The organism is Paenibacillus glucanolyticus NBRC 15330 (genome assembly GCF_004000885.1).
Classification (GTDB): Bacteria; Bacillota; Bacilli; order Paenibacillales; family Paenibacillaceae; genus Paenibacillus_AQ; species Paenibacillus_AQ glucanolyticus.
This window is the reverse complement of record NZ_BIMC01000020.1, coordinates 57,672-115,342: the sequence shown is the minus strand read 5'-3', so window position 1 is coordinate 115,342 and position 57,671 is coordinate 57,672. Positions and strand designations below refer to the sequence as shown.

At 49.8% G+C, this 57,671-nt stretch carries 53 protein-coding genes and 1 other annotated feature (2 of these 54 cut by a window edge); of the genes, 52 read left to right on the top strand and 1 reads right to left on the bottom strand.

The window, feature by feature from the left end:
- From PGL02S_RS23050 to PGL02S_RS22865, 38 genes are all read left to right on the top strand, one after another.
- Nucleotides 1-94 carry the final stretch of an RsfA family transcriptional regulator gene (locus tag PGL02S_RS23050; protein ID WP_036637856.1) on the top strand. The gene continues 557 nt to the left of window position 1, outside the view, so 94 of the gene's 651 nt are visible here — the last part of the coding sequence; its start codon lies off the left edge, out of view; it ends in the stop codon at nucleotides 92-94.
- A 141-nt stretch (nucleotides 95-235) separates the two neighbouring features.
- Nucleotides 236-1,201: a ketopantoate reductase family protein gene (locus PGL02S_RS23045; RefSeq protein WP_036637859.1), complete on the top strand. Its 966-nt coding sequence runs from the start codon at nucleotides 236-238 to the stop codon at nucleotides 1,199-1,201.
- A 12-nt stretch (nucleotides 1,202-1,213) separates the two neighbouring features.
- Nucleotides 1,214-1,600: a DUF3397 domain-containing protein gene (locus tag PGL02S_RS23040; RefSeq protein WP_036637861.1), complete on the top strand. Its 387-nt coding sequence runs from the start codon at nucleotides 1,214-1,216 to the stop codon at nucleotides 1,598-1,600.
- A gap of 149 nt (nucleotides 1,601-1,749) precedes the next feature.
- Nucleotides 1,750-3,408: a peptide ABC transporter substrate-binding protein gene (locus tag PGL02S_RS23035; protein WP_006209062.1), complete on the top strand. Its 1,659-nt coding sequence runs from the start codon at nucleotides 1,750-1,752 to the stop codon at nucleotides 3,406-3,408.
- A gap of 208 nt (nucleotides 3,409-3,616) precedes the next feature.
- Nucleotides 3,617-4,549: an ABC transporter permease gene (locus PGL02S_RS23030; RefSeq protein WP_006209063.1), complete on the top strand. Its 933-nt coding sequence runs from the start codon at nucleotides 3,617-3,619 to the stop codon at nucleotides 4,547-4,549.
- Nucleotides 4,550-4,551: 2 nt separating this feature from the next.
- Nucleotides 4,552-5,502, top strand: a complete 951-nt coding sequence (locus PGL02S_RS23025) for an ABC transporter permease (protein ID WP_006209064.1) — start codon at nucleotides 4,552-4,554, stop codon at nucleotides 5,500-5,502.
- 13 nt (nucleotides 5,503-5,515) lie between these two features.
- The gene (locus PGL02S_RS23020) at nucleotides 5,516-6,511 is read left to right on the top strand and encodes an ABC transporter ATP-binding protein (protein WP_036637867.1); all 996 of its coding nucleotides are present in this window, start codon (nucleotides 5,516-5,518) and stop codon (nucleotides 6,509-6,511) included.
- Nucleotides 6,508-7,446 (top strand): ABC transporter ATP-binding protein, encoded by a 939-nt coding sequence (locus tag PGL02S_RS23015; protein ID WP_036637870.1) that lies wholly within the window; start codon nucleotides 6,508-6,510, stop codon nucleotides 7,444-7,446. Before PGL02S_RS23020 ends, PGL02S_RS23015 begins: the two co-directional genes overlap by 4 nt.
- 190 nt (nucleotides 7,447-7,636) lie before the next feature.
- Entirely contained in the window at nucleotides 7,637-9,268 is a 1,632-nt protein-coding gene (bshC, locus tag PGL02S_RS23010; protein WP_036637872.1) for a bacillithiol biosynthesis cysteine-adding enzyme BshC, read from the top strand.
- A gap of 41 nt (nucleotides 9,269-9,309) precedes the next feature.
- Nucleotides 9,310-10,578 carry an adenosylhomocysteinase gene (locus tag PGL02S_RS23005; RefSeq protein ID WP_036637874.1) on the top strand — a complete coding sequence of 423 codons (1,269 nt, stop codon included), beginning with the start codon at nucleotides 9,310-9,312 and terminating at the stop codon, nucleotides 10,576-10,578.
- A 208-nt stretch (nucleotides 10,579-10,786) separates the two neighbouring features.
- Nucleotides 10,787-11,224, top strand: a complete 438-nt coding sequence (mraZ, locus tag PGL02S_RS23000) for a division/cell wall cluster transcriptional repressor MraZ (RefSeq protein WP_006209069.1) — start codon at nucleotides 10,787-10,789, stop codon at nucleotides 11,222-11,224.
- 75 nt (nucleotides 11,225-11,299) lie between these two features.
- On the top strand, nucleotides 11,300-12,253 hold the full coding sequence (gene rsmH, locus PGL02S_RS22995) for a 16S rRNA (cytosine(1402)-N(4))-methyltransferase RsmH (RefSeq protein ID WP_063455994.1): 954 nt from the start codon (nucleotides 11,300-11,302) through the stop codon (nucleotides 12,251-12,253).
- Between the two features lie 32 nt (nucleotides 12,254-12,285).
- On the top strand, nucleotides 12,286-12,702 hold the full coding sequence (locus tag PGL02S_RS22990; protein ID WP_036637879.1) for a cell division protein FtsL: 417 nt from the start codon (nucleotides 12,286-12,288) through the stop codon (nucleotides 12,700-12,702).
- An 84-nt stretch (nucleotides 12,703-12,786) separates the two neighbouring features.
- A complete protein-coding gene (locus tag PGL02S_RS22985) occupies nucleotides 12,787-14,982 on the top strand; it encodes a penicillin-binding transpeptidase domain-containing protein (protein ID WP_244892248.1) in 2,196 nt (731 codons plus the stop codon).
- 86 nt (nucleotides 14,983-15,068) lie between these two features.
- Nucleotides 15,069-17,012 (top strand): stage V sporulation protein D, encoded by a 1,944-nt coding sequence (locus PGL02S_RS22980; protein ID WP_006209072.1) that lies wholly within the window; start codon nucleotides 15,069-15,071, stop codon nucleotides 17,010-17,012.
- Between the two features lie 60 nt (nucleotides 17,013-17,072).
- Nucleotides 17,073-18,560: a UDP-N-acetylmuramoyl-L-alanyl-D-glutamate--2,6-diaminopimelate ligase gene (locus PGL02S_RS22975; RefSeq protein ID WP_006209073.1), complete on the top strand. Its 1,488-nt coding sequence runs from the start codon at nucleotides 17,073-17,075 to the stop codon at nucleotides 18,558-18,560.
- Nucleotides 18,557-19,975 (top strand): UDP-N-acetylmuramoyl-tripeptide--D-alanyl-D-alanine ligase, encoded by a 1,419-nt coding sequence (locus PGL02S_RS22970; RefSeq protein ID WP_036637885.1) that lies wholly within the window; start codon nucleotides 18,557-18,559, stop codon nucleotides 19,973-19,975. The genes PGL02S_RS22975 and PGL02S_RS22970 overlap by 4 nt, the downstream gene beginning before the upstream one ends.
- Nucleotides 19,976-19,979: 4 nt before the next feature.
- The gene (mraY, locus tag PGL02S_RS22965; protein ID WP_006209075.1) at nucleotides 19,980-20,945 is read left to right on the top strand and encodes a phospho-N-acetylmuramoyl-pentapeptide-transferase; all 966 of its coding nucleotides are present in this window, start codon (nucleotides 19,980-19,982) and stop codon (nucleotides 20,943-20,945) included.
- 3 nt (nucleotides 20,946-20,948) lie between these two features.
- Nucleotides 20,949-22,388 (top strand): UDP-N-acetylmuramoyl-L-alanine--D-glutamate ligase, encoded by a 1,440-nt coding sequence (gene murD, locus PGL02S_RS22960; protein WP_036637888.1) that lies wholly within the window; start codon nucleotides 20,949-20,951, stop codon nucleotides 22,386-22,388.
- 49 nt (nucleotides 22,389-22,437) lie between these two features.
- Nucleotides 22,438-23,535 (top strand): stage V sporulation protein E, encoded by a 1,098-nt coding sequence (gene spoVE, locus PGL02S_RS22955; RefSeq protein WP_006209077.1) that lies wholly within the window; start codon nucleotides 22,438-22,440, stop codon nucleotides 23,533-23,535.
- A gap of 5 nt (nucleotides 23,536-23,540) precedes the next feature.
- Nucleotides 23,541-24,650, top strand: coding sequence for an undecaprenyldiphospho-muramoylpentapeptide beta-N-acetylglucosaminyltransferase (gene murG / locus PGL02S_RS22950; protein ID WP_036637890.1), 1,110 nt, complete (start codon nucleotides 23,541-23,543; stop codon nucleotides 24,648-24,650).
- Nucleotides 24,651-24,814: 164 nt separating this feature from the next.
- Nucleotides 24,815-25,720, top strand: coding sequence for a UDP-N-acetylmuramate dehydrogenase (murB, locus tag PGL02S_RS22945; RefSeq protein WP_006209080.1), 906 nt, complete (start codon nucleotides 24,815-24,817; stop codon nucleotides 25,718-25,720).
- A gap of 16 nt (nucleotides 25,721-25,736) precedes the next feature.
- Entirely contained in the window at nucleotides 25,737-27,020 is a 1,284-nt protein-coding gene (gene murA / locus PGL02S_RS22940) for a UDP-N-acetylglucosamine 1-carboxyvinyltransferase (RefSeq protein ID WP_036637893.1), read from the top strand.
- 57 nt (nucleotides 27,021-27,077) lie between these two features.
- Nucleotides 27,078-27,833 carry a cell division protein FtsQ/DivIB gene (locus tag PGL02S_RS22935; RefSeq protein ID WP_036638015.1) on the top strand — a complete coding sequence of 252 codons (756 nt, stop codon included), beginning with the start codon at nucleotides 27,078-27,080 and terminating at the stop codon, nucleotides 27,831-27,833.
- Nucleotides 27,834-28,047: 214 nt separating this feature from the next.
- On the top strand, nucleotides 28,048-29,331 hold the full coding sequence (gene ftsA, locus PGL02S_RS22930) for a cell division protein FtsA (RefSeq protein ID WP_036637895.1): 1,284 nt from the start codon (nucleotides 28,048-28,050) through the stop codon (nucleotides 29,329-29,331).
- 57 nt (nucleotides 29,332-29,388) lie between these two features.
- On the top strand, nucleotides 29,389-30,516 hold the full coding sequence (ftsZ, locus tag PGL02S_RS22925) for a cell division protein FtsZ (RefSeq protein ID WP_006209084.1): 1,128 nt from the start codon (nucleotides 29,389-29,391) through the stop codon (nucleotides 30,514-30,516).
- 404 nt (nucleotides 30,517-30,920) lie between these two features.
- Entirely contained in the window at nucleotides 30,921-31,940 is a 1,020-nt protein-coding gene (gene spoIIGA / locus PGL02S_RS22920; protein WP_235187320.1) for a sigma-E processing peptidase SpoIIGA, read from the top strand.
- Nucleotides 31,941-32,105: 165 nt separating this feature from the next.
- The gene (gene sigE / locus PGL02S_RS22915) at nucleotides 32,106-32,828 is read left to right on the top strand and encodes an RNA polymerase sporulation sigma factor SigE (RefSeq protein ID WP_006209086.1); all 723 of its coding nucleotides are present in this window, start codon (nucleotides 32,106-32,108) and stop codon (nucleotides 32,826-32,828) included.
- A gap of 77 nt (nucleotides 32,829-32,905) precedes the next feature.
- Nucleotides 32,906-33,688 carry an RNA polymerase sporulation sigma factor SigG gene (gene sigG, locus PGL02S_RS22910; RefSeq protein WP_006209087.1) on the top strand — a complete coding sequence of 261 codons (783 nt, stop codon included), beginning with the start codon at nucleotides 32,906-32,908 and terminating at the stop codon, nucleotides 33,686-33,688.
- 191 nt (nucleotides 33,689-33,879) lie between these two features.
- Nucleotides 33,880-34,188, top strand: coding sequence for a YlmC/YmxH family sporulation protein (locus PGL02S_RS22905; protein WP_100086481.1), 309 nt, complete (start codon nucleotides 33,880-33,882; stop codon nucleotides 34,186-34,188).
- Nucleotides 34,189-34,258: 70 nt separating this feature from the next.
- The gene (gene pgeF, locus PGL02S_RS22900; RefSeq protein WP_036637899.1) at nucleotides 34,259-35,116 is read left to right on the top strand and encodes a peptidoglycan editing factor PgeF; all 858 of its coding nucleotides are present in this window, start codon (nucleotides 34,259-34,261) and stop codon (nucleotides 35,114-35,116) included.
- Nucleotides 35,117-35,124: 8 nt separating this feature from the next.
- The gene (locus PGL02S_RS22895) at nucleotides 35,125-35,814 is read left to right on the top strand and encodes a YggS family pyridoxal phosphate-dependent enzyme (protein ID WP_036637901.1); all 690 of its coding nucleotides are present in this window, start codon (nucleotides 35,125-35,127) and stop codon (nucleotides 35,812-35,814) included.
- A gap of 2 nt (nucleotides 35,815-35,816) precedes the next feature.
- On the top strand, nucleotides 35,817-36,263 hold the full coding sequence (locus PGL02S_RS22890) for a cell division protein SepF (RefSeq protein WP_036637904.1): 447 nt from the start codon (nucleotides 35,817-35,819) through the stop codon (nucleotides 36,261-36,263).
- A gap of 8 nt (nucleotides 36,264-36,271) precedes the next feature.
- Complete coding sequence (locus tag PGL02S_RS22885) at nucleotides 36,272-36,541, top strand: YggT family protein (RefSeq protein WP_006209093.1); 270 nt, start codon at nucleotides 36,272-36,274, stop codon at nucleotides 36,539-36,541.
- Between the two features lie 13 nt (nucleotides 36,542-36,554).
- On the top strand, nucleotides 36,555-37,337 hold the full coding sequence (locus PGL02S_RS22880; RefSeq protein ID WP_006209094.1) for a YlmH family RNA-binding protein: 783 nt from the start codon (nucleotides 36,555-36,557) through the stop codon (nucleotides 37,335-37,337).
- A gap of 170 nt (nucleotides 37,338-37,507) precedes the next feature.
- A complete protein-coding gene (locus PGL02S_RS22875; RefSeq protein WP_036637907.1) occupies nucleotides 37,508-38,002 on the top strand; it encodes a DivIVA domain-containing protein in 495 nt (164 codons plus the stop codon).
- A gap of 65 nt (nucleotides 38,003-38,067) precedes the next feature.
- Nucleotides 38,068-38,345 (top strand) — a binding site (T-box leader).
- Between the two features lie 61 nt (nucleotides 38,346-38,406).
- Nucleotides 38,407-41,496 carry an isoleucine--tRNA ligase gene (ileS, locus tag PGL02S_RS22870; RefSeq protein ID WP_036637909.1) on the top strand — a complete coding sequence of 1,030 codons (3,090 nt, stop codon included), beginning with the start codon at nucleotides 38,407-38,409 and terminating at the stop codon, nucleotides 41,494-41,496.
- Nucleotides 41,497-41,685: 189 nt separating this feature from the next.
- Nucleotides 41,686-42,033 (top strand): DUF5665 domain-containing protein, encoded by a 348-nt coding sequence (locus PGL02S_RS22865; protein WP_006209095.1) that lies wholly within the window; start codon nucleotides 41,686-41,688, stop codon nucleotides 42,031-42,033.
- A gap of 77 nt (nucleotides 42,034-42,110) precedes the next feature.
- Here the strand turns inward: PGL02S_RS22865 and PGL02S_RS22860 are convergent, their stop codons facing one another.
- Nucleotides 42,111-42,851, bottom strand: a complete 741-nt coding sequence (locus PGL02S_RS22860; protein ID WP_006209096.1) for a TraR/DksA C4-type zinc finger protein — start codon at nucleotides 42,849-42,851, stop codon at nucleotides 42,111-42,113.
- Nucleotides 42,852-42,913: 62 nt separating this feature from the next.
- Between PGL02S_RS22860 and PGL02S_RS28380 the strand changes: the two genes are divergently transcribed.
- The 14 genes from PGL02S_RS28380 to PGL02S_RS22800 all read left to right on the top strand — a co-directional run.
- Nucleotides 42,914-43,057: a hypothetical protein gene (locus PGL02S_RS28380; RefSeq protein ID WP_006209097.1), complete on the top strand. Its 144-nt coding sequence runs from the start codon at nucleotides 42,914-42,916 to the stop codon at nucleotides 43,055-43,057.
- A 4-nt stretch (nucleotides 43,058-43,061) separates the two neighbouring features.
- Nucleotides 43,062-43,562 carry a signal peptidase II gene (gene lspA, locus PGL02S_RS22855; protein WP_006209098.1) on the top strand — a complete coding sequence of 167 codons (501 nt, stop codon included), beginning with the start codon at nucleotides 43,062-43,064 and terminating at the stop codon, nucleotides 43,560-43,562.
- A complete protein-coding gene (locus tag PGL02S_RS22850; protein WP_036637911.1) occupies nucleotides 43,562-44,533 on the top strand; it encodes an RluA family pseudouridine synthase in 972 nt (323 codons plus the stop codon). The genes lspA and PGL02S_RS22850 overlap by 1 nt, the downstream gene beginning before the upstream one ends.
- Nucleotides 44,534-44,608: 75 nt before the next feature.
- Nucleotides 44,609-44,770: a hypothetical protein gene (locus PGL02S_RS28375; RefSeq protein WP_164481450.1), complete on the top strand. Its 162-nt coding sequence runs from the start codon at nucleotides 44,609-44,611 to the stop codon at nucleotides 44,768-44,770.
- A 142-nt stretch (nucleotides 44,771-44,912) separates the two neighbouring features.
- The gene (gene abc-f, locus PGL02S_RS22845; protein WP_036637914.1) at nucleotides 44,913-46,883 is read left to right on the top strand and encodes a ribosomal protection-like ABC-F family protein; all 1,971 of its coding nucleotides are present in this window, start codon (nucleotides 44,913-44,915) and stop codon (nucleotides 46,881-46,883) included.
- Nucleotides 46,884-47,034: 151 nt separating this feature from the next.
- Entirely contained in the window at nucleotides 47,035-48,288 is a 1,254-nt protein-coding gene (locus tag PGL02S_RS22840; RefSeq protein ID WP_036637917.1) for an LL-diaminopimelate aminotransferase, read from the top strand.
- A gap of 318 nt (nucleotides 48,289-48,606) precedes the next feature.
- Nucleotides 48,607-49,167 carry a bifunctional pyr operon transcriptional regulator/uracil phosphoribosyltransferase PyrR gene (gene pyrR, locus PGL02S_RS22835; RefSeq protein ID WP_036637919.1) on the top strand — a complete coding sequence of 187 codons (561 nt, stop codon included), beginning with the start codon at nucleotides 48,607-48,609 and terminating at the stop codon, nucleotides 49,165-49,167.
- Nucleotides 49,167-50,081 carry an aspartate carbamoyltransferase catalytic subunit gene (locus PGL02S_RS22830; protein WP_269148277.1) on the top strand — a complete coding sequence of 305 codons (915 nt, stop codon included), beginning with the start codon at nucleotides 49,167-49,169 and terminating at the stop codon, nucleotides 50,079-50,081. The genes pyrR and PGL02S_RS22830 overlap by 1 nt, the downstream gene beginning before the upstream one ends.
- A 111-nt stretch (nucleotides 50,082-50,192) precedes the next feature.
- Complete coding sequence (locus PGL02S_RS22825) at nucleotides 50,193-51,494, top strand: dihydroorotase (protein ID WP_036637921.1); 1,302 nt, start codon at nucleotides 50,193-50,195, stop codon at nucleotides 51,492-51,494.
- Nucleotides 51,495-51,554: 60 nt separating this feature from the next.
- Nucleotides 51,555-52,691, top strand: coding sequence for a glutamine-hydrolyzing carbamoyl-phosphate synthase small subunit (gene carA / locus PGL02S_RS22820; protein ID WP_036637924.1), 1,137 nt, complete (start codon nucleotides 51,555-51,557; stop codon nucleotides 52,689-52,691).
- Nucleotide 52,692: 1 nt separating this feature from the next.
- Entirely contained in the window at nucleotides 52,693-55,899 is a 3,207-nt protein-coding gene (carB, locus tag PGL02S_RS22815; protein WP_006209106.1) for a carbamoyl-phosphate synthase large subunit, read from the top strand.
- 20 nt (nucleotides 55,900-55,919) lie between these two features.
- Nucleotides 55,920-56,663 carry an orotidine-5'-phosphate decarboxylase gene (gene pyrF / locus PGL02S_RS22810; protein ID WP_036637927.1) on the top strand — a complete coding sequence of 248 codons (744 nt, stop codon included), beginning with the start codon at nucleotides 55,920-55,922 and terminating at the stop codon, nucleotides 56,661-56,663.
- The gene (gene pyrE / locus PGL02S_RS22805; RefSeq protein WP_036637930.1) at nucleotides 56,660-57,301 is read left to right on the top strand and encodes an orotate phosphoribosyltransferase; all 642 of its coding nucleotides are present in this window, start codon (nucleotides 56,660-56,662) and stop codon (nucleotides 57,299-57,301) included. The genes pyrF and pyrE overlap by 4 nt, the downstream gene beginning before the upstream one ends.
- A 243-nt stretch (nucleotides 57,302-57,544) precedes the next feature.
- Nucleotides 57,545-57,671, top strand: the beginning of a protein-coding gene (locus PGL02S_RS22800) for an ABC transporter ATP-binding protein (protein ID WP_036637934.1). It continues 791 nt past the right edge of the window; only the first 127 of its 918 coding nucleotides appear in the window; its start codon is at nucleotides 57,545-57,547; its stop codon lies beyond the right edge, outside the window.

The window sequence follows — 57,671 nt, the reverse complement described above, 5'->3', positions numbered from 1 at the left end:
GGCACGAAGATTGGCTTTCTTAAACGAAGAGGATGAGGAACTTAAAACTCGCTTCAAAATGGATGCAAACGGTAATCTCGAACGAATCGAATAGGAAAAAAGGTTGTTTTGCTATTCACCGTAACCCGCATTAGTGCATTTCATGCGCTTTGGCGGGTTATTTGTGCGTATAGGAGATTATTCTGATATATACTAGGGCTAGTACGTAACGTTTGATTACATTTGGAGGATTCACATGAACATGAATATACATATCATCGGTGCAGGCTCATTGGGCCTGTTATATGCAGGCAAACTTGCGAGCTCCGGCTGCCGTGTCACGTTATGGTGTCGCAGTGAAGAGCAAGCGGACATGCTGAAGGCTTCAGGCATCACCATCGAGGAAGGTACAGGCCGGCACAAGCGGATGGATTCCAGCTCGCTCACGGTCTGCACACTGTCTTCCTTTGCCGAGCGAGGGGCTGCAGCCGATGCGGACTATCTGTTTCTGATGTTGAAGCAGCAAGGGATCGAAGATCTGGCAGCCCGGGTGCTGGCTCCATATGGTCAAGACCATCGCAGGCTGATCTGCTATCAGAACGGGACGGGGCATCTGGAGCGGCTTCAAGAACTGCTGCCTGCATGGACACTGTATGCGGCCATTACAACAGAGGGAGCCAAACGCACAAGTCTCGTATCTGTATTGCATGCTGGCCGCGGAACGACGACAATCGGCAAATTCATGCCCGAACAGGACTCTGCAAGCCCTGTTTCAGAGGGAAATGATGAAAATGAGCTCGTTAAACAGCTGAATAGAGCAGGATTTGAAGCTTTTTTGTCGAATGAAATGGATGTGATGATCTATCGTAAACTGCTGATGAATGCGGTGATTAACCCTTTGACTGCATTGTGGCGGATTCCTAATGGAGAGCTGTTATCATCGCCCGAACGCGTCAGGCTGATGCAGCAGCTTTATGATGAAGGGATCGCCGTATATAAAGCGGGCGGCATTCCTTATGGGAGCAGGCTCTGGGAATGGATTGTAGCTGTCTGTCAATCGACTTCGGGTAACACGTCTTCCATGCTAAAGGATGTTATGGACAGCAGAACGACCGAAGTGGCCTGGATTAACGGAAGCATTGTAGGCCTGGGGCGTAAATATGGCATTGCGGTGCCAACACACGAGCTCATTGTGCAGCTCATTGAGGGGATGAATACATAGGGGGGTTTAAGCATGGGGTTCTTGCAGGGTGTGTTTAATACATTAAGTCTATTTCCGTTCATTCCATTTATCCTTGTTTATATGATCGTCTTGCAAAGAAACAAAAATCGAAAACAAGCGTTTGGGCTGGCTATGGATGTCACCACTTTTTTCCTGCTGTTTTCGGTATCCGCCTTGTTTAATAATACGTTCCAGTCCAAATCCGGGTTCTATCTTATTCTCCTCATGCTGCTTATTGCAACTGGGCTAATCGGAAGTGCGCAGAACCGCTGGAAGGGCAAGGTTAACGGCAAAAGACTGGCGAGAGCCGTCTGGCGGCTTGGCTTCGTTGCTATGAGTTTCGGTTACGTAGTTTTCACATTTTTTGGTATCCTTTCATACATAATTAAAGTTACGTAAGAACAATCTAATAACTAGAATTCAATGATAAATCTGTTTGATCCTTGGGTCAGGCAGATTTTTCAATTTATTGATTTCTGGATTTTTTTGACCACTGGTTGTATAATCGATAAGCATATACCTAAAATCTATGAGGGGGATACCGCAAGATGAAGAAACACAAAAAATTACTGCTTCTTATGACGCTTATTCTTGCTTTCAGCTCCGTGTTGGCAGCATGTGGAGCTGACAAGAACGAAGGCGCCGATAATGGCGGAACGGACAAGCCTAAAGAGCAGGTCTTCCGCATGAACCTTGCTTCCGACCCTCCTACATTGGATCCGGGCTTGGCTCAGGATAACACATCGAATACGGTAATCAGTTCTGTATTTGAAGGTTTGGTTCGTAAAGGTGCGGACGGCACCGAAGAGCAAGGCGTAGCCGAAAAATGGGATATTTCTGAAGATGGACTGAAATATGTCTTCACCCTTCGCCAAGATGCCAAATGGAGCAACGGCGATCCAGTAACAGCAAAAGATTTTGAGTATGCTTGGAAACGTGTACTTGATCCAAACTTTACACCTGCATCACCATACGCTTATCAGCTGTATTACATCAAAAATGCTGAAGCTTACAATCTTGGAGACATTAAAGACGCTAATGAGGTTGGCGTAAAGGCAACTGACGATTATACATTGGAAGTTACACTCGAAAACCCTACACCTTACTTCCTCAGCTTGATGTCATTCCAAACGTACTTCCCGGTTCACAGCTCCGTTGAAGGAAATGCTTCTTGGGCAACCAAGCCGGATACGTTGATCGGTAACGGTCCGTTCAAGGTTTCACAAATGACCAAAGGTCAAAAGATCGAGCTTGTGAAGAACGACCAGTACTGGGACAAGGATTCCATCAAACTTGAAAAAGTTCAAATGAGTATCGTAAACAGCTCTGCTACTGAACTTTCAAGCTATCGTAACGATGAGTTGGATTATGCAGGACATCCAACAGGCAACATCCCGACGGATCAGCTGAGTGCGATCAAGAAGGAACTTGGCGATGAGCTGATGATCAAAGGTATTTCATCGACGTATTTCTATATTTTTAACACTACCGAAGAACCATTCGACAATGTGAACATTCGTAAAGCATTCTCGATGGCGATTGACCGTAAGGCAATTGTAGAAAAAATTACGCAAGGCGGACAAATCCCTGCATTTGGTTTTGTTCCTCCGGGTATCAAGGGTGAGTCCGACGAGTACCGCACAGAGGTACCGGATACTTACTTCCAAGAAAATCTTGAAGAGGCTAAGAAACTGCTCGAGCAAGGTATGAAGGAAAAAGGCTATACCACATTGCCTGAAGTTACTCTGATCCACAACTCCGATGACAACCACAAGAAAATTGCACTTGCGATTTCCGATATGTGGAAGAACAATCTCGGGGTTAATGTGAAAGTTCAAAACCAAGAGTGGGGCGTATTCCTGAAAAACCGTACGGATCTGAACTATCAAATTGCACGTTCCGGTTGGGGAGCAGACTATAACGACCCGATGACTTATATCGATATGTGGACATCCAATGGTGGTAACAACGACACTGGCTTCAAGAACGAAGAATATGACAAACTTGTGAAAGATGCTTATGCTACTAGCGATAATGCTAAGCGCATGGAACTGATGTCCAAAGCCGAGAAAATTCTTGTTCAAGACAACCAGGTTGTAATGCCAATTTACTACTACTCCAGTGTGTCCCTGGTTAAACCATGGGTGAAAAACCTCCATCTGGATTATAAAGGTGATATCGATTTCACACGTGCATATATCGAGTAGTCTTTTGTAAACCAATTATAAAAGGTTACGGTTCGGGATATATATGTGGGGCATTCAAACCTCATATATATCCCGATTTTTTTGTATGAGCGCAAGGTTTCCAAATCTTGTGTCCGTTGGGGAAAGTTAAGGGATGCTCAATCCGTTCTGGAATTATACAATTGTATAGACGGCTTGGTTTAGAACAACTGATCAGGAGGCTAGCGAAATGCTGAGGTATGTGGCGAGTAAGTTTTTTTATATGCTTGTATCGTTGTTCATACTGATCTCAGCCACTTTTTTTCTTATGAAAGCCATACCGGGCGATCCGTTTATGGGAGAGAAAAAGCCATCGCCTGAAATTTTGGCGAGGTTGATGGAACAGTATGATTTAGATAAACCGTTGTTTCAGCAGTATACGAAATACTTGGGAAACATCGTCCAGGGTGATTTTGGTTTGTCCATGAAGAAACAGGGACAATCCGTTACTGATATTATTGTCGACACGTTCGGGCCTTCACTGCGACTGGGTCTCATCGCGATTGTCGTATCCGTTATCGTGGGTGTCCTGCTGGGGATGCTTGCAGCACTGTATCACCGCAAGCTGATTGACAACATCGCTATGATTGTCTCGGTGTTGGGAATCGCGGTGCCGAGTTTTGTACTCGCATCCTTGCTGCAGTACCTATTGGCGGAGAAGGCAGGCATTTTCAATGTTATGGGCTTTGAAGGACCGCTTGATTACGTGCTTCCAGTTATGGCGTTATCTGCTCAACCGATTGCATTTATTGCCCGTTTGACACGATCCAGCATGCTGGAAGTGCTGCACTCGGATTATATCAAGACGGCGAAGGCGAAAGGACTTAATTGGTTTGCCATTATGTTCCGTCATGTTATCCGAAATGGTATTTTGCCGGTCGTAACCTACGTCGGCCCGATGACAGCAAATATTATCACGGGTTCGGTCGTTATTGAACAGATCTTTGGTATTGGCGGCATCGGTAAGCAGTTTGTTGAAAGTATTACAAACCGTGATTATACAGTGATTATGGGTATCACCATTTTCTACGGCATCTTGTTGATGCTGGCGCGTTTCATTACGGATATCGTGTATATATTCGTTGATCCACGTATTAAATTGACCGGCGGGAAGGAGAGGTAGACATGGAGAAAGAACAAAGTATGCCTCATCCTGCGGCACTAAACCTGAAGCCTGAAGATTTTCAGAAGATTGGTCCTGATGAGAAACAATCTGAAGTAATACAGCGTGAAAGTTTATCCTCGTGGAGAGATTCCTGGGAGAGATTGCGTAAGAACAAGCTAGCGATGGCCGGTTTGATTATTATGATCCTGATTGTCGTCATGGCGATTATTGGCCCGATGATCTCTAATTATGACTATGAAACGAATGATTTGATGAATACGAACATGCCGCCTTCATCAGAACATTGGTTTGGAACCGACGACCTGGGACGCGATGTTTTTGTACGTACCTGGATGGGCGCTCGGATTTCATTGACCGTTGGTCTTGCAGCAGCTGCGATTGACTTGATGATTGGTGTTATATATGGCGGCATCATGGGATACTTCGGTGGCCGTGTAGATGAGTTTATGAATAAGTTTGCAGAAATTCTGTATTCCATTCCATATCTGCTTGTTACGATTTTGCTGCTCGTTGTATTCGAACCAAGTTTAGGGACGATCATACTCGCCTTAACCATCACGGGATGGATCAATATGTCCTGGATTGTAAGGGGCGAGATCATGCAGCTCAAGAGCAGAGAGTATGTACTTGCTTCTCGCTCCATGGGTGCGGGGACTTCCCGCTTGTTGTTCCGGCATCTGATACCCAATGCGATGGGACCGATCATCGTTACGTTGACCTTGTCGGTGCCTAGTGCAATTTTCGCCGAAGCCTTCCTGAGTTTCCTTGGTCTTGGCGTTCAAGCTCCGGTCGCTTCTTGGGGCTCCATGATTAATGATGCGCTGTCCGGATGGATGTACTATCCATGGCGGATGTTGTTCCCTGCTCTATTTATCAGCTTGACGATGTTAGCATTCAACATTTTCGGTGATGGACTGCGTGATGCTCTTGATCCGAAATTGAAAAAATAGGAGGTGGGAAGGTATGGAACCGATCTTGCAGGTGAAGGACCTCAACGTATCGTTTCGTGTTCGCGGCGGTGAAGTAAAGGCTGTGCGCGGCATGAATTTTGAAGTCGGCAAGGGGGAGACGGTTGCCATCGTCGGTGAGTCCGGAAGCGGTAAAAGTGTTACTGCCCAGACCATTATGCGATTGATTCCGTCCCCGCCCTCAGAAATTAAAAAAGGAGAGGTCATTTTCCAAGGACAAGACCTTCTCAAAAAAACCAATAAACAGATGGAAGCGATTCGCGGCAAGGATATCGGAATGATTTTCCAGGATCCGATGACCTCGCTCAATCCGACCATTAGAATAGGGAAGCAGATCACGGAGGTGCTGGTTAAGCACCAAGGGATGTCCTTCTCGGAAGCAAAAAAACATGCGATTGAAATGCTGAAGCTGGTTGGCATCAAAAATGCAGAGGAACGCTTCAATCAGTATCCGCATGAGTTCTCCGGCGGTATGCGCCAGCGTGCGATGATAGCCATCGCGCTTGCATGCAAGCCGACCCTGCTGATCGCCGATGAGCCGACAACGGCACTCGACGTTACCATTCAGGCACAGATTATGGATGTTATGAAGGAAATGCAGGAGCGCCTCGGAACATCGATCATTCTGATCACGCATGACCTTGGTGTGGTTGCCGGAATGTGTGACCGTGTTATCGTTATGTATGCAGGTGAAGTCGTGGAAACCGGAACGAAATGGGAGATATTCAAAAATCCCCAGCATCCTTACACCAAAGGCCTGCTTCGTTCGATGCCGCGTCTGGATCAGAAAAAAGACGAGCCGCTTATTCCGATTATCGGAACACCGCCGGATCTCATTAAACCTCCGGTAGGCTGTCCGTTCGCTGCGCGCTGTGATGAAGCTATGAGAATTTGTGAACGGGTAGATCCGGGCGCAACGGAATTCAGTGACACGCATATGGCGCGCTGCTGGAATCTGCATCCGATGGCGAAGGAGGCGCAAGGTTCATGAAGGATAACCACTTGATCGAGGTAAAGGGCCTTAAGAAGTATTTCAATGTCGGTAAGGGCAACATCCTTAAAGCGGTCGACGACTTGAATTTTTATATTCGCGAAGGCGAGACGCTTGGTATGGTGGGAGAGTCCGGTTGCGGCAAGTCAACAGCAGGACGGACGATTCTGCGGCTCTACGAACCAACTGCCGGCAGCGTTAACTTTAACGGAACCGACATTTACAAGCTGTCTCCGGGCAAAATGAAGGCGATGCGCCGTGACATGCAGATGATTTTCCAGGATCCGTATGCCTCGCTGAATCCAAGATTTACGGTTTCGGATATCATCGGAGAAGCACTGGATATTCACGGAATGGCAGGCAGCCGCGCCGAGCGCAAGAAGCGGATCGAGGAGCTGCTGGATATGGTTGGCTTGAATAGTGACCATTCGACGCGTTACCCTCATGAATTTTCTGGCGGTCAGCGTCAACGGATCGGGATAGCCCGTGCACTTGCGGTTAACCCTAAATTCATCATTTGTGATGAACCGATCTCAGCGCTTGACGTTTCCATCCAGGCGCAGGTTGTTAACTTGCTGAAGGACTTGCAGGATCGTCTTGGCCTGACTTATCTCTTCATTGCGCATGACTTGTCCATGGTTAAGCATATCAGTGACCGGGTAGCGGTAATGTACTTGGGTAAAATGGTGGAGCTGGCAGATAGTGAAGAACTGTATGCGAATCCGATCCATCCGTACACCAAAACATTGCTGTCCGCGATTCCGATTCCGGATCCGGAAATCGAGGCAAACAAAAAACGTCTCAAGCTCGAGAATGATATGCAGGGACCGATTTCAGCAGCCAAAGGCGAGGACGGAACCGTCCAGCTGGACGTGAAGGATTCGGAGCTGGTAGAGGTATCTAAAGGACACTGGGTTGCTAAAGCCTACGCTTAAAGCGCGCTTGTCCTAAATCCAGAAATGCTGATCTCTAGAATAGCCGCCGGCTTGTATGCCGGCGGCTATTCTTTTCCTTTGACGCAGAATGCCAACATTCGGTACAATCAAGAAAGGCTAATCATATATAAGAAATTCGAGTGCTTAACAATCTAGATTTGGTTGCGACGCAGAATAGGAGGCAGACCTCATGAATATCGTTCCGGAACCATTGTCCCTCGCTTCGCGTCTCGCTCAGGATTATATTCACCACTTCGAACGGGTAAGCGGGTTCTATGGTGAAGATCATCGCAGCGAGCACGGCTATGCCGAGCGGGTAAAATGGCTGGATCTTTCCGAAGATAAGCGAGTTCAGCGTAAAGTGCTGGTAGACTGTCTTCGTACGTATAATCAGCTACACAATGATCATCCCGCCGTACATACATCACTCCAGCTTCTGGAGCAGCCGGGAACGGTAACCATGGTTGGCGGACAGCAAAGCGGGCTGTTCACTGGACCCCTGCTAGTTATATATAAAGCGATTACCGTCATTCAAGCCGCCCGTGAAGCGGAGGAACGCTTGAATCGTCCCGTTGTGCCTGTGTTCTGGATTGCTGGGGAGGATCATGACTGGGATGAAGTGAATCATACCTTTTTCCTACGTCAGGACCAGCAGATTTCCAAAATCAAGCTCGACGCAAAGGATGGGCTTAGAACGTCTGTCAGTTACACTGGCGTTGCCGAAGAGGATTGGAATTTGATGCTGTCAGAGCTGCAAACGAAGCTGTCAGACAGCGAGTACAAGGCAGATATATTGAAGCTGGCACGTGATGCGTGTAACGGCTCGAGGGGGCTCAGCGAGGCCTTCGCTAAACTGATCAACCGTTTGTTTGGCAAATATGGCCTCATACTGCTGGATTCGGCGGACCCCGGACTTCGGGCGCTGGAAGTACCTGTATTCGAATCGCTGATCACTCACAATGAAACCTTAGGACTTTCGTATCAGCAGGCTGCAAGGGATATCAAGGGACTTGGTTATGATGTTCAGGCCGATGTTTCCGAGAATGGGGCTAACCTGTTCTACCTGCATGAAGGCAGACGCTTGCTGCTGTACCGGGAGGGGAATGTATTCTCTGACCGTAAAGGCATGGTTACGCTCACAGAGCAGGAACTTCTTCGCGATTTGCATGCGCATCCCGAGCGTTTCAGCAACAATGTGCTGACTCGCCCAATTATGCAGGATTGTCTGCTGCCTGTGCTGGGAACGGTACTCGGTCCGGGGGAAATTTCTTATTGGGCGATTACGCGTTATGCCTTTGCTGATTTAGGTCTGCAGATGCCGCTGATCATACCGAGAATGTCGTTCTCCATCGTAGACGGAACCGTCCATAAACTCATGGAGAAATATGAAATATCCTTCGAAGATGTTCAGAACCGCCTGGACAAGAAGCGCGAGACATGGCTTGCGAGCAAGGACGAACTGAATCTGGAGGATCGATTCAGCAAGACCCGTGAACAATTTGAAGCTTTATATCAACCCTTAATAGAAGATCTTGGCAGAATGCAGTCAGGACTGTTAAAATTAGGATTAACCAATAAAGATAAGATATTGGAGCAGATGGATTACCTGTTGAGTAAATCCCGGAATGCATTGGAACAGCAGCATGAGGCCGCCTTGGCACAGTGGAAGCGGATCGAGCAAACGCTGTTACCGGAAGGCAAGCCTCAGGAGAGGGTGTACAACATCCTTGAATACATGAATCGTTATGGATTGAATCTGGTGGATAGCCTGATGGAAATCCCATACGAAAGTTCGGGCATTCACCGGGTTGTTTACGTATAATGAGCAGGAATTCAATCATCAGATCACGGGAGGCTGTTAATATGAGCTCATCATCAATACAAACCAGCAATATTACCGACTTGAAACTGGCACCGGAAGGCCATCTGAAAATTGATTGGGTGCAGGCGCATATGCCGGTACTGAACCGGGTGCGCGAGCAGTTCGAACAAGAACAGCCATTCAAAGGCTTGAAAGTGGCCATTTCCTTGCATCTGGAAGCGAAGACAGCTTACCTGGCAAAGGTCATTCAGGCTGGCGGAGCTGAAGTGACCATTACCGGCAGTAATCCGTTGTCTACGCAAGACGATGTATGCGCCGCGCTGGTAGAAGACGGAATTACGGTGTTTGCCAAGTATAATCCGGATCCGGCAGAGTATAAGCAGCACCTCATTTCAACTCTGGAGACAAGACCGGATTTGATCATTGATGATGGCGGGGATCTCGTAACAATACTCCACTCGGAGCGCACGGATCTGCTTGAAGGAATCCGGGGTGGTGCCGAAGAGACAACAACAGGAATCCTGCGACTGAAGTCGCTTGAGAAAGAAGGCTCTCTGAAATTCCCGATGGTCGCTGTAAATGATGCGTATTGCAAATACTTATTTGATAACCGGTACGGAACCGGACAATCGGTATGGGACGGAATCAACCGGACAACAAATCTGGTTGTTGCAGGCAAAACCGTCGTCGTTGTAGGGTATGGCTGGTGCGGCAAGGGCGTGGCTATGCGCGCTAAAGGTCTTGGCGCCAACGTCATTGTGACCGAGATTGATCCTATTAAGGCAGTTGAGGCTTACATGGATGGCTTCCACGTTATGCCGATGCGTGAAGCAGCGAAGCTGGGAGATTTCTTCGTCACGGTGACAGGCAACCGGGATGTAATCAGCGGGGAAGATTTCGATGTCATGAAAGACGGAGCGATCCTGTCGAATGCCGGTCATTTTGATGTAGAAGTCAATAAGCCGGACCTCACGGAACGTTCCAAGTCGGTTCGTACGGTTCGACGCAATATCGAGGAATATCATCTGAACGATGGCCGCAAGATTTATCTGCTTGCAGAAGGCCGCCTTGTGAATCTTGCGGCAGGAGACGGGCATCCCGCAGAAATCATGGATATGACGTTTGCGCTTCAGGCGTTGTCGCTTAAACATGTGAATGATCAATACCAGCGTATCGGTAACCGTGTCGTTAATGTTCCATACGAATTGGATCAACAGGTTGCATTATATAAACTGGAAAGTCTAGGTATCCAAATTGACAGCCTGAGCGATGAGCAGAAATCCTACTTGGACAGCTGGGCTCAGCACTAATACCGCAGCAGCTTTAGATCATTTGCAAACCTCCTTTTATTCCCAATGAGGAATGAAAGGAGGTTTTTTGCGCGGTGGTTCTGAGAGAAAGTTCCAAAAAAACAAATGCATCTTTGAAGGAATTTGATTCTTGACGCCGAATCTATTATCCTAAAGTGGTGGAAAGTGGTGCAAAGTGGGGAATCGGGGTTAAGGAGTGGAATGCCTGATGTTCATGGGGGAGTTTCAGCATAGCATCGACGATAAGGGGAGAATCATTATCCCTGCTAAATTTCGTGACCTCCTGGGCAATTCATTTATCGTAACCCGCGGTTTGGATAACTGCCTCTTTGTATACCCCCGAGATGAATGGGCCATCATGGAGCAGAAGCTCAAGTCCCTGCCGCTCATGAAGTCGGATGCACGCGCATTTACCCGGTTTTTTTTCTCCGGGGCGACGGAATGTGAATGGGATAAACAGGGAAGGGTAAATTTGCCGGGCAATTTGCGCGAGTTCGCCAAGCTCGAGAAAGAATGCGTCGTCATCGGCGTATCGAGCCGAGTGGAGATCTGGAGCAAGGAGCAGTGGCAAAATTACTATCAGCAGTCGGAGGAAACATTTAACGACATTGCTGAGAAGCTGGTAGACTTTGATTTTGATCTATGACCGGCATGTGAAACTTTGTAAATGGACAAGTATTATTTAAAAATCATGAATGAGAAACAATGGAGGGCTGCAGCTTTGTTCCATCACATCACAGTGCTTAAGCAAGAAGCGACAGAAGGGCTGCGCATCAAACCAGACGGTATATATGTTGACTATACGCTCGGGGGAGCAGGGCACAGCTCGCTCATCGCTTCCCAACTAAGTTCGAATGGCCGGTTAATCGCACTGGATCAGGACGACTGGGCATTGAACAATGCCAGGGAAGTCATGAAGCCTTACGTGGACCGGATTACCCTTGTCAAAACTAACTTTCGCGATCTGGAGGAGGTGCTCCGAAGCGAAGTGGGAGTTGACGAGAACGGGCAGCCACAAGTTGACGGTATACTGTTCGATTTGGGCGTATCTTCTCCGCAATTCGATGAGGGGGAGAGAGGGTTTAGTTATAATCATGACGCCCCGCTGGACATGCGGATGGATCAATCCGCTGAGCTTACGGCAGCCAAGATTGTAAACGAATGGCCGGAACAGGAAATCGCACGAATATTGTACGAATACGGCGAAGAGAAATTTTCAAGGCGAATTGCGAAGGTTATTGTGGAAAGAAGGGTACAGGGTCCTATTCACACAACCGGAGAGCTTGTCGAAATGATAAAGGAAGGGATTCCAGCCGCAGCTCGGAGAACGGGCGGCCACCCAGCTAAACGCAGCTTTCAAGCGTTTCGCATTGCGGTAAATGATGAGCTCGGTGCATTCAAAGACGCGCTTCACCAAGCCGTGAGATGTCTTGCACCAGGTGGTAGAGTCTCCGTCATTACTTTCCACTCGCTCGAAGATCGGATATGCAAACAAATATTCAACAGTTACATTCCCAAGTGCACATGCCCTCCTGATTTTCCGATGTGTGTATGCGGAGGCGGCCAAGGTGACCTGAAGCTGGTTAACCGTAAACCGCTCATCCCCTCAGCGGAAGAGATTGAGAGTAATCCAAGAGCACGATCGGCGAAGCTGCGGATTGCGGAGAAACTGTAGAACGTAAAATCCCTGAAGAAGGAGAATCAGCCATGGCTTACACGCGCGGCAATTTAGCCGTACAGGAGAGACAGAAGGAAACGCAGCAGCAGTCCGCTTATCTCGAGAAGACGAAAGTCATTAAACGTCGTTCCCAGCTTCCCCAAAAAGAAAAGCTGCTGTATTTGTTGTCCGTGGTGTTCGTGGTTATTGTCATGGGCGTCATCGGCATGAGCCATGTTCATTCTTATGATTTGAACCGGCAGATTCATGATACGGACAATAAGATAGTAGAAGCGAAACGGAATATCAATCAGCTTCAGGTTGAGAAGCAGACACTGGAGACGCAAGTATTGGAGAAGGCCAAAGAGCTTGGTTATGTGCCTATTGAGGATGACAACGCGATCCATCTATCACCCGTCTCGGGATCAACCGGGACACAGGATTCAGACTCGGGACAAAATGATTGAAGTGTGAGGTTTTGACCGATGATAAAAAAAATTAAACTGCGTACTGTGCTAATAGGGGGATGTATAACCCTCTTTTTTGCTTTATTGATTGGTCGGGTGTTTTGGCTGCAGGTCATTGACAACGATTTTTGGAAGGAACAAGCCGTGTCGAAATGGTCGCGCAAACAGGATCTTCCCGCAACGCGCGGGACGATTATGGATCGGGACGGCGATATCATGGCCATGGATGCCCCTGCGTTTACGGTTGTTCTGAACCCGGCCGTCATTCAAGCTAACGGCTTGGAGAACGAGGTGGTAAAGGGGCTGCATGAAATACTCGGCAAGGATGAGGATGAGCTCCGTAAACTGGTCAAGGCCAAAAATGAAAAAGGTGAGTACCTCCAGGGCCGGGAAGTCCGCAATGAAGGATGGAAAATCGACCAGGAGAAGATGGAAGAGGTTAAAGAATTTAGTGATGGCTTGAACCAAAAATTAAAGGCTGCCGGTAAAGTGGCGGATTCGGGCATCGGCTTTCAAAGAGAGTCAAAACGCTATTATCCCCAGAAGACATTGGCTGCGCATATCCTGGGATATACCGAGCGTCAGGGTAAGGCTGTCGGGGGTATTGAGCAATACTATGATGAGGATCTGAAGGGAACCGACGGATTCGCTGCGTACAAGAGCGATAAGAAAGGGATCAAGCTCCCGAGCGAGGATGAGTTATACCAGCCTGCGATAAATGGGAAAAATTTAGTACTGACGATGGACGATACAATCCAGTATTATATCGAGGAAGCGATGCGCGAGACGTATAACCAGTATAAACCAATCAGTATGACGGTGATCGCGGCGGATCCGAACACGATGGAAATACTGGGAATGGCCAATATGCCAACTTTTGATCCCAATACATATTCGGAATGGAATCAAAAGAATTTTAATAATCATGCTGTGCGTTCAAGATATGAGCCGGGATCGACCTTCAAGATTGTAACGCTGGCCAGTGCCGTGCAGGAGAAGCTGTTTAACCCGGGTGCCATTTATCAATCTGGATCCATAAGAGCGGGGGGAAGAACCCACCGCGACATTAACAGCGTAGGGTGGGGTCCAATCACCTACTTGGAAGGCGTGAAGAAGTCGAGTAACGTCGCTTTTGTAAAATTGGGCTACGAAATGCTCGGTAAGGAGCGATTTACGAACTATATTCGGGATTTCGGGTTTACGGAGAAAACGAATATCGATCTCCCGCATGAAGTTTTGGGTACCTTGAATATGACTTATGATTCCGATATTTCAACCATGACCTACGGTTATGCCGTATCTGTAACGCCTATTCAACAGATTGCGGCCATTTCGGCCGTTGCCAATGGAGGCAAGCTCATGGTCCCTCATATGGTGAAGGAGATCGAAGATCCCAACACGGGCAAGGTTCAGAAAATTGAGCCGGAAGTTGTTCGGCAGGTCATCACTCCTGAGGCAGCCCGTGAAACTGGGAAATATCTTGAACAGGTTGTTGCCGATCAAGATATCGGGACCGGATGGAGGGCTTATATTGACGGTTATCGTGTTGCGGGAAAAACCGGTACCGCTATTAAATCCAGTGATGGATATAAAGATCGTTCCAAACAAGTTGTCTCATTTATAGGATACGCTCCGGTCGAGAATCCGAAAATTGCCGTGCTGGTCATCATTGACGAACCAAACGTGGAAAAGGGCGGCGGCGCACTGGCAGCACCTATATTTAAAGAGATTGTCTCCAAGACATTGACCTATTGGGGCGTTCCCAAATCGAACAGTACTCCGGATAAAGAAAAATCGAATCCGGGAACGGCTCCGAAGGATTTCCCTGAAGCACCAGACTTTACGGGGATGAAGCTCAGCGAAGCAAAAGCCAAACTTCTAGAGGATGGAGTGGCGTTTGAGACTTTGGGTAATGGAAGCACGGTGAAGGAGCAATATCCGCCTCCAAAAGCTACCATTAGTGCAGGACAGCGTATTTATCTTCTAACAGAGGATAGTCCGACGATGGAAATTCCGAATTTAGAGGGCGAATCGCTAAGGGATGCAATGGAAGTGCTCACACTGATGAAAGTAAAGGTTAACGTTCAGGGCGAGGGCTACGTTGCTTCCCAATTGGAAGCCAAAGAGAATGGTCAGCGAATCGTGCAATTAACACTTAAATCCGCGGAGGAATTGTTAACAGGAACCGATACCCCGGAGGATGAAGCTGAGCCTCCTGCGGATAACGAAGCCGGAGCAACCGGCGAAGGTGAAACTGAAGGCAAGGCAGATGGGGAATAGCTTGTTCTAACCCAAGGTTGTCCCGAATACTCATGTGAAGAACGCATTTCATGAGCTTTCGGGTTCAAACGGGGAGGGAAGCTTAGGTGAAAGTATCCAAGGTATCTCAGCGGAGACGGCTGCTCTGGAGCCTGCTGCTGCTGCTCCTGCTATTCTCTGCACTGATCATCAGACTAGCCTATGTGCAGATCGGGAAAGGTGCGGAGCTGTCGGCGAAGGCGGAGGATCTGTGGCGCCGTGATATTCCGTTTGCGGCACAGCGTGGCGAAATACTGGACCGTAATGGGACCGCACTGGTTACGAATATAACAACACCGACCATTTGGGCGATTCCTGTACAAGTCAAGGATCCGGACCATACAGCCAAAACATTGGCAGGACTTATTGGCATGAATGAAGCCGATATCAAGAAGATTATTACCAAACGTTCGAGGTTGGAACGGATAAATCCCGGTGGACGAAAAATTACGATGGAGCTGGCTCAGGAAATTCGTGATTTGAAGCTGCCGGGTATCGTTGTTGCTGAGGATAACAAGCGCTATTACCCCTATGGCGATCTGGCCGCCCATATATTAGGATTTACGGGGGCCTACAGCCAGGGACTTACCGGACTTGAGGCCAAACATGAAGACAAGCTGAAAGGGTTCGATGGCGGAATATCCTATCTGTCCGATGCAGGCGGCAGAATCATGCCCGGCTCTTCGGAAAAATACGTGGAGCCTCGTGACGGACTGAATTTAGAGTTAACGATTGATAAATCGATTCAGTCCATCATGGAGCGGGAGCTGGATCAGGCCATGGTGAAGTATCAGGCCAATGGAGCCTGGTCAATTGCCATGAATCCCAAGACAGGAGAGATATTGGCGATGGCTAGCAGGCCGGGATACTCACCTGCCAGCTACCAGGATTTCTCGGCCGAGACTTATAATCGCAACTTACCGATCTGGATGACCTATGAGCCGGGCTCGACGTTCAAGATTATTACACTTGCTGCTGCGCTCGAAGAGGACAAGGTGGATCTGAAGAACGATCACTTTTTCGACGGTGGTGCCGTGGAGGTTGGAGGAGCGAGACTGCGCTGCTGGAAAAAAGGCGGTCATGGCAGCCAAACCTTCATGGAGGTTGTGCAGAACTCCTGTAACCCGGGCTTTGTGGCATTGGGCCAGAAACTGGGTAAGGAAAGTCTGTTCCAGTATATCCGCGATTTTGGCTTTGGAGCGAAGACGGGCATTGATTTGAACGGAGAAGAGAACGGAATCCTGTTCAAGCTTGATAAAGTCGGGCCTGTTGAGCTGGCCACAACGGCGTTTGGCCAAGGGGTATCGGTTACACCGATTCAACAGGTCGCGGCAGTATCCGCTGCCATTAACGGCGGTAAATTGTTCAAGCCGCACGTAGCCAAGGCGTGGATCAATCCGGAGACGGGGGAGACGGTTGAGGAAATCGAGCCGGAGCTCGTCCGACAAGTAATCTCGGAAGAAACATCCAAGCAGGTGCGCGAGGCGCTGGAAAGCGTCGTAGCCAAGGGAACCGGTCGCCCGGCTTTCATCGACGGCTATCGAGTCGGCGGGAAGACAGGAACCGCCCAGAAGGTCATTAATGGACGCTACTCGTCAACGGAGCATATCGTATCCTTTATCGGGTTTGCACCTGCGGACGACCCTGAGATCGTGGTCTACACAGCCGTTGACAACCCGAAGGGCATTCAGTTCGGTGGCGTCGTGGCTGCTCCCATCGTGCAGAACATTCTGGAGGATGCACTGCACTACATGAATGTTCCGCCGCGTAAAGATCAGCTTGCCCGCGAGTACAAATACGGCGAGACACCAACGGTGACCGTGCCGAACCTGGTCGGGGCGACGGTTCAGGATTTGTATGAGGATCTGAATATGAATTTCATGCTGGCTAGGTCCGGGACCGGCAATACGGTCATTTCCCAGGCGCCAAAGCCGGGAAGCCGGGTGGAGCGAGGCTCTACCATTCGGATTTATATGGGTGAAGACCCCGAGGAATCGAAACACGAACATTAATGGCATCATCCAGCCGGCAAGCGGGTCGGATGATGCAGATATATAGAGAGAGGGATAACAATGAAATTGAAGCAATTATCATCCGTGTTGGCTGCTGCTGTGATCGATGGATCCGGAGATGTTGAAATTACGGGGATTGAAACAGACTCCAGACAAGTGAAGCCGGGGGATTTGTTCATTTGTTTGCCGGGTCATACGGTAGATGGACATCTGTTTGCTGCCCAGGCCGCGGAGAAAGGCGCAGCCGCACTCGTCGTTGAGCGTAAGCTCGAGGTTGATCTTCCGCAGGTTATCGTAAAAGACAGCCGGTTTGCGATGGCAGGCTTGGCTAACACCTTTTTCGATCAGCCGAGCGCCCGCATGAAGATGATCGGTGTAACCGGAACGAACGGCAAGACCACTACAACGTATTTGATTGAGACGATCATGAACGACCACGGCCTGAAGACCGGACTGATCGGAACGATTCAGATGAAATACGGCAATCAGTCTTTCCCGATGCCGAGAACGACACCGGAGGCACTGGAGCTTCAGCGTTACTTAAACGACATGGCTAACGCAGGCACCGAGTGCTGTGTGATGGAGGTATCCTCGCATGCACTTGAGCAGGGCCGGGTGAAGGGGACGGATTTCCGGACCGCCATATTCACGAATCTGACGCAGGATCATCTGGACTATCACCACACCATGGAAGAGTACCGCGGAGCGAAAGGGTTATTTTTCTCCCGGCTGGGCAACGCTTTTGCCAAGGATGAAAAATCGCGCAAATATGCAGTATTGAATGCGGATGATGATGCTTCCGCTTATTTTGCGAAGATTACCGCTGCCGAAGTAATTACTTACGGTTTGGGAGAAGATGCGGATGTGCGGGCCAGCAACATATCGATCACTGCTCAAGGCACCTCGTTCCATGTGGACACATTCCGTGGCAGCGCAGATATTTCGATTCGCATGGTAGGGAAGTTCAATGTATATAACGCGATGGCAGCCATCGCTGCAGCGCTTCTCGAGGGCGTGCCGCTTGAGGACATCAAGAGCAGCCTGGAGTCCGTTCCCGGAGTGGATGGACGCGTGGAGGTTGTGGATGAGGGCCAGCCGTACGCTGTAATCGTGGATTATGCGCATACGCCGGACGGTCTCGAAAACGTGCTTCGTACCGTTAATGAATTCGCGGAAGGCCGTGTGCTCACGGTATTCGGCTGCGGTGGTGACCGGGATCGAACCAAGCGTCCGATCATGGGCAAAATTGCCGCGAAATATAGCGATGTTGTATTGGTGACTTCCGATAACCCGCGTACCGAGGACCCGGATTTGATTCTGAAGGATATCGAAGCCGGCTTGATTGAGGACGGAGTGGCAGCAGAAAGCTACAATCTCATTGTTGATCGCAGGAAGGCGATTGAAAAGGCTATTGAAATGGCAAGCCCGGGCGATGTAGTATTGATTGCGGGGAAAGGTCATGAGACCTACCAGCTGATTGCGGGCGAAGTGCTTGATTTTGACGACCGCATCGTAGCCAAAGACGCGATAAGGGGCAGACAAAAGTGATCCATAAATCATTAAAGAGCATCGCCGACCTGTGCGGCGGCACGCTCTCACGTAACCAAGATGCCAACATCATCATTAAAGGAGTCGGTACTGACTCCCGAACCATACAGCCCGGCAATCTGTTTGTTCCGATTGTGGGCGAGAAGTTTGACGGACACGAGTTCGCCGAAAGCGTGCTTGCAAGCGGAGCGGGCGCGGCGTTCTGGCAGCGGGATCATCAGCCTGTTCCCGATCTGCCGCTCATTCTCGTTGAGGATACATTGACGGCGCTTCAATCGCTGGCTGCGGCGTATTTATCGGAGACCAGTGCGAAGGTAGTCGGAATTACCGGCAGCAATGGTAAAACCACGGTTAAGGACATGGTGTCTGCGCTGCTAGAGACCACGTATAAAGTGCACAAGACACAAGGCAATTACAACAACCATATCGGACTTCCGCTGACCGTACTGGCCATGAAAGAAGATACCGACATCATCGTGCTTGAGATGGGTATGAGTGGACGGCATGAGATCGAACTGCTCTCGACCATAGCACGCCCGGATATGACCGTGATTACCAATATTGGCGAAGCCCATATGCTGCAGCTCGGTTCCCGGGAAGAAATCGCTCGCGCCAAGCTGGAGATCATCAGCGGCATGAAGCCAGGCGGATTGCTGATCTACCATGGAGACGAACCGTTGATCGATCAGGTGCTTGCGGAAGAGTCTACGGTGAAGCCGGAGGGGTTGAACACCTTTACGTTTGGGAATCAGGAGACTAACGACGATTACCCAACTGGATTGATGTTTCATGCCAGAGGCATCATCTTCACGTCGAACCGACATGCAGGAGAAGGCTTCAGCCTGCCGCTTCTCGGGCGTCACAACGTGGTTAACGCGCTCGCGGCGATGGCGGTTGCCGCTCATTTGGGCATCGGCGATGAAGCCATTCGCAGCGGGTTTGCCAATTTGAAGCTGTCCAGCATGCGGATTGAAGCGGTGGAGACCCCGTTTGGGGTTACTGTGCTGAACGATGCCTATAATTCAAGTCCGACGGCGGTCAAGGCGGCTGTGGATGTGCTGGGCGATATGAAAGGCTATCGCAAACGGATCGCCGTTCTCGGGGACATGCTGGAACTTGGTCAGCGGGAAGAGGAGTTCCATGCGGAGATAGGAGACTATTTATCTCCGGACAATGCGGATCTTGTGTTTACCTACGGGCCGCTGTCGGTTCATACGGCGGAGAGAGCAAAGCTGCGCTTCCCTGATGGGGCCGTGCTTTCCTTCACCGATAAAGAGAAGCTGATTGCATCTGTGCTTGAGCACGTATCCGAGAAGGATATCGTATTAGTGAAAGCCTCGCGCGGGATGAGGCTGGAGCACGTGGTCGATGCTTTGAAGGCCCTGCCTGGCGGCAACAACGGAGTGAGGGGGTGAGCTGATGGACTTTCAACTGCTGTTACTGACGATCGGTGTAGCGTTTATACTTGCGGTAATTTCGGCTCCGCTTCTCATTCCGCTGCTGCGGCGGATGAAGTTCGGCCAGCAGGTCCGGGACGACGGACCACAGAGCCACTTGAAAAAAGCGGGGACGCCAACGATGGGCGGCGTAGTCATCCTGCTTGCTTTTACGCTGACTTATATTAAATTCTCGCCTGTCGATACGGATTTCTACGTGCTGATCGTAGCGACACTCGGCTTCGGGTTGATCGGATTTCTTGACGATTATATTAAGATCGTATTTCGCAGATCATTAGGACTCACGGCCCGGCAGAAGCTGTTTGGACAGCTTCTGTTTTCCGGTATTATGTGCTGGCTGCTGATCTCCAATGGACATAGCACTGCTATCAGTGTGCCGGGCATCGACTGGTCCTTTGACTGGGGACCTTGGTTCTACTATCCGTTTATCGTCATCATGATGCTTGCCATCAGCAATGCCGTCAACTTCACGGACGGATTGGACGGTCTGCTGTCCGGTGTCAGTGCGATTGCTTTTGGAGCCTATGCGATTGTAGCCATCCAGTCGACCTCGTTTGCAGCGGCATTCTGCGCGGCGGCGATGATCGGTGCGGTGCTGGGCTTCCTCGTCTTTAACGCACACCCCGCAAAGGTGTTTATGGGAGATACGGGATCTCTGGGAATCGGAGGGGCTATTGGTGCGATTGCCATCGTAACCAAGAGCGAGCTGCTATTCCTGATTGTCGGCGGGGTATTCGTCATAGAGATGCTGTCGGTCGTGCTTCAGGTTGCCTCATTCAAAACCAGAGGCAAGCGTATATTCAAAATGAGCCCGATCCATCACCATTACGAATTGTCCGGATGGTCGGAGTGGCGCGTAGTCATTACATTTTGGGCCGTGGGACTGATACTTGCGGGACTTGGACTTTATATCAACAAGGGGTTGTAACATATGAAGCAGCTAGATGATTATCGGGATAAAAAAGTCGTTGTGCTGGGTTTGGCCAGAAGCGGAGTGCAGGTAGCTAAGGTACTGCATCAGGCCGGAGCCTCTGTCATCGTTAACGATAGAAAGGAAAGAGAACAGTGTCCTGAAGCTTCGGAGCTCGAGGCTTTGGGTATTTCTGTTATTTGTGGTGGACATCCCGATGACCTGATTGATCCCGGTGTGGCGCTTCTTGTCAAAAATCCCGGGATTCCGTATTCCGTCCCTCCTGTCCGGAAGGCGCTTGAGCTGGAGATACCGATTGTGACAGAAGTCGAGGTGGCCTATCACCTGTGTGAAGCGCCGATCATAGGGATCACGGGCTCCAATGGCAAGACAACGACAACAACTTGGGTGGGCAAGCTGCTGGAGAGCGCAGGACTGTCACCGATTGTAGCCGGAAATATCGGCACGCCTCTGTCCGAGGCAGCTGCGGAAGCAACTCCGGACAACTGGATGGTTGTAGAGCTGAGTAGTTTTCAATTAAAAGGAACAGAGGAGTTCCGGCCGCGCATTGCTTGTCTTCTCAACATTGCGGAGACACATCTGGATTACCATGGCGGAATGGACGATTATATCTCCTCCAAGGCCAGGCTGTTTGCCAATCAGACTGCGGATGATACCGCTGTGCTCAATTGGGATGATCCCGTGTGCAGAAATCTTGTCCCGTATATCAAGGCGCGCATTATTCCTTTCTCGATGACTGAGAGCCTTCGCGAAGGGGTTTACCTTTCGACGCCGTATGCTCCGGGTTCGCAGGATTCGGATGAAGATGAGGGTGATGTAGGGCGCACCATTATTTATACAGACGGTGAAGGTTTTACGCATGAGATCATCCGTGTGGAGAACATCGGACTGCCTGGGAGATTCAATGTGGATAATGCCTTAGCTGCTTGTGCGATCGCCATTGCGGCCGGAGTTGCGCCTGATCAGTTGGAAGGTGCTTTGTCCAGCTTCCGCAGTGTCGAGCACCGTCTTGAATTTGTTGCCGAGCTTCAGGGCATTTCCTATTACAACAACTCCAAGGCAACCAACTCCAAAGCAACGAATATGGCTCTGACTTCTTTCAAAGAACCTATCATATTGATTGCAGGCGGGCTTGATCGGGGTTCGGATTACGAGGATTTGGTTCCTTCCATGCAAGGAAGGGTGAAAGCTGTCGTACTGATTGGCGAAACGAAGGAGAAAATCGCGAATGCTGCAGCCAAAGCGGGATTAAAGGACATCATACTCGTCGATAATGGGAAGGACGCCGCCGCAACCTTGACCTCGGCTGTCCGGAAAGCTTCTGAACTTGCGGAGAGCGGAGACATTGTTCTTCTATCTCCCGCATGTGCGAGCTGGGACATGTTTCCTTCCTTTGAGGTACGAGGAAGCATTTTTAAAGAGGCGGTGCATAACCTTTAAGTAGGGGGGTGGATAAGCCCCTACTAAGGATGTACGAGGTGGCCTTTCCATGAACAAGAACCGCCAGGCGCCCGATCTGTGGCTGCTTATCTGTATTTTGGCCCTGCTGGCCATCGGAATCGTCATGGTATACAGCGCGGGCTCCGTGCTCGCTTTTCATGACTATGGCGATAAATTTTATTTTGTGAAGCGTCAGCTGTTTTTTGCCTGTCTGGGCCTTGCTGCGATGTATTTCACATCCAAGATTGACTTCCGGGTCTGGAAGAAGTATAGCAAGCTTGCGCTTCTGGCCTGCTTTTTCCTCCTTGTTATCGTTCTTATTCCGGGTGTCGGCGTTGTGCGCGGCGGGGCCAGAAGCTGGCTTGGCATCAGCTCATTTGGCATTCAGCCCTCTGAATTTATGAAACTCGGTATGATTCTGTTTCTATCGCGCTGGCTCAGTAAACAGGACTACGATATTACGTCGTTTACGAAGGGACTTCTGCCGCCCCTTGGTTTGATTGGACTGGCATTTGGACTGATTATGCTGCAGCCGGATCTGGGGACAGGAGCCGTCATGCTGGGGGCTGCGATGATGATCGTATTCACCGCAGGGGCACGGATGAAGCATCTGGGCTTCCTTGCTTTAGGCGGAATAGCAGGCTTCATAGGCTTGATTCTGGCAGCTCCGTACCGGCTGAAGCGGATTACCGGGTTTCTGGATCCTTGGTCTGACCCGCTTGGTGCAGGCTATCAGATTATTCAATCTCTTTATGCGATTGGGCCGGGCGGTCTTGGTGGACTCGGTCTTGGCATGAGCCGTCAGAAGTACGCTTATGTGCCTGAGCCGCAGACTGACTTTATATTCTCGATCCTGGCTGAAGAACTCGGGTTTATTGGCGGCCTCATCGTACTGCTCTTGTTTGCTGCCTTGGTGTGGCGGGGCATGAGAGTGGCCATGACCGTACCGGATAGCTTTGGCAGCCTGCTGGCTGTAGGGATCGTAGGCATGGTCGCCATCCAGGTCGTGATCAATATCGGTGTGGTTATCGGCTTGATGCCGGTGACAGGAATTACGCTGCCGCTCATCAGTTACGGGGGCAGTTCACTGACACTGATGCTGACGGCCCTTGGCATTCTATTAAATATTTCCCGTTATGCGAGGTGAAGGGTATGCGTGTCGTATTGACCGGCGGCGGAACGGGGGGACATATTTACCCCGCCGTTGCCATAGCAAGACAATGTGAGAAGGAAGATCCGAAGACGGAGTTTTTATATATTGGAGGCCAGCGCGGCCTCGAAAGCAAACTGGTGCCCCAAGAGAAGCTGCCATTTGAGAGCATTGACATCACCGGGTTCCGGCGCAAGCTGTCGTTTGATAACGTCAAAACGATTATGCGTTTCTTCAAAGGCGTGAAGCGATCCAAGGCATTGCTGAGAGAGTTCAAGCCCGATGTCGTGATCGGTACAGGCGGATATGTATGCGGTCCGGTGGTTTATGCAGCCGCCAAGCTCGGCATACCGACCATGATTCATGAGCAGAATGCGATACCGGGGCTAACCAACCAGTTCCTCAGCCGTTATGCGGACACGGTCGCGGTCAGCTTTGAAGGTTCGGAATCCTCTTTTCCTAAAGCCAAAAGAACGGTTTATACAGGGAATCCACGCGCGACAACGGTATTAACCGCCAATCGTGAACGTGGATTTGCTACGCTTGGCATCCCGATGGAAGCCCAAGTCGTTCTTATCGTTGGAGGAAGTCGTGGGGCCAAGGCGATCAATAACGCCATGATTGGCATGGCGCCGTTTCTTCATAAGCTGCCTGGCGTGCATTTTGTGTTCGTAACAGGGGATACGTATTTCGAGAATACGCGGGAATCCATTTTAGCGCAGCTCGGCACGATGCCTAATCATCTTCATATCATGCCTTACATTCATAATATGCCGGAAGTGCTTGCGGCCACTTCGCTGATCGTGAATCGTGCCGGGGCATCGTTCCTGGCTGAGATCACGTCGCTTGGTATTCCATCTGTACTTATACCTTCTCCAAACGTTACCAACAACCATCAGGAGGCGAATGCAAGGCAGTTGGAAGAAGCGGGCGCATCCAGCATGATACTTGAAAAGGATTTAACGGCAGAAACGCTGTTTGGAAAGCTTGAGGGGATTATGACCAGTCGCTCGACCAGAGAGACGATGTCGGCCGCTTCGAAAAAGCTTGGCAAACCGGATTCGGCTGCCGTTATGGTCGAAGAAATCCGCCGGTTAACCGGCAAACGCTAAAACGGCTGGGCGATTGTCACACACCTATGGAGCCTGACATAAGATACTCTATAATCGTGACACACCCATGAGGCCGGCATTACTGACAGCGGCCATCTCCTTCGTTAAGCTTAAGCTGAAGGAATGGCCTTTTGGTTTTGAAAGTCAAGGGAGGTTTATTTAAAATGCAGCAGTGGAAATCGCTACTATCTGAAGCCAATGTCGGAGCCGTGTTATGGAATGAACCGCTGGCAAAATATACGACGTGGAAAATAGGCGGACCAGCCGATTGCCTGATTATTCCTGAGAACAAGGAACAGCTCAAGGAACTGGTCACTCTTCTCCATGCCCATCGTATTCATTGGACGCAACTCGGGCGCGGTTCAAACATGTTAGTTGCCGATAAAGGCATTAGGGGAGCGGTCATCAAGCTGGGCCAGGGATTTGAGGAGCTTCATTTTGACGGAGAGACAGTAACTGCAGGCGGTAGTCTGTCTTTTGTCAAACTCAGTGTTCTGGCCGGAAAACAAGGATTAGCCGGTCTTGAGTTTGCCGGAGGTATTCCTGGGTCAGTTGGAGGTGCCGTTTACATGAATGCAGGCGCCCATGGGTCTGATGTGTCACGCATATTCAAGTCCGCTGACATTGTACTGGAAACAGGGGAATTGGTTACGTATGCTGCGAAAGATATGGCGTTTGATTACCGACACTCCATTCTGCATGAAAGAAAAGGGATTGTGACTGAAGCGGTATTTGGGCTCCGTCAAGGAGACCGCAAAGAAATTTCAGCTGTTATGGCCTCTTACAAGGACCGTCGCCGGCGTACACAGCCGCTCCAATCCGCAACGGCAGGCAGTGTATTCCGCAACCCGCCTGGCGACCATGCCGCAAGGTTGATTGAGGCTGCTGGCCTCAAGGGCCTGCGGATCGGGGGCGCAGAAGTTTCTTTACAGCATGCCAATTTCATTGAGAACACCGGTCAAGCGACAGCAGAGGACGTGCTCGCTTTGATGGAACGCATCAAGGAAACCATCTCAGAGAAGAACGGAATTCATATGGTGCCTGAGGTGTACGTTCTGGGCGAGCGGTAAACTCGGAGGTGATACATTGGACAAATTGGTGATTGAGGGTGGAAGGCCCCTATCAGGAACCATACGTATCCATGGAGCAAAAAATGCAGCTTTACCTATTCTAGCAGCAAGTCTTCTTGCAGAAGGGACTGTAAGATTAAGCAATGTCCCGCATCTGCTGGATATTGAAGTGATGCTAAGCATTCTTGGGCGTCTTGGCTCCAAATGCAAGCATGAGCTGGAGACGGTTACCGTGGATACCTCGTCTGCCAATTCGTTTCATGTCCCGGAAGATTTAATGAAGCAGATGCGATCCTCCATCTTTTTGATGGGACCTCTGCTGGCCCGTTTTGGTGAAGTGACGATCTATCAGCCCGGGGGCTGTGCGATCGGGGAACGCAAGATCGACCTCCACCTTCAGGGATTGCAGGCACTGGGTGCGGAAATCGAGGAGAGCAACGATAAAATCCATTGCAGAGCAAGCCGATTGATCGGAACGGATATTCATCTGGATTTTGCCAGCGTAGGGGCAACGGAGAATATCATGATGGCAGCAGCAACGGCACTTGGCACAACGGTGCTCACCAATGCAGCCAGAGAGCCTGAAATTCAAGACCTTCAGCATTTCCTGAACAAGATGGGGGCCAACATTATCGGTGCCGGAACGGATACGATTACGATCCACGGCGTGGAGCGTCTTACGCCTTGCGAGTATGAGATCATACCGGATCGGATCGTAGCGGGAACCGTTATGATTGCAGCCGCCGTCACCCGGGGAAGTGTTACGCTTACAAAGACCAATCCCTCTCATTTAACTTCTCTTATACATGTGCTGAAGCGCGCCGGTGTTCAAACCAGTGTATGCAATGATATAATAAACATAAGCTGTATGAGCCGTCCCAAAGCTGTTGAACGAATTGTGACTTCGCCTTATCCTTCTTTCCCGACCGATTTGCAGTCCCAGGTCATGGTCTTGTTGTCCTTGGCCGATGGATTTAGTGTTATGAAAGAAACGGTATTTGAGGGACGGTTCAAACATGTGGAGGAACTCTCCCGCATGGGAGCTGACATCTCCACGGATCTGAACTATGCGTTTATACGCGGTGTTCAGAGGATTTACGGAGCCACTGTGGAGGCAACCGATCTTCGGGCTGGAGCGGCGCTCGTCATTGCCGGTTTGGCCGCGCAGGGAACGACCGTGGTGGAGCAAGTTCACCATATTGATCGCGGTTATGATCGTATTGAAAACATGTTCCAAGGTTTAGGTGCACAGATCTATCGTCAGTCTCCTGTGCCCAAACCGCTTGATTTAGCCAATTGAGGTCCTGAGCATCCCCTCCAGAGGAGGGGATAACAGGTCTTTATGGAGAGAGTGGATATGTCCAAGACACATATGCCTGTCCTTAAGCAGGACAAGCCCAAACCGAAAACAGCCAGGAAAATTATATGGATTCTCTTGCTGCTGTTTGCAGCGCTGCTGACGATCCTCTTTTTCCGATCGCCGGTCAGCCAAGTTACCGAGATTCATTTTACAGGCAATACGTTTAATACCAATGAGCAGCTTACTAAGCAAAGCGGACTTCGCATAGGAGACCAATATTTCAGCGTAGAGCCTAAAGATGTGCAGGAACGCCTCGTGGGTCTGGGAACCATCAAGTCGGCTAAAGTGGTCAAGAGCTTTCCGGGTGAGGTACGAATCGCGGTTACGGAGCATCCTACGGTCGCCTATGAGCTGTCGGAGAACGGAGAACTTCAAGCGATTCTGGCCAGCGGTACTTCCGTTCCTGTTACAGCGAGCGGTATCGCCGTGGAGAAGCCGATCCTGACCAAGTGGGATCCATCGGACCCGAACAAGGCTATGTTAAGTGAAGTGCTTGCGGAGATTCCCAATAGTTTGACCTCGGACATCTCGGAAATCATGCCTTCACCGACGGTCTCCTTCCCGGACCGGATCAAGTTGTACACACGTTCCAAATTCGAAGTCATCACTACGGTTTCCCTGCTTCGGGATAAAGTAGAGTACCTGAGTCAGGTTACCGAAATGGAGCGGCCGGGTGTGATTACGATGCTGGAAGCAGACGCTTATGTACCGTTTGAACAAGAAGTTACAGAAGAGTCAGAGGAAGGGCAATAACCCCCTACTCAGGAATAGGAATAAATGGTACAATTGAAAGTATTGACAACTTGTTTCGGTTCTTCTTTTTTGAATGACTTTTACGGCCTGTTATAGCAAATGTTGGCAGTAAAAAAAATGTTGAAAAAAGAGGGAAAGACCTGCGAGTGTGGAATAAGTAGAAATGTATTCTTTATTATCAAATTAATTTGCTAAAAACAGGAGGTGCCAGGGCTTGAGCAACAATGACATCATTGTTAGTTTGGACATCGGTACATCCAAAGTTCGTGCTATTATTGGGGAAGTTAATAATGGAACCTTTAATATTATTGGAGTTGGATCTGCCGACTCGGAGGGAATTCGCAAGGGTGCAATTGTAGATATCGACCAGACCGTACAATCCATTCGCAGCGCTGTAGATCATGCGGAGCGTATGGTCGGTATTCAAATATCCGAAGTATATGTCGGCATTTCCGGAAATCATATCGGACTTCAATCCAGCCATGGAGTTGTGGCAGTATCGAACGAGGATCGAGAAATTGGCGAAGAGGACATCGACCGCGTGCTGAAGGCAGCGGAGGTCGTGGCGCTTCCACCTGATCGTGAAATTATCGATGTGGTTGCTAAACAGTTTGTAGTTGACGGTTTGGAAGGAATCTCAGATCCGCGAGGAATGATCGGCGTGAGGCTTGAGGTAGAAGCGACGATTATTACTGGCGCCAAAACGGCAATACATAATCTGTTACGATGCGTGGAGAAATCAGGCCTGAAAGTGAAGGATCTGGTGTTAATTCCGCTTGGTGCCGGACAACTCGCCTTGTCGAAGGATGAGAAAACGATGGGTTCGGTACTGGTGGACGTCGGAGCAGGCTCAACCACGTTGGCTGTGTTTGAGGGAGGCAGCATTGCCGCAACCTCGACGCTTCCGGTTGGTGGCGATTTTGTTACGAATGATGTTGCATATGGACTGCGAACTCTGACGGATCAAGCAGAGAAGGTGAAATTGAAGTATGGATGCGCACTGATTGAGAGTGCTGCGCCCGAAGTAACTTTTAAAGTGACGAGAATTGGAAGCAATGTGGACAAGGAGTTCACTCAAGAAGATCTGGCAGCTATCATAGAACCTCGTATTCAGGAAATCTTCCAATTGGTACGCCAAGAAATTAAACGCTTGGGTTACAGTGAGCTTCCTGGTGGTTATATACTTACTGGGGGCACTATGTCCATGCCTGGTGTGCTGCAGGTGGCACAAAATGAGCTGGCGACTTCCGTACGGATTGCTGTTCCCGATTTTATCGGTGTTCGTGATCCGGGATACTGCAGCGGAGTCGGCATCCTCCATAATGCAATCCGGAATGTACGTGTACGCAATACAGGAGGAAGCAACAACAGCAGCGGAAACAGCAAGAAACCGGTGAACCGCGCGAAGCAGCAAAATCCTGTCGCAGCAACTCAGGAGACCAGCCAGAAGCCGGGATTTATTGAACGCCTGAAAAAGATGTTCAGCGAGTTTATATAGCGGATTCATTCGACAGTGGACGTGCCATCCACGCACATTGAGGGGGAGATGGATTAGATGTTGGAATTCGATTTTGAAATGGATAGCTTGGCTCAAATAAAAGTAATCGGAGTAGGTGGCGGCGGAAGCAACGCTGTTAACCGAATGATTGAGAACGGTGTGCAGGGTGTTGAATTTATAACGGTAAATACGGATGCTCAGGCACTTCATCTTGCTAAATCCGAACACAAATTGCAAATCGGGGATAAGTTGACTCGCGGCCTTGGGGCTGGCGCTAATCCTGATGTCGGCAAGAAGGCCGCCGAAGAATCCCGTGATTTGATTATGAACACCCTGAAGGGTGCGGATATGGTATTCGTTACAGCTGGTATGGGCGGCGGAACCGGAACAGGCGCAGCTCCTGTCATTGCTGAAATTGCTAAGGAGTGCGGGGCATTAACGGTTGGGGTTGTCACTCGTCCGTTTACGTTCGAAGGACGCAAGCGTGCTTCCCAAGCGGAGCTTGGCATTGAAGCATTGAAAGAGAAAGTGGACACACTCATCGTCATTCCGAATGATCGCTTGCTGGAGATCGTGGATAAGAAGACACCGATGCTGGAAGCGTTCCGAGAAGCTGATAACGTATTGCGTCAGGCCGTTCAGGGCATTTCTGATCTGATCCAAGTACCGGGTCTGATCAACCTTGACTTCGCCGACGTGAAGACCATCATGACAGAACGCGGATCCGCGCTGATGGGTATTGGACTGGCTACCGGTGAGAACCGTGCCTCTGAAGCTGCCCGCAAGGCAATTATGAGCCCGCTGCTTGAGACCTCTATTGAGGGAGCACGCGGTGTTATCATGAATATTACAGGGGGAGCCAATCTCTCCCTGTATGAAGTAAATGAAGCGGCCGAGATCGTAACCTCAGCTTCCGATCCGGAAGTGAACATGATCTTCGGTGCGATTATCGAGGAAAGCATGAAGGAAGAAATCAAGGTAACGGTGATCGCTACCGGCTTTGAGAGCAAACCTTCACCGATCCCTCCTGGACGTCGCCCTGCAATGCCTCAAGGGGAACAACAACAACAGCAGCAGGCAACGGACAAGAGCAATGTGAATCTGAAGCCGTTTGGCAATCAGAACGGCAATGATCAGCTCGATATTCCTACATTCCTTCGCAATCGTTCCCGTAATAATGATTAATTCGAATAAGCCTGTGCTTCGTCATCCTGATGAAGACAGGCTTATTTTTTTATCTTTCTCCACAGCCTTGCCATACCACATCCCATCGATAAGAGAGTAAGAAGTAAATAGTGCTGATGCTGTCACACTTTCACGAATAAAGGTTCAGGTACTCAAACGCTGCGTAACATATGGATATTCCCCAGGTTTTTTCCCAAGATCAAGATGGTTGACTGACGAGCGGAGAGTCCTCTTGGCTCCGGTTTCTAAAAACTGCCCTTCATCGACAAAAAAAGTCTGTAATCGGCCCACAGGTTTAGACAGACTTTGAATTCTATTCTTTTTATACTAGTAACATCTCCCATTGCCCAGAAAACAACAGAAGCATAACGGAAGTGGATTTTTCGACTAGGCAGGTGAACAACCTGGTTGTTTATATTGATCTCATATTTTTGGCAAACCTCGTCATTGACGGCATATTGCTGGCGTTAACCGCCTGGATGCGCAGGGTCAAGCCAAGATGGTGGAGGCTAGTGTTATCTTCCGTGGTAGGCGCACTGTATGTTGTCATGATGTTTGTCCCGCAATTGTCGTTTTTGTACACCTTTCTCATTAAGTTTGGACTTTCATTGATTATGCTCTGGATTGCTTTTGGATTTGCAAGCTTGCAGAGTTACCTTCGTCATTTGGGAGCTTTTTATATGGTGAATTTTGCCGCAGCCGGAGGTATTATCGGATTTCATTATCTGGTGCAAAATTCGGGAGAATTGTTCAGTGGGATATGGTATACGACATCGGGAGGGCTATCCTTTGAATTGAAGGTGGGATTCTGGTTTGCATGCATTACCTTTTTTGTAGTTGTATTCGCATTTAAGGCGGTTCAGACCACGAAACGTAAAACCGAGAACCGTGAAACCCTGTTAGGTGATGTCTCCGTATGGATTGGCAGCACCAAAATTTCCTGTGTGGGTTTGCTCGATACAGGAAACCAATTAAGCGATCCCTTGACGCGCACGCCCGTTATGGTGATGGAAGCAGCGCTATGGGAAGCTTATCTGCCCCAGGGCTGGAGCAAACAGCTGATGGAGGGGGAACCGGACAAATTAATTATGGGGCTGGGGGCAGAGGAATTTGACTGGCAGGACCGTCTGCGGTTAGTTCCGTACCGCGGTGTCAACCGGGGGGCCGCATTCATGCTTGCCCTAAAGCCCGACATGGTACGGATTGAACTGGGAGGACTGGAATACGTATCATCCAAAGTGTTGATTGGTCTTGATGGCGGAACGCTGTCCGGCGACAGGGCATACCGGGCCATTATCCATCCGGCTTTGACGGAGGGAGAGGGCACGCCCAAGTCTCATGCAGGTATTGCTCAGGAGGAAGCTTTACAACAGAATACCGAATCTAGCCTTGTTGAATCTGGTGAGGCGAAGACTGCGGGATAACGATGATAAAGCTATTTTCATAGTCTTCGAATCGTGTAATCTATATGGAATGCTGATGTAATCTTTGAAACTCTTATGGAAAGTTATCATGCCAAGCGAGGAAAACCGTGACTACACTTACGAAGTTATGTTGTCCCTTCGGGAAAACGTTTAGGAGGATACGAGATGCCCGTTAAATGGAGATTAGCATTGCAGCTGCAGTATTACCGCGTACTTTTTTTACTAGGCCTGAAGAGTCAGGAAATCTACTACATCGGAGGAAGTGAGGCGCTTCCGCCTCCGCTTACGAAAGAAGAAGAGGAGTTCTTGCTCAAGAAGCTGCCTTCCGGCGATGCAGCCACCCGCGCTATGCTGATCGAACGTAACCTGCGTCTGGTTGTGTACATTGCCCGCAAATTCGAGAACACCGGCATTAACATCGAGGATTTGGTATCGATTGGTGCGATCGGACTGATTAAAGCGGTGAATACTTTTGACCCGGAGAAAAAAATCAAGCTGGCTACATATGCCTCGCGCTGTATTGAAAATGAAATACTGATGTACCTGCGGCGGAATAACAAAACGCGAAGCGAGGTTTCTTTTGATGAACCGCTGAACATCGATTGGGATGGCAACGAATTGCTCTTATCCGATGTGCTGGGCACCGAGAATGACACCATCTACCGTAACATTGAAGAACAGGTGGACCGGAAACTCCTGCAAAAAGCGCTTGATAAATTAAGCGACAGGGAACGCATGATTATGGAGCTTCGTTTCGGGCTTCAGGACGGGGAAGAAAAGACGCAAAAAGACGTGGCAGACCTGCTTGGAATCTCACAATCCTACATTTCCCGATTGGAGAAGAGAATTATTAAACGACTCCGCAAAGAATTCAACAAGATGGTGTAACTGGAAAACCCAAGGAATAAAATAACCCCCCTCGGAGATAATGTACAGTAATGTTTCTCCTTGGGAGGTTAGTCATCATGACGCGAAACAAAGTTGAAATTTGTGGTGTGGATACGTCAAAACTGCCGGTTCTGACGAATGTGGAAATGAGGGAGCTGTTCCATAATCTGCAGCAGAACAATGAACGATCAGCTCGAGAAAAACTGGTGAATGGCAACCTGAGACTGGTCCTCAGCGTCATCCAGAGGTTTAATAATCGGGGGGAGTTTGTTGATGATCTGTTTCAGGTAGGGTGCATTGGATTGATGAAAGCCATCGACAATTTTGATTTGTCGCAAAATGTTAAATTTTCCACTTATGCCGTACCGATGATTATCGGAGAAATACGTCGATACTTAAGGGACAATAACCCGATTCGCGTCTCGCGATCCCTGCGTGATATTGCTTACAAGGCACTTCAGGTCCGGGATCAGCTGACAAATGCGAACTCGCGCGAACCGACGATTTTTGAAATTTCTGAAGCGCTGAATGTGCCCAAGGAAGATGTTGTTTTTGCACTCGATGCTATTCAAGATCCCGTGTCCTTGTTTGAGCCGATTTATCATGATGGGGGAGATCCGATTTATGTGATGGATCAAATCAGTGATGATAAGAACAAAGATGTATCCTGGATTGAAGAAATCGCACTCCGGGAAGCGATGCACAAGCTCGGACAACGTGAAAAAATGATTTTATCCATGCGGTTTTATGAAGGCAAGACCCAGATGGAAGTTGCTGATGAAATCGGCATCTCCCAAGCTCAGGTGTCCCGTCTGGAGAAGTCAGCGATCAAGCAAATGCAGAAGCATGTCAAAACTTAGGAAGACCAGCCATCAAACGAAAAGACAACGATCCCATTCAAGGGGTCGTTTTTTTAATTTAAGTAAGTTATTTTACTCATGCGGCTCATATACTGAACAGAGGGTATTTATGTAAACGGCATGCCCGATCCTCAAATACATCTAAGGTGTGAATGCTCATGATACCTGAAAATCAAATGGTGGGGAAAAAGATGAAAATTTCCGATTTTCAAACGAAGGATGTTATTAATATCATTGATGGCAAGCGGCTGGGACAGATCAGTGATCTGGAACTCGACTTGCGGCAGGGCCGAATTGAAGCGATTGTTGTGCCAAGTTACGGAAAGTTTATGGGGCTGTTTGGCGGCGGGAGTGATCTGATCATCCCCTGGCGGAATATCGTGAAGATTGGTTCGGATGTAGTGCTTGTCAAGATGGAGGAGCTGCGAAGAATGCCGGAAGATCAGGAGCCGGTGGAATATCTGGATCGCCCGGATCGCCATGATCGGCGCAGCTTCTGACAAGCCGCCAATCGGTTGATGTGTCTCCAGCGTATGTTTTCTGTTACACTGGGATAGAGGTGAAATGTTCATGGAACCGTTTGTGAGTCAGGAGAAGCAGACACCGAGTCTGTTCGTGCTGGAAAAATGGGGAAGGGAAACGGAGGCTGCTGCGATTTCAGCCGGTTTCACAGGCCGGCAAGGAGGCGTTAGCCGGGTACCATATGACAGTCTGAACTTGGCCTTTCATGTCGGAGATGAACCGGGTGACATTGTAGAGAACCGGAAATTAACCGCTGCGTCCCTTGGGTTTTCACTGGAGGACTGGACCTGTGGTGAACAGGTGCATGGCGTTCAGATTGGTGTCGTTCATGAAGAGGACAGAGGCAGAGGAAGCTTGGATCGGACCTCGGCCTTTCAAAATACAGACGGACTTGTGACCCATGTCCCCGGCGTGCTGCTGACTTCCTTCTATGCGGATTGCGTGCCATTGTATTTTTGGGACCCCGTTTCGGGTGCTGTCGGTTTGGCCCATGCCGGCTGGAAGGGGACGGTAGGCCGTATTGCTGAAGAAATGGTCGCCAAGATGGCCCTGGAGTATGGCAGCATGCCGCAGAATATTCGTACAGCCATCGGTCCGTCGATAGGCGAGTGCTGCTATGAGGTGGATGATCGGGTTATGGATCGTGTCCGTGATATTGGATTCGGGGGGCTTACGCCAGAGGAAGCTGCAAAATCAGCCCTGTATATCGACAAGGGACGCGGAAAATACATGCTGAACTTGAAAGAAATAAACAGACACATTATGATTAAAGCAGGAATATTGGCGGAACATATCGAATGTACTTCATGGTGTACAAGCTGCAATCACGATCTGTTCTTCTCCTACCGCAAGGATGGAGGGACAACGGGTCGTATGGCAAGTTGGATCGGGATGAGAAAGAGGTGAGTCGTCCCTTGAGTTTGATGGAACGTATCGATCAGGTGGAACAGCGAATAACGGAGGCTTGCGCAAGAAGCGGCAGGGACCGGAATGAAGTGAATATGATTGCGGTCACTAAATATGTCTCCTTGGATAAAACAGCTGCGGTACTGGATCAGGGACTTCGGCATATCGGCGAGAACCGCTGGCAGGACGCCCAGGAGAAGTGGAACGCCCTTGGAGACCGGGGAACGTGGCATTTCATCGGGCACCTGCAGACCAACAAGGTCAGGGATGTCATTGATAAATTTCAATATATTCATTCACTTGACCGCTTGTCCTTAGCCCATGAGCTGGAGAAGAGGGCTGCAGCGCTGAACCTTCAGGTATCCGCCTTTATGCAAGTTAATATCTCGGGCGAGGAATCCAAGTACGGATTGGCTCCTGAGAAAGCAGCCGAGTTCTTGAAGGAAATCAACAGTCTTTCACACGTAAAGGTAACCGGACTCATGACCATGGCTCCATATGAATCGTCAGCGGAGCAGACGCGTCCTGTATTTCGTGGTTTAAGACAACTAAGAGATGAGCTGAATGAGCAGGCGCTGACATTGGCGCCGTTGACTGAATTGTCCATGGGTATGTCCAATGACTTTGAAGTTGCCATAGAAGAAGGGGCGACCTGGGTGCGTCTCGGCTCAATTTTAGTAGGTAAAGAGGAGGATTGACGATGGGCGTGATGAACCGGTTTATGAATTTCTTGGGACTGCAAGAGGAAGAAGAAGTTGTGGAACGCGAGGTTCTTGCCTCGCAGGACGAGCCGGTGGAGGCAACCCCGTTTGATCATCGGAAAAATCAAAAAAATGCAAATATCGTCAGCATTCATTCACAGAAGAACGTTAAGGTTGTATTAGTGGAGCCGCGTTCATATGATGAAGCACAGGAGATTGCAGATCATCTGCGCTCATTCCGAACGGTTGTCGTTAATCTGCAGCGCGTACGCAATGATCAGGCGCTGCGCATTATCGATTTTCTCAGCGGAACGGTATATGCGCTTAGTGGCGGAATCTCCAAGGTAGGCGGGAATATCTTCCTATGCACACCGGATACCGTCGAGATTCAAGGTTCCATCTCCGAGATTTTAGCAGACGAGCATGAATATAACAGAATGAGGTGATCTAGGCTTTGAGCAGCGAAATTTATAGCATTGTTGGAACCCTGTTCCAAATTTATTTTTACATGATCCTGGTCTACGTTTTAATGTCTTGGCTCCCGAATGTGAGAGAAAGCTTTGTCGGGGAGCTGCTTGGCAAGTTAGTTGAGCCGTATTTGGCTCCATTCCGCCGGTTTATCCCGCCGATTATGGGCATGATCGATATTTCTCCGATTGTCGCGTTGTTCGTTCTGCAGCTGGCACAACGGGGCGTGTATGCTATCCTCGGATATCTACTGTAGCAGGTGAATAAGCATGAAACTGGACATCTATGATCATTTTCACAGGGACGAACGTGAATTTGTGGACCGGGCTTGGGAATGGGTTGTCAATGCCGGACAGTATCATGAAGCGAAGCTGACGGATTTCCTGGACCCTCGTCAGAGATTCATTCTGGAGTCGCTCGTGAATCGTCACCCCGATGTGCATGCCCTGTTTCAGGGTGGACATGCTGATGCAGAGCGCGTTCGGGCATTGATTGCACCGGATTATCGGGATCTTGAGGGCGAGGATTTGAAGATGAAAGTGCTCAGCATATCTTCCGGGGATCAGAAGTTTCTGGAGCTCGACCATGGTGACTACATGGGTTCGATTCTGGGTCTTGGCATCAAGAGATCCAAGATCGGTGATATTCATGTGCTTGAGGACGGCTGCCATACGGTGGTTGCCGAGGACATCAGTTCGTTCCTGCATCTGAATCTCAGTCAAGTTCACAGGGTGCACGTGATGACGGAACTGCTGCCGCTGGACAAGCTTCAGGTCACGCATACGAATTTCGATACGATGGATATTACCGCATCTTCCATGAGACTCGACGGGATAGCCAGTGACGCATACCGGATCAGCCGGACGAAAATCGTGGTACCGATCAAGGCGGGCCGATGCCGTGTGAACTGGAAAGTGGAAGAGGATCCTTCAACGAATTTAAAAGAAGGCGATGTTGTCTCCATCCAAGGCTTTGGAAGGTTTAAAGTACTGGAGACAGGCGGCCTGACGAAAAAAGGGCGGTACCGTATCAAGGTTGGGAAATATGCCTGACCTTTGAAGGAATTGCCGTTTTTTTGTCGAAACAATACAAGGTACATTAATAATTACAATGGATTTGCCGATAAATCAGAATGACCGCTATTGTCTTCATGGACGGGTGGTTTGGCTACTACAGCGGATGAACCGTCTTGTAAGGCCCATATATTTAGGAGGTGCACACCATGCCATTGACACCGCTTGATATACATAACAAGGAATTTGCCCGTCGAATTCGGGGTTATGATGAGGACGAGGTCAACGAGTTTTTGGACCAGATTATTAAAGATTACGAAAGTGTGATCCGGGAAAATAAGGAGCTGGGAAACCAGCTGTTGACGATGCAGGAAAGATTGGATCATTTTTCAAATATTGAGGAAACCTTATCCAAGACGATCATTGTCGCTCAAGAAGCGGCGGATGAGCTGAAACACAACGCGAAGAAGGAAGCTCAGCTGATCGTGAAGGAATCCGAGAAGAATGCAGACCGTATTATCAATGATGCGCTGAGCAAATCCCGCAAAATTGCGCTTGAGGTTGAAGAGTTGAAGAAGCAGGCATCCATCTACCGTACCCGTTTCCGCTCCTTGGTTGAGGCGCAATTGGAGCTCTTGAAGCAAGAAGGCTGGGAGACGCTGGAGAGCCGTGAAGCAAGTCTTGAGCCTAAAGAGGTATACTAGGCGGGTATCCGGTTGACTTTTTCCCGGAAAGAGTCTATAACTAATAACATATTGTTGATTCATATTCGAATTCGTTGATGGGAATAGTACGCGAAGGATCTGTCCCTCAGAGAGCCGGCGGTTGCTGAAAGTCCGGCGTTCAGACCAAGCAGAAGATCATCCCGGAGAAGTGAAGCTGAAGCGTTTAACCGCGTGTGTAAGCTAAACCGTCTGCCGAACGTTACATCGGACCTTGTCTTGTAGTGAAGACATGGACTTAAGGTGTCGTTATGGATAGTCTTCTAGCGGAAGTCTGTTCAGCGAAATTAGGGTGGTAACGCGAGAACAGGTTCTCGTCCCTTTGGGGATGAGGCCTTTTTTTATTTTCACAGAACATTACGAATCAGGGCGAAAGGACGATTGGCATGAACAGAGTAGACGTCAAAGAGAAGGCGCGGGCAAGAGAGCTGCGCATCTTGAACAAATGGAACGAGGAGAACACGTTCAAGAAATCGATCGAAAGCCGGGCCGGCAAGCCGAATTATGTATTCTATGAAGGGCCTCCAACGGCGAACGGTGCGCCGCATATCGGTCACGTGCTTGGCCGGGTCATTAAAGATTTTGTTGGCCGTTATCAGACGATGAAAGGTTACCATGTCGTTCGGAAAGCGGGCTGGGATACGCACGGACTGCCGGTTGAACTTGGCGTGGAGAAGCAGCTTGGTATCTCCGGCAAGCAGGAAATCGAGAATTACGGCGTGGAAGCCTTTATCAAGAAATGTAAATCAAGTGTGTTTGAATACGAGCATAAATGGCGTGAGCTGACCGAAGCGATTGCTTATTGGACCGATCTGGATCATCCCTACATCACGCTGGAGAATGATTATATTGAGAGTGTATGGAACATCTTGGCGACAATCCATGACAAAGGTCTCCTGTACCGCGGTCATCGTGTAAGCCCGTATTGCCCGTGCTGTCAGACGACACTCAGTTCTCATGAAGTAGCCCAGGGCTACGAGGATGTTAAAGACCTGAGTGCAACTGCCAAATTCAAGCTGCACGATAGCGGAGAATACGTACTGGCATGGACGACCACGCCTTGGACACTTCCATCCCACGTGGCGTTAGCTGTAAATCCGGATATGGATTATGCGCGCGTAGAGCAGGAGGACGGCATCTACATCGTCGCTAAAAATCTGGTAGAGGATGTCATGAAGGGCGAGTTTACCGTTCTATCTACGTTGAAAGGTTCTGAGCTGGTTGGTAAAACCTATGATTCTCCATTTACCTTCGTACAAGCGGAGAAAAAAAATATAGTCGTTGGCGCCTCCTTTGTTACGGATGCAAGCGGTACGGGCATTGTGCATATGGCTCCTGCTCACGGTGAGGATGACTATCGGGTATGCCGCGAGAATGGCATCAGCTTTGTAAGTGTGGTCAATGGCCAAGGCCGATACACCGATGAAGTGACAGACTTTGCCGGACGTTTCGTCAAAGATTGCGATCTGGATATCGTGAAGTCGTTGTCTGAAAAAGGTCTTCTGTACAGCAAAGAGAAGTATGAGCACAGCTACCCGTTCTGCTGGCGCTGTAAATCCCCGCTGCTCTATTATGCAATGGAGAGCTGGTTCATCGAGACGACAGCCGTTAAGGATCAATTGATTGCGAACAACAATGGGGTAACCTGGTATCCGGGCCACGTGCGTGATGGCCGCTTCGGCAAGTTCCTGGAAGATTTGGTTGATTGGAATATCAGCCGGAACCGCTATTGGGGAACGCCGCTGAACGTATGGGTCTGCGACACGTGCGAAGGACAATATGCCCCGCACAGCATTGCTGATCTTCGTGCCAACGCGGTTGGCGAGATTGCGGAGGATCTGGAACTTCACAAGCCTTACGTGGATGAAGTGAAAGTGAAATGCCCGCATTGCGAAGGTGGCGTGATGGAACGCACCTCTGAGGTGATCGACGTATGGTTTGACAGCGGATCGATGCCTTTTGCACAATATCATTATCCGTTCGAGGACAAGGAGAAATTCGAACAGCAGTATCCTGCCGATATGATCTGCGAAGGAATTGACCAGACACGTGGATGGTTCTACAGCCTGCTGGCCGTATCCACTTTGTTCACGGGTAAAGCTCCTTACAAAGCGGTCATGGCCACAGGTCATATCCTGGATGAGAATGGACAGAAGATGTCCAAATCCAAAGGGAATGTCATTGATCCTTGGGATATCATCGAAGAGTACGGTACGGATGCCTTCCGCTGGGCGCTGCTGGCTGACAGTGCGCCATGGAACAGCAAGCGGTTCTCCAAAGGGATCGTTGGCGAGGCGAAATCCAAAGTGGTGGATACGCTGGTAAACACTCATGCATTCCTGACGCTGTACGCCGGTATTGACGGCTATGATCCGAAGGAGCATGAATTCAAGGGATCGGACCATAAGCTGGACCGCTGGATTCTCTCCCGCCTGAACAGCTTGATTCAAGTAGTTGATAAAGGGCTGGCTGTGAATGATTTCCTGAATGCAGCCAAAGCCATCGAAGCCTATGTGGATGAGCTGAGCAACTGGTACATTCGTCGTTCGCGCGACCGATTCTGGGGCAGCGGGCTCAGCGAAGATAAGCTGGCTGCGTATGGAACGCTGACGCATGTGCTGCTCACCCTCTCGAAGCTTATGGCTCCATTTACGCCGATGCTGTCCGAAGATATCTTTGTCAACCTGGGCGGCGGCGAGAGCGTGCATCTGGCCGATTTCCCGCAAGCAGACGAAGCGCTGATCGACAAGGCGCTGGAGCAGGACATGGAGACGGCAAGACAGATTGTGGAGCTTGCGCGCAACGTCCGCAACGAGACCGGAATCAAGACGCGTCAGCCGCTGTCCGAGCTGATTGTGTCCATGGACCGTGAATTTGATCTTTCCGGATACGAAGACATTATCAAGGATGAGATCAACGTAAAAGCAATCGAGGTTGAGACCAGCGACAGCGGCTTCGTAGATTTCACGCTGAAGATGAATCTCAAGGTTGCCGGTAAGAAATACGGTAAGAATATCGGTTTCCTGCAAGGGTTCTTGAAGGGGATGAGCAGTGACGACACTCGCAAAGCGGTTCAAACGGGCGGTGTGAATGTCACTTCACCGGAAGGTGAGGAGCTGCAGATTACTGCTGACGAGCTTCTGGTGGAGAAGAAAGCGAAGGAGGGCTTTGCATCCGCTTCGGGTTATGGGTTAACCGTTGCGCTCAATACCGATATCACCCCAGAGCTGGAGCAGGAAGGCTGGGTTCGTGAAGTCGTGCGTGCCGTACAGGATACACGCAAGAAACTGGATCTGCCGATTGAGAAGCGGGTCAACCTGACTCTTGACACGGATGATGAGCTTAGAGGCGCTATTACCGCTTTTGAAGAGGTTCTGCGCGAGAATGTGCTCGTGAACGATCTGCAATTTGGACAAAGTGAAGGCATGGAGCGGGTTGAGCTTGGCGGCAAAACGATCGGTATCCATATCGCCTGAAAGATAGATTGGATTTAATACCAATGCCCCTATTCATGGGGCGTTGGTTTTTTTTCATATTTAAGTTGAGGCAGGGTTCTTCAGCGGTTTAGGTTCTATACGAATGAGATTCTACCAATAGATACATAATAATCAGCGAATCGTGGTTTCGTATCCAGGCAGAGATTGGGGCTAAAGGGGCGTTGAAATATGGCGGAGAAGTCGGATGAAGCGGAGTTAACAGAAGAGAAGAAGGTGTTGGATGAAGATAAGGATCAACTGAGTGCGATACACCGAATGACCACGGACATTGCACAACAGCTGGAGAAGTCCCGGATTGCGGAATACACTCAGCTGTTGAACCGGCCCTGGAAGCTGATATGGACGAATCTGCTGGCTGGCACAGCCCGCGGCGTGGGGATTGCGATTGGTTTTACCTTTTTTGCAGCCACCATCATCTACGTTCTTCAGGCGCTGGGCGCACTGAATTTGCCGATTATCGGTGATTATATTGCAGACATTGTGCGTATTGTTCAGCGTCAGCTGGAGTTGACATAACAAGGAATTTTGCAAGTATGTACAAGGGGCCGGCAGCTGCCCTAATCGCAGTCATACCGCCCACCCGGAACTATTAGTTAGCTGAAGGATTCATCATCGGGGTCCCCGTTGGGATCAAGGAGGTAACTTCCTTCGCCCCGATTCAGGTAATCAACGTACTGGGGACTACGCACGATAAAGACCTCGGAACCATCGATATTGGTTGCAACGAAATTTTCATATACCTCAACAAAACCGCCATGATCATCGCCATTCTCGATATCCATCTCGTTATAACTGTCAATGTCGTTTCCTTCCGCCATAGCAGGTGTGTTGGAGGTGCCCCAGCTTTCGACGATCTGCCAAGCGTCCTCGCCATCAAAAGCGGAATACTCATGTTCATCCATGCTGGATTTACCAAAAGCGGGCGCCAGCACCTCTTCCTCAATCGGACGATTGTAGGACAGGTTTTCACGCGGAGTGTCTTTTACGCAATATTGCGTATCAGGCAGTGCTTCCAGCCGTTCATATGGAATGGGCTGGCCGCAGGTCAGACAAACACCGTAGCGTCCGTGATGGATGGCTTCCAGTGAGAAAATGACACGTTGCAGTTCAAGATCTACCCTGTCCTGGAGGGCGAGGTCTTTTTCCCGCTCATAGAGCTCTGTAGCCAGATCACCGGGGTGATTATCGATATGTGATAACTCGCCGGTTGAATCTCTCTCGGACTCGCCGAGCCCATGCTGGTCGTTATAGATCATGCGCCGTTCAAGCTCAACTTTTTGATCCATCAGCTTCTGTTGCAGAATATCGAGTTGCTCCTGAGTTAAATGCGACATGTCAGGCTCCTTTCATGGTCCGAAGTTGACCTTCTGATTCATATGTATAGAGTGCACCTATCGTGTCGGTTTTACTGACGGAAAATGTTCTCGCCAATGGACAGGAATGGACGATTTCTGAGCCGCTGTGCTACAATAAGACGAGTTATGTACCGATCAGCGAAGGTGAACGTTTGGTTGGAGAAGACAAGAACGGAGTGACATAAACAAGTGGTATATTATTTGATTGCATTTGTTTTATTTCTTATTGATCAGGGCACCAAGTACTTGATTGCCACAAACCTGGAGCTTTATGAGCAGATTCCGGTAATCGGTGATTTCTTCCTGATCACATCGAGCCGAAATCGGGGAGCCGCGTTTGGCATACTGCAGGATCAATTATGGTTCTTCATTGTTGTGACGCTTATCGTGGTGGCGGGTATCATCTGGTACTTGCAAAAGGTAGTGAAGGAAGGACGCAGATTATTGCCTACAGCACTTGCGCTTGTTCTTGGCGGGGCTTTGGGGAACTTCATCGATCGCCTGGTAATGGGAGAGGTTGTGGATTTCCTGCAGTTCAATTTCGGCAGCTACACATTCCCGATATTTAATATTGCTGATTCCTGTATTGTGATCGGTGTGGCGTTAATTATATTGGATACGCTTCTGGACGGAAGACGCGAGAAGATGAAGACAACAAGTGGAGTTTCGGGTACAGAAGGGAATGAATGATGTTGCAAGACGGAATGGATATGGATGCGGACTTTAACGATGGAACGGTACAGGGCCAGGAGCTTTATGAGTGGACCGTAGATGCTGATTCCTCCAAGACCCGTTTAGATAAATACATAACGGAGAGCCTAGGAGAAGAAGTTTCGCGCTCCCAGGTGCAGTTGTGGATTACAGATGGACATGTTAAGGTCAACGAGGGACCTGTAAAATCCAATTATAAGGTGAGTCTGGGTGATCATATTGTGCTGAGTGTACCTCAGCCATCGGTAGTTGAGATTATTCCGGAGGACATCCCGCTTGAAATTGCTTTTGAAGATCGGGACGTGATTGTGGTAAATAAACCGAGAGGGATGGTGGTTCACCCGGCACCGGGGCACTCGTCCGGAACGCTTGTGAATGCGCTGATGTTTCACTGCAAGGACTTGTCAGGCATTAACGGGGAGCTTCGGCCTGGCATCGTTCATCGAATTGACAAGGATACAACCGGTTTAATTATGGCAGCCAAGAACGATAAAGCTCATGCTTCTCTGGCCGCTCAATTGAAGGACCATAGCGTGAACCGTCGTTATTTGGCTCTTGTACATGGAAATATCAGTCATGATCAAGGAACGATTGATGCACCTATCGGCAGGGATGCGCAGGATCGTAAATTATATACGGTGACGGACCGAAACAGCAAGCATGCAGTTACTCATTTTACCGTGGTGGAACGGTTCGGAGACTATAGTCTTCTCGAGCTGAAGCTGGAGACAGGACGAACGCATCAAATCCGCGTGCATATGAAGTATATCGGCCATCCGCTTGTGGGTGATCCCGTATACGGCAAGAGCAAGGGAATCAAACTGAACGGGCAGGCGCTTCATGCAGCCGTTTTAGGTTTTGTCCATCCTTCAAGCGGACAGTACATGGAGTTTTCTGCACCGATGCCGAAGGATATGGAGGAATTGCTGGCTATCCTAAGGGGCCGCTAGCGGTTCCTTTTTTCTTGCGTTTGAATTGTCGGGTATGTTATAGTGACGATAACTTTAATGAAGGAGGTGAGCAGGATGAATATCGAGATGGTAAACAACCGTATTAGCCAGCTGCCTGTATCTATGGCTGGCATTGTTCATGCATTTCTCTACAGCGGGAGAGGTCTGTCCAATTTCAATTATATGGTTGTACCATCGCGAGAAGTCACCTGCCTGCCTGCACGGATTAAGCCCTAATTAAGGCTTACTATTCTTAAGGGTCCACGGAGCTTGCTCTGTGGGCCCTTTTTGCATTTGCAGCGCCTGGTTCTTCTCCAGCTAACAGGCATTCGAACAGTACGGATGAAATTTGTTCGGAGCATACAGGAGGAAACCTAATATGAATATGATTAATGTACAAAAACTTACTCAATACCACGGCGCCAATCTGGTGCTGGACCAGATATCATTTGAAATACAAGAAGGCGAGAAGGTTGCTCTCATCGGAAGCAACGGAAGCGGAAAGTCAACGCTGATGCGTCTTCTTGCTGGTCATGACAAGCCAACCGAAGGACAATTGGCGATAAAGAAGAATGCGAAAATCGGATATTTGGAGCAAATTCCGAGCAATATGGATGCCTGGACGGTGATGGATGTTCTGTCACAAGGTTTGAGTCATCTGGCGGACTACCGAACGGAGATGACAGAGCTTGAGAAGAAAATGAGTGATGTTGAGATCGCTGCGGATGCAGTGCAATTAGATCGTGTACTCCGCCGCTATTCAGCTCTTCAGGAGCGGTTTGAGATCGAGGGCGGTTATGAACTGGAGGCCAGCATCGATAGGATTGCTTCAGGGCTTCAAATCTCCAAGCGTGAGTACGGGCTTACCTTCGGCTCGTTGTCTGGCGGAGAACAAACTCGGGTGATGCTGGCATCACAGCTGATCGTACAGCCGGAATTGCTGCTGCTTGATGAACCGACCAATCATCTGGATTTGGCACGTACCGAATGGCTGGAGGGTTTTCTGCGCGACTATCCGGGAACCTGCGTCATTATCTCCCATGACCGATATTTTCTCGATCGGGTGGTGTCCAAAACGATTGAGATCGAGGATGGGGAAGTTTTCACAGCCAGAGGCGGTTACACCGCATTTATGAGAGATAAGGAGGAACGGTTGCTCCAACAGTTTGCGGAGTATCAAGAGCAGCAGAAAGTGATCAAAAAGATGAAAGAATCGATCAAGCAGCTGGAGGAATTCGGACGCATCGGCGGCAATGAGAAATTTTTCAAACGGGCGGCATCCATGCGCAGGGCGCTGGAACGGATGGAACAGGTCAAGAGGCCTGTATTGGAACGGAGGCAAGCTGATTTTGATCTCAATCCGCAGGATCGTTCGGGCCGCCGTGTGGCATACTTCGAACAAGTTGAGGTTGCTTACGGAGATCAGAGGGTGCTGAGAGGGGCATCCGGCTTGCTAGAGTATGGTGAGAAGATTGTGCTCATGGGCTCAAACGGCAGCGGTAAAACAACGCTCTTCAAGGTGCTGATGGGAGAGCTGATGCCGGATTCCGGAACGCTGGAATGGGGTTCCAGGGTGGATGTGGGCTACTTGGCACAACAAGAAGAGCCGGAGAATCCGAAGGAATCCGTGCTTCAATATTTCCGTGGGAAGGCCGGGGTTGAGGAAGGCGAAGCTCGCGGGATTCTCGCAAGGTATCTGTTCTATGGAGCGGCTGTCTTCAGAACGGTCGGGCAGCTGTCGGGCGGTGAATGGACACGATTAAGGTTAGCGCTGCTTATATACCAGAAACCGAATCTGCTTCTTCTGGATGAACCAACCAACCATTTGGATATTGCCTCACGCGAAGCGCTGGAGGATGCATTGCGAGATTATGCGGGGACCGTACTTGCCATCTCTCATGACCGGTATTTTGTCAATCAGCTGTCTCATAAAGTATGGAATTTGGAACAAGGCAAGCTTATCGTTTACTTGGGAAATTATGATGATTTTCGAGCCAAGAAGGATCAGTTGGCTGCAGCGTCACTTGCAAGAGAGCTTCCAGGCGGAAGAGATGACATTGCCTTGCCGAAGATAGCGCAGCAGAAAGCGAAGGAGAAGACCAGCGCTCAACCTGCGCAACATTCAAACCGAATAAAAGAGAATCCATCTTCTGCCGAACGGAGCCATTGGCTGGAGGAGGAGATCGACCGTTTGGAGAGACTCATTCAACAGCTTGATGGATGGCTTGAGACAGAGGGTCCGATGGTTGACGGAACGGATGCAGCGCTTCTGGAACAGCGCTGGAATGAGCGTGAGTCGCTGGCTGCGAATCGTGACGAGCTCCTGGCGGAATGGCTGGAATTGTCTTAAGCTGGATTTTGCTGATGAGGCTTAAGTCTATGACATACGATCAAGCTGAAAAAGTACAAATCATTTGATATATAATGCATGGCTCCTGCCGAGATTTTACGGCATATTTATGGATGAATATCATTGCAAGAGTAGGAGATGAATACAAATCATGAGTATTGACAAATATCAGGAAACGTACATTCAGCAAAACTTTGCTAACCGTATCGGCGGTGCCAACTATGGCAAAGATACAGCCATTTATAAATTTGAGAAAATCAAGAGAGCGAAGGCAGCTGCGAAGCAGGAGCATCCGAACACGGAGCTTATCGATATGGGTGTTGGCGAGCCGGACGAGATGGCGGACGCAGGCATCGTGGCGAAACTCGCTGAGGAAGCCTCCAAGCGGGAAAACCGGGGATATGCGGATAACGGAATTCCTGAGTTTAAGGAAGCGGCTGTTCGCTACTTGAAGAATGTGTTTGGCGTCGAAGGAATCGATGCGGCTACAGAAGTACTGCACTCCATTGGTTCCAAACCTGCACTGGCTATGCTGCCATCCTGCTTCATTAACCCGGGGGATGTAACCATTATGACGGTTCCGGGATATCCCGTGCTTGGCACGCACACCAAGTATTTGGGCGGCGAAGTATACAATGTGGAATTGAAAAAAGAAAACGCGTTTTTGCCGGATCTCAGTTCCATTCCTGAAGACATTGCACGCCGTGCAAAACTGCTCTACCTGAACTATCCGAACAACCCGACGGGTGCCAGCGCAACCGTTGAGTTTTTCTCCGAGGTTGTGGAATGGGCTCGCAAGTACGGAGTTGTCGTCGTCCACGATGCTCCATATGCAGCGCTCACCTACGATGGCTTGAAGCCGCTCAGCTTCCTCTCCGTACCTGGCGCGAAGGATGTTGGCGTGGAGCTTCACTCCTTGTCCAAATCCTACAACATGACAGGTTGGCGCATCGGCTTCATCGCCGGCAATCCGCTTGTGGTCAAAGCCTTTGGCGATGTGAAGGACAACAACGACTCCGGTCAATTCATAGCCATTCAAAAGGCAGCAGCATACGGCTTGGACAATCCGCAAATTACCGAGAAGATTGCAGAGAAGTATTCGCGTCGTCACAATATGCTGGTGGACGTGCTGAATGAACTTGGCTTTACAGCCGAGAAACCGAAAGGCTCCTTCTTCCTGTATGTGGAGGCTCCAAAAGGAGTTAAAGGCGGCCGCCGCTTTGAGTCCGGAGAGGACTTCTCCCAATATCTGATCCGCGAGAAACTGATCTCTACGGTGCCTTGGGATGATGCAGGACATTTCGTTCGCTTCTCCGTGACCTTCATTGCTGACGGTGAGGAAGAAGAGAAACGGGTGATTTCCGAAATTCGCAGCAGACTTAGCGATGTGGAATTCGAATTTTAATAGCGTAATAAACTCTGTTCGGAACGCGACAACTTTCGACATGATCGAGGTTGACATCTCCTGTGGGGTCTGTCATAATGAGATCAATCGAATAGCACCTTTAAATCAGTCCCGTGAGGCTGGCAAGGTAACGTGAACCGAGGTTCATTAACAGGAGGCATAGCTCTGTCTGCGGATAGATGCTGCGCTTTCCACACTATCTCTATGAGATCAACTCCTTGTCCAAGCCGGGCAAGGAGTTTTTTTTGTGTGTAAGAAACCCACGGATCGTCAGGAACTGGAAAGGGCTAATCAAACGTGTTGAAGGAGGACTTAAGGATGAGCAATGAACAGCATGTGATTATGGACGAGACGGCCATCCGCCGCGCGCTAACGAGAATTGCCCATGAAATATTGGAAAAGAATAAAGGGATTGAAGATTGTGTACTGGTCGGCATCCGTACACGCGGGGTGTTTCTGGCTCAGAGAATCGCCGAGCGAATGAACGAGATTGAAGGTACGCCGATTCCTTGGGGAGAGATTGATGTGACCTCCTACCGGGATGACCGGGATAGTAAGGAAGCCACCGCAGAGCGGGTGGAAGGAGCAAAGCTCAGTCTGGAGCACCTGAACATCCATGATAAGAAAGTGATTTTGTTCGATGATGTGCTGTACACCGGACGAACCATTCGGGCGGCGATGGATGCCCTGATGGATTGCGGGCGGCCAAGAATGATACAGCTTGCGGTTCTCGCAGATCGCGGCCATCGCGAACTCCCGATCCGGCCGGATTATATCGGAAAGAACGTTCCTACCTCTAAACAAGAGGAAATTACGGTGGCATTAACCGAAATCGACGGCAAGGATGAAGTGACCATTAGCCAAAGAGAGGAACGATAATCATGACAACAGCCATTTCAGTGAAAGAACGCAGCCTCTTAGGATTGAAGGATATTAGCAGAGACGAGATTGGATCGATCTTGAATCGGGCGGCATATTGGGAAGCGCAGTCCGACAAAGTGGTACCGGTACTCAAATCAAAATTTGCGGTTAATATGTTCTTCGAGAACAGCACCAGAACGAGATTTTCTTTTGAAATGGCTGAGAAAAGACTCGGCGCCGAGGTGATGAACTTTGCAGCGGCAGCCTCAAGTGTAGAGAAGGGCGAGTCGATCTACGATACCGTGCGGACCTTGGAATCGATGGGGATTGACGCAGGTGTCATCCGCTTGAAACCTTCAGGAGTGCTTCAAGAACTGGCAGAACGGGTGTCGATTCCACTGGTGAATGCAGGAGATGGCAACAATGAGCATCCAACGCAGGCACTGCTTGACCTATATACAATGAAGAAAAGTTTCGGAGAGCTTAAAGGATTAACGGTGTCTATCATCGGAGATATCAAACACAGCAGGGTGGCGCGTTCGGACTTGTGGGCGCTGCAGAAATTCGGAGCGCATGTGCAGTTCTGCGCACCGGAAACGATGCAGGCACCAGAGCTTGCCCAGTATGCACCTTATGTATCGATGGAGACGGCGCTGAAGGCTGATGTGGTTATGATGCTGAGGGTTCAGCTGGAGCGTCATAACGCAGGAGTATTCAAATCCAGCGCGGAATACCGGGAGCAGTACGGTCTTACGGAAGAACGGGCAGCGAGGCTGTCAGGGCACACGATGATTATGCATCCGGCACCCGTGAACCGGAACGTTGAAATTGATGACACGGTTGTGGAAAGTCCCAGATCGATGATATTCAATCAGATGGCGAACGGAGTGCCGATTCGCATGGCGGTCATGGAACGGGCGATGAAGGGTTAACCTGAAGCACGAATATGGATGAATAATATTAATAATTATACACAAACATGAATTTTTATTATACAATATACAAAGAAGCGAACGGTGCTTCTGCTGCGGAGGGGAACCAAGATGCAAATGCAAGTGATAAGGAATGCCAAAGTGATCAATGAACAAGGACAGCTCGAAGACAAACATATCGTCATTGCAGACGGATTGATTCAGTCGGTTGTGAGTGAGGCTGGAGCCTTGCCGGAAGCGGGCGAGAACGTGCGGATAATCGATGCCGAGGGCAAACTGGTCACACCGGGATTCATCGATATGCATGTGCACTTGAGAGAGCCGGGTTATGAGCATAAGGAAACGATCGAGAGCGGCAGCCGCTCAGCAGTGAAGGGCGGATTTACGACCATCGCCTGCATGCCTAACACAAGGCCGGTTACCGACTCGCCTGAAACGGTGAAACTGATACTGGACAAAGCGAGTGAGGCGAATCTTGCGAAGGTGCTGCCTTACGCTGCAATAACCAGGAATGAGCTGGGTCGTGAACTGACAGACTTCGAAGCCTTGAAGGCAGCGGGGGCGATTGGATTCACGGATGACGGGGTCGGCGTACAGAACGCACAGATGATGAAAGATGCCATGAAAAAAGCTAAAGCGCTGGGCATGCCGGTTATCGCTCACTGCGAGGACGATTCGCTGGTAAAGGGAGCTTGCGTGACCGAAGGCAAGTTCGCCCAGCAGCATGGCCTGAAAGGAATTCCGAACGAGTCGGAAGCGATCCATGTCGGACGGGATATTTTGCTGACGGAAGCCACCGGGGTACACTACCATGTATGCCATGTGAGCACAGAGCAGTCCGTACGTTTGATCCGCCAGGCGAAGGCGATTGGCATCTCGGTAACGGCTGAGGTATGCCCGCACCATCTGGTACTCTCGGACGAAGATATTCCCGGCCTTGATGCAAACTGGAAGATGAATCCGCCGCTGCGCACTCCGCGTGACGTAGAGGCTTGTATAGAAGGTCTGCTGGACGGAACGCTTGATATGATCGTGACGGATCACGCCCCGCACAGCGCTGAAGAGAAAGCCAAAGGCATGGAGCTCGCACCATTCGGTATCGTTGGATTCGAAACGGCATTTCCACTGCTCTATACCAAGTTTGTTGCAACAGGCAAATGGGATCTCGCATTGCTGGTCAAACGGATGACAAGTGATCCGGCAAGAGTATTCGGTCTTGCAACGGGTGTGCTGGAAGCCGGGGCAGCAGCGGACCTGACCATGATTGACCTGGAAGCCGAGAAGGAAGTGAACCCGGAAGAGTTCGCTACGAAAGGCCGCAACACTCCATTCACCGGCTGGAAGCTGAAGGGCTGGCCTGTGATGACTTGGGTGGACGGCGATATGAAATGGTCCGAACAAAATGGATTTTAAGTAACACTTAGGCCAATGACTTATAAAATATATTACACATAGATGACAGGAGTGATCGGGATGCAGGCAAGATTGTTACTGGAGGACGGTACGCTGTTCAGCGGAAAATCCTTCGGCGCGGATGCTGAAATGACCGGAGAGGTTGTTTTCAATACAGGGATTACAGGATATCAAGAGGTGCTGAGCGACCCGTCCTACTGCGGACAGATCGTGACGATGACGTACCCTTTGATCGGAAACTACGGCATCACGCGGGATGACTTTGAATCCATTCGGCCGTTCGTCCACGGATTCGTTGTTCGTCGTCATGAGCCTGTTCCTAGCAACTGGCGTGCAGAATACAGCGTTGACAGCTTGTTGAAGGAATATGGAATTCCAGGGATCAGCGAAATCGATACACGGATGTTGACCCGCATCATCCGTCATTACGGAACCATGAAGGGGATTCTGACAACGTCCAACAAGCCGGTAGAAGAGCTAAAGGAAATGCTCGGCGACACAACGATTGCTGAACTTCGCAATCAAGTGGCAAGTACTTCAACACCGCAAATGTTTACGAGCCCCGGCTCCAAGGAACGGATCGTTCTGGTTGACTTCGGTGCAAAAAGCGGGATTTTACGCGAGCTGACTTCCCGTGGCTGCGATGTAATCGTGGTTCCGCATGACACCACTGCGGACGAAATCCGCAGACTCCATCCGGATGGAATCCAGTTGTCCAACGGCCCTGGGGACCCGAAAGATGTTCCGTACGCTGTAGATATGGTCAAACAACTGCTTGGCGAATATCCGATCTTCGGCATCTGCCTGGGTCATCAATTGTTTGCACTGGCTGCGGGCGCTGACACCGAGAAGCTAAAATTCGGACACCGCGGCGGGAACCATCCGGTTAAAGAGCTTGCCAGCGGACGCTGCTATATTACTTCCCAGAATCATGGGTTTACAGTAAATGAAGATTCCGTTAAAGGCACGGAGCTTGAAGTCACGCATATCAACAACAACGATAAAACGATTGAAGGCTTGAAGCACTCGAAATTCCCGGCCTTCTCCGTACAGTATCACCCTGAAGCTGCACCTGGACCGCACGACAGCAGCTATCTGTTCGATCAATTCCTTGAAATGATAAGAGACCATAAAGAGAATGAAGTCCGGAAGCCGCGCCAGGCGGTTCTGGCCGCAGCCGTGAAAGGAGCTCGCTAATATGCCTAAAAATGAAACACTCAAAAAAATTCTCGTCATCGGCTCCGGTCCGATTGTCATCGGTCAAGCAGCGGAATTCGACTATGCAGGAACGCAAGCTTGCCAAGCACTGAAAGAAGAAGGTATCGAGGTTGTGCTGATCAACAGCAACCCCGCGACCATCATGACAGATACTAACATGGCGGATAAAGTATACATTGAGCCCATCACCCTGGATTTTGTCACGCAAATCATCCGACAGGAGCGTCCGGACGGATTGCTCCCAACGCTTGGAGGACAAACGGGTCTGAACATGGCGGTTGAGCTTGCGCGTGCCGGCATTTTGGAACAGGAGAATGTCAAACTGCTCGGAACTCAGCTGGAATCGATTGAGAAAGCGGAAGACCGCGACTTGTTCCGTGAGCTGATGCGCGAGCTTGAGCAGCCTGTACCAGAGAGCACCATCGTAACGACTTTGGAAGAGGCAATGGACTTCGCTGATGAGATCGGCTATCCGCTTATCGTTCGTCCTGCCTACACTTTGGGAGGAACCGGCGGAGGTATCTGCGCAACGGAAGAGGAACTGCGCGAAACGGTCAGCTCCGGCCTTCGCTACAGCCCGATTACACAGTGTTTGATCGAGAAGAGCATCGCAGGGATGAAGGAAGTCGAGTACGAGGTCATGCGCGATGCGAACGACAACTGTATCGTTGTGTGTAACATGGAGAACTTCGATCCGGTGGGCGTTCATACAGGCGACAGTATCGTTGTGGCACCAAGCCAGACGCTGTCTGACCGCGAGTATCAAATGCTCCGGAGCGCATCGCTCAAGATCATCCGTGCCCTGAACATTGAAGGCGGATGTAACGTACAGTTCGCGCTGGATCCGAACAGCTACCAATACTACGTCATCGAGGTAAATCCGCGGGTCAGCCGCTCATCTGCGCTCGCTTCAAAAGCAACGGGTTATCCGATTGCCAAGATGGCAGCCAAAATCGCCATGGGTTACACGCTGGACGAGATTGTCAATCCGGTAACGGGCCAGACCTATGCTTGCTTCGAGCCTACCCTGGACTATATCGTCAGCAAAATCCCGCGCTGGCCATTCGATAAGTTCATCCACGCTAACCGGAAGCTGGGAACACAGATGAAGGCAACCGGCGAAGTGATGGCGATTGGACGCACCTTTGAGGAATCCATTCATAAAGCAGTCCGCTCCTTGGAGATCGGTGTACACCGTCTTTACCTGAAAGGTGCCGCTGAGCTGAGTGATGAAGTGCTCCAGCAGCGTCTTGTGAAAGCAGACGATGAGCGGATATTCCTGATCGCCGAAGCATTCCGCCGCGGTTATGGACTGCAGCAGATCCAAGACCTTACAAACATCGACTGGTGGTTCCTGGACAAAATCGAGCGCCTGATTAAATATGAAGATCACATCCGACAAGAAGCTTCATTGACTTATGAAACCCTGTACGAAGCGAAACGTCTTGGTTTCACGGATCGCGCAATTGCCGAACTTCGCGCTGAAGGCAATGCAAGTACACATACAACCGAAGAATCAATCAGGTTCCTGCGTCACGAGCATGGATTGCGTCCGGTTTACAAAATGGTCGACACCTGCGCCGCAGAGTTCGAAGCAACAACGCCATACTACTACTCAACTTATGAAACGGAAAATGAAGTCATCGAATCCGCCAAGGAAAAGGTCATCGTGCTGGGTTCCGGTCCGATTCGGATCGGTCAAGGCATCGAGTTCGACTACTCCACCGTGCACGCTGTATGGGCGATCCAGAAGGCGGGATACGAAGCGGTTATAATCAACAACAACCCGGAAACCGTATCAACCGACTTTAATACGTCGGATCGCCTCTACTTCGAACCGCTCTTCTTCGAAGATGTTATGCACGTCATCGAACAGGAGAAGCCGATCGGCGTCATCGTGCAGTTCGGTGGGCAGACGGCCATTAATCTCGCCGAACCGCTGAGCAAAGCGGGCGTGAAGATTCTGGGCACAAGTCTGGAAAGCATTGACGAAGCCGAGGATCGCAAAAAATTCGAAGCGCTCCTGTCCAGACTGGACATTGCCCAACCGAAAGGAAAAACCGTAATATCGGTTGATGATGCTGTAGAAACGGCTCAATCGCTGGGTTATCCGGTACTGGTAAGACCATCGTATGTACTCGGCGGACGGGCCATGGAGATTGTATACTCCGACAGTGAGCTGCTTAGCTACATGAAAGAGGCGGTTAAGATTAACCCGGATCATCCGGTGCTGATTGACCGGTACATGATGGGCAAGGAAGTGGAAGTAGACGCGATCTGCGATGGCGACACCGTTCTGATTCCGGGAATTATGGAGCATGTAGAGCGCGCAGGAGTTCACTCCGGTGACTCGATTGCGGTATACCCTCCACAGTACTTGTCCCAGGATCTGAAGGAAAAGATCACGGAGATTACGATCAAGATTGCCAAGGAACTGAATACCCGCGGACTTGTCAACATCCAGTTCGTTATCTACAAAAATGAAGTGTACGTGATCGAAGTAAACCCGCGCTCCTCCCGGACGGTTCCATTCCTGAGCAAGGTTACCGGCATCCCGATGGCGAACCTGGCTACGCAGGCCATTATGGGCGGGAAGCTCAAGGATTTGGGATACGAGGAAGGCATGTGGCCGGAAAGCGACTATGTATCGGTTAAAGTGCCGGTGTTCTCCTTTGCGAAGCTTCGCCGGGTTGAGCCTACACTCGGACCGGAGATGAAATCTACCGGTGAGGTGATGGGCCGCGATGTGAAGTATGCCAAGGCACTATATAAAGGGCTGATCGGTGCAGGCATGAAGATTCCTTCGACGGGTGCCATTATCGCTACCATCGCAGACAAGGATAAAGCCGAAGCAGCAGCACTGCTCAAAGGCTTCCATAAGCTTGGTTATAAAATCATAGCAACAGGCGGAACAGCCGCGGCATTAAAAGAAGCGGGACTTGATGTGACGACCATTAACAAGCTGTCCGAAGGAACACCAAATATTCTGGATATGATCCGCACAGGTGAAGCGAACTTTGTCTTTAACACATTGACCAAAGGCAAAACGCCGCAGCGTGACGGATTCCGTATTCGCCGTGAAGCGGTTGAGAACGGCGTAGTGTGCATGACCTCGCTCGATACGGTTCGTGAGCTTCTGACCATGCTGGAGACGATCAACTTCTCTTCGGAAGCGATGCCGGTTTAAATCGAGAAGGAGGGGTACAGATGAACGCAAGCTCAAGCTACAATGAAATGGCGGGCCGCCTAATGGTGGCCCTGGATTACCCGGATGCCGATCGTGCGAAGGATCTGGTTCAGCAGCTCGAGGGCATTCCCTGTTACATGAAGGTGGGCATGCAGCTCTTCTACGCCGCAGGTCCTGACTTCGTGAAAGAACTGAAAGCAAAAGGATATTCCGTGTTTCTGGACGTGAAGATGCACGATATCCCCAATACGGTAAAAGGCGGCTCGCACAGCGTTACGCGGCTGGGTGTGGACATGTTTAACGTCCACGCCGGCGGCGGTGCGCTCATGATGCAGGCGGCAAAAGCCGGGGCAGAGGCCGCAGTGGCGGAAACCCCGGGTCTTGCCATGCCTACAATTATAGCGGTAACGCAGTTAACCAGTACGGATCAGGATGTCATGAATAACGAAATCGGGATCCCAGGGCTTGTAGAGGACACCGTTGTAAGATACGCTTCGTTGGCCCAGCAAGCCGGACTGCACGGCGTCGTGGCTTCATCGCTTGAAGTGGAAGCCATTCGCACCGCGTGCGGTAAGGATTTTAAAACCGTTATCCCGGGCATTCGTCCTGCTGGCGCGGATATCGGTGACCAGGCCCGGGTGCTTACGCCGGGAGAAGCGGTTCGCAGGGGCAGCCACTATCTAGTTGTTGGTCGTCCAATTACCTCTACCGCGAACCCTAGACAAGCAGCAGAACAGATTATTGAGGAGATGATTCAAGCATGAGTACACTCGCGAATATTCCGCATCAGATCGCATCCCATTTGCTGAAGATTGAGGCCGTTTCCCTTCGTCCACACCAGCCGTTTACATGGACGTCGGGCATCAAATCTCCAATTTACTGCGACAACCGCCTGACGATGTCCTACCCCGAGATTCGTGACTACATCGCTGAATCGTTTGCTGCTGTCATCCGGGAGCAGTATCCGGAAGCGGAAGCCATTGCCGGAACGGCGACAGCAGGAATTCCGCACGCGGCCTTTGTATCCCAGAAGTTGAATCTGCCGATGTCTTATATTCGGGACAAGGCCAAAGGCCATGGCAAGGAAAACCTGATTGAAGGTCTGATCAAGCCGGGGCAGAAGGTGGTTGTGATTGAGGACCTGATCTCCACCGGCGGCAGCTCATTGAAAGCAGCGCAAGCGGTCAAGGATGCAGGTGCAGAGCCGCTGGCGGTACTGGCCATATTCAGCTATCAGCTGGATAAAGCGGTACAAGCCTTCGCCGAAGCTGGAATTCCGCTGCAGAGCTTGTCCAACTACGGTGCACTCATCGATGTAGCCCTATCCGAGAACCGGATACAAGAAGAGGATGTACAGCTACTTCAGTCCTGGAGAGCGAATCCTTCCTCCTTCGGACTATAAACATTATTGTACAGATTATAATTTTTGATCCGACTGCCGCCTCTGAGATTTTTTGCAGAGGCGGCGTTTTTTATCTTTTTAGAAAGGGATAGTGCCTCTAGAACCGTAGCTGTTTATTCCTTGTGATGAGAAACCAATTTATACTTTGTGAATTAATAAAGTAAATATATAGGGGGTATATGGGATTTAACCATGGCATAGTTTATACTATAAATAAAATAAAAGTATAAATGAGGGATGACCATGTTGGCTGTTGAAGCAGTAGGTGTCCATAAAAAGTTTGGCTCTACATACGGAGTTAAGGATTTGAACATGTCAGTTGAGCAGGGCGAGGTGTTTGGCTTTATTGGACCGAATGGCGCTGGGAAGT

Bases quoted from the DNA above. Each gene is read 5' to 3' on its own strand.
- PGL02S_RS23045 (WP_036637859.1), top strand. From the start codon at position 236: ATGAACATGAATATACATATCATCGGTGCAGGCTCATTGGGCCTGTTA.
- PGL02S_RS23040 (WP_036637861.1), top strand. From the start codon at position 1,214: ATGGGGTTCTTGCAGGGTGTGTTTAATACATTAAGTCTATTTCCGTTC.
- PGL02S_RS23035 (WP_006209062.1), top strand. From the start codon at position 1,750: ATGAAGAAACACAAAAAATTACTGCTTCTTATGACGCTTATTCTTGCT.
- PGL02S_RS23030 (WP_006209063.1), top strand. From the start codon at position 3,617: ATGCTGAGGTATGTGGCGAGTAAGTTTTTTTATATGCTTGTATCGTTG.
- PGL02S_RS23025 (WP_006209064.1), top strand. From the start codon at position 4,552: ATGGAGAAAGAACAAAGTATGCCTCATCCTGCGGCACTAAACCTGAAG.
- PGL02S_RS23020 (WP_036637867.1), top strand. From the start codon at position 5,516: ATGGAACCGATCTTGCAGGTGAAGGACCTCAACGTATCGTTTCGTGTT.
- PGL02S_RS23015 (WP_036637870.1), top strand. From the start codon at position 6,508: ATGAAGGATAACCACTTGATCGAGGTAAAGGGCCTTAAGAAGTATTTC.
- bshC (WP_036637872.1), top strand. From the start codon at position 7,637: ATGAATATCGTTCCGGAACCATTGTCCCTCGCTTCGCGTCTCGCTCAG.
- PGL02S_RS23005 (WP_036637874.1), top strand. From the start codon at position 9,310: ATGAGCTCATCATCAATACAAACCAGCAATATTACCGACTTGAAACTG.
- mraZ (WP_006209069.1), top strand. From the start codon at position 10,787: ATGTTCATGGGGGAGTTTCAGCATAGCATCGACGATAAGGGGAGAATC.
- PGL02S_RS22990 (WP_036637879.1), top strand. From the start codon at position 12,286: ATGGCTTACACGCGCGGCAATTTAGCCGTACAGGAGAGACAGAAGGAA.
- PGL02S_RS22975 (WP_006209073.1), top strand. From the start codon at position 17,073: ATGAAATTGAAGCAATTATCATCCGTGTTGGCTGCTGCTGTGATCGAT.
- mraY (WP_006209075.1), top strand. From the start codon at position 19,980: ATGGACTTTCAACTGCTGTTACTGACGATCGGTGTAGCGTTTATACTT.
- murD (WP_036637888.1), top strand. From the start codon at position 20,949: ATGAAGCAGCTAGATGATTATCGGGATAAAAAAGTCGTTGTGCTGGGT.
- spoVE (WP_006209077.1), top strand. From the start codon at position 22,438: ATGAACAAGAACCGCCAGGCGCCCGATCTGTGGCTGCTTATCTGTATT.
- murG (WP_036637890.1), top strand. From the start codon at position 23,541: ATGCGTGTCGTATTGACCGGCGGCGGAACGGGGGGACATATTTACCCC.
- murB (WP_006209080.1), top strand. From the start codon at position 24,815: ATGCAGCAGTGGAAATCGCTACTATCTGAAGCCAATGTCGGAGCCGTG.
- PGL02S_RS22935 (WP_036638015.1), top strand. From the start codon at position 27,078: ATGTCCAAGACACATATGCCTGTCCTTAAGCAGGACAAGCCCAAACCG.
- ftsZ (WP_006209084.1), top strand. From the start codon at position 29,389: ATGTTGGAATTCGATTTTGAAATGGATAGCTTGGCTCAAATAAAAGTA.
- sigE (WP_006209086.1), top strand. From the start codon at position 32,106: ATGCCCGTTAAATGGAGATTAGCATTGCAGCTGCAGTATTACCGCGTA.
- sigG (WP_006209087.1), top strand. From the start codon at position 32,906: ATGACGCGAAACAAAGTTGAAATTTGTGGTGTGGATACGTCAAAACTG.
- PGL02S_RS22905 (WP_100086481.1), top strand. From the start codon at position 33,880: ATGAAAATTTCCGATTTTCAAACGAAGGATGTTATTAATATCATTGAT.
- pgeF (WP_036637899.1), top strand. From the start codon at position 34,259: ATGGAACCGTTTGTGAGTCAGGAGAAGCAGACACCGAGTCTGTTCGTG.
- PGL02S_RS22890 (WP_036637904.1), top strand. From the start codon at position 35,817: ATGGGCGTGATGAACCGGTTTATGAATTTCTTGGGACTGCAAGAGGAA.
- PGL02S_RS22880 (WP_006209094.1), top strand. From the start codon at position 36,555: ATGAAACTGGACATCTATGATCATTTTCACAGGGACGAACGTGAATTT.
- PGL02S_RS22875 (WP_036637907.1), top strand. From the start codon at position 37,508: ATGCCATTGACACCGCTTGATATACATAACAAGGAATTTGCCCGTCGA.
- ileS (WP_036637909.1), top strand. From the start codon at position 38,407: ATGAACAGAGTAGACGTCAAAGAGAAGGCGCGGGCAAGAGAGCTGCGC.
- PGL02S_RS22865 (WP_006209095.1), top strand. From the start codon at position 41,686: ATGGCGGAGAAGTCGGATGAAGCGGAGTTAACAGAAGAGAAGAAGGTG.
- PGL02S_RS22860 (WP_006209096.1), bottom strand. From the start codon at position 42,851: ATGTCGCATTTAACTCAGGAGCAACTCGATATTCTGCAACAGAAGCTG.
- PGL02S_RS22850 (WP_036637911.1), top strand. From the start codon at position 43,562: ATGTTGCAAGACGGAATGGATATGGATGCGGACTTTAACGATGGAACG.
- PGL02S_RS28375 (WP_164481450.1), top strand. From the start codon at position 44,609: ATGAATATCGAGATGGTAAACAACCGTATTAGCCAGCTGCCTGTATCT.
- abc-f (WP_036637914.1), top strand. From the start codon at position 44,913: ATGAATATGATTAATGTACAAAAACTTACTCAATACCACGGCGCCAAT.
- PGL02S_RS22840 (WP_036637917.1), top strand. From the start codon at position 47,035: ATGAGTATTGACAAATATCAGGAAACGTACATTCAGCAAAACTTTGCT.
- pyrR (WP_036637919.1), top strand. From the start codon at position 48,607: ATGAGCAATGAACAGCATGTGATTATGGACGAGACGGCCATCCGCCGC.
- PGL02S_RS22825 (WP_036637921.1), top strand. From the start codon at position 50,193: ATGCAAATGCAAGTGATAAGGAATGCCAAAGTGATCAATGAACAAGGA.
- carA (WP_036637924.1), top strand. From the start codon at position 51,555: ATGCAGGCAAGATTGTTACTGGAGGACGGTACGCTGTTCAGCGGAAAA.
- carB (WP_006209106.1), top strand. From the start codon at position 52,693: ATGCCTAAAAATGAAACACTCAAAAAAATTCTCGTCATCGGCTCCGGT.
- pyrF (WP_036637927.1), top strand. From the start codon at position 55,920: ATGAACGCAAGCTCAAGCTACAATGAAATGGCGGGCCGCCTAATGGTG.
- pyrE (WP_036637930.1), top strand. From the start codon at position 56,660: ATGAGTACACTCGCGAATATTCCGCATCAGATCGCATCCCATTTGCTG.